Origin of the sequence: Aromatoleum sp. (assembly GCF_032027225.1) — a bacterium.
Taxonomy (GTDB): domain Bacteria; phylum Pseudomonadota; class Gammaproteobacteria; order Burkholderiales; family Rhodocyclaceae; genus Aromatoleum.
The window spans coordinates 56,911-113,528 of the sequence record NZ_JAVSMM010000002.1 but is presented as its reverse complement, the minus strand read 5'-3'; the positions used below and the strand labels follow the sequence as shown (position 1 = coordinate 113,528).

General features: G+C 67.8%; 51 protein-coding genes (2 of these 51 only partly in view). 18 read left to right on the top strand and 33 right to left on the bottom strand.

From position 1 onward, the window contains the following. The 13 genes from ROZ37_RS03780 to ROZ37_RS03720 form a co-directional block, all read right to left on the bottom strand. Positions 1-144 carry the beginning of a cupin domain-containing protein gene (locus ROZ37_RS03780; protein ID WP_312657643.1) on the bottom strand. 270 nt of this gene lie to the left of the window's left edge, so only the first 144 of its 414 coding nucleotides appear in the window; the start codon lies at positions 142-144; its stop codon lies beyond the left edge, outside the window. A gap of 38 nt (positions 145-182) precedes the next feature. Continuing rightward, positions 183-1,118, bottom strand: a complete 936-nt coding sequence (gene yut, locus ROZ37_RS03775; protein ID WP_312657641.1) for an urea transporter — start codon at positions 1,116-1,118, stop codon at positions 183-185. Positions 1,119-1,240: 122 nt separating this feature from the next. Then, positions 1,241-1,870 (bottom strand): urease accessory protein UreG, encoded by a 630-nt coding sequence (gene ureG / locus ROZ37_RS03770; RefSeq protein ID WP_312657640.1) that lies wholly within the window; start codon positions 1,868-1,870, stop codon positions 1,241-1,243. A gap of 6 nt (positions 1,871-1,876) precedes the next feature. Continuing rightward, positions 1,877-2,626: an urease accessory protein UreF gene (locus ROZ37_RS03765; RefSeq protein ID WP_312657638.1), complete on the bottom strand. Its 750-nt coding sequence runs from the start codon at positions 2,624-2,626 to the stop codon at positions 1,877-1,879. After that, positions 2,595-3,191 (bottom strand): urease accessory protein UreE, encoded by a 597-nt coding sequence (gene ureE / locus ROZ37_RS03760; protein ID WP_312657637.1) that lies wholly within the window; start codon positions 3,189-3,191, stop codon positions 2,595-2,597. Before ureE ends, ROZ37_RS03765 begins: the two co-directional genes overlap by 32 nt. A gap of 13 nt (positions 3,192-3,204) precedes the next feature. Then, a complete protein-coding gene (gene ureC / locus ROZ37_RS03755) occupies positions 3,205-4,923 on the bottom strand; it encodes an urease subunit alpha (protein ID WP_312657636.1) in 1,719 nt (572 codons plus the stop codon). A 28-nt stretch (positions 4,924-4,951) separates the two neighbouring features. Continuing rightward, the gene (locus tag ROZ37_RS03750) at positions 4,952-5,257 is read right to left on the bottom strand and encodes an urease subunit beta (RefSeq protein ID WP_312657635.1); all 306 of its coding nucleotides are present in this window, start codon (positions 5,255-5,257) and stop codon (positions 4,952-4,954) included. A gap of 15 nt (positions 5,258-5,272) precedes the next feature. Continuing rightward, the gene (locus ROZ37_RS03745; protein WP_312657634.1) at positions 5,273-5,869 is read right to left on the bottom strand and encodes a HupE/UreJ family protein; all 597 of its coding nucleotides are present in this window, start codon (positions 5,867-5,869) and stop codon (positions 5,273-5,275) included. Positions 5,870-5,933: 64 nt separating this feature from the next. Further along, positions 5,934-6,236: an urease subunit gamma gene (locus ROZ37_RS03740; protein ID WP_312657633.1), complete on the bottom strand. Its 303-nt coding sequence runs from the start codon at positions 6,234-6,236 to the stop codon at positions 5,934-5,936. A 53-nt stretch (positions 6,237-6,289) separates the two neighbouring features. Then, positions 6,290-7,165, bottom strand: coding sequence for an urease accessory protein UreD (locus ROZ37_RS03735; RefSeq protein WP_312657632.1), 876 nt, complete (start codon positions 7,163-7,165; stop codon positions 6,290-6,292). A gap of 517 nt (positions 7,166-7,682) precedes the next feature. Further along, positions 7,683-8,063 carry a DUF488 domain-containing protein gene (locus tag ROZ37_RS03730; RefSeq protein WP_312657630.1) on the bottom strand — a complete coding sequence of 127 codons (381 nt, stop codon included), beginning with the start codon at positions 8,061-8,063 and terminating at the stop codon, positions 7,683-7,685. Positions 8,064-8,078: 15 nt separating this feature from the next. Further along, on the bottom strand, positions 8,079-8,435 hold the full coding sequence (locus tag ROZ37_RS03725) for a carboxymuconolactone decarboxylase family protein (protein ID WP_312657629.1): 357 nt from the start codon (positions 8,433-8,435) through the stop codon (positions 8,079-8,081). A gap of 21 nt (positions 8,436-8,456) precedes the next feature. Then, positions 8,457-10,013, bottom strand: coding sequence for an FAD-dependent oxidoreductase (locus tag ROZ37_RS03720; protein WP_312657628.1), 1,557 nt, complete (start codon positions 10,011-10,013; stop codon positions 8,457-8,459). 459 nt (positions 10,014-10,472) lie between these two features. Here ROZ37_RS03720 and ROZ37_RS03715 point away from each other — a divergent pair, with 459 nt between their 5' ends. The 15 genes from ROZ37_RS03715 (at position 10,473) to ROZ37_RS03645 (ending at position 28,002) form a co-directional block, all read left to right on the top strand. Continuing rightward, the gene (locus tag ROZ37_RS03715) at positions 10,473-12,104 is read left to right on the top strand and encodes an AMP-binding protein (protein ID WP_312657627.1); all 1,632 of its coding nucleotides are present in this window, start codon (positions 10,473-10,475) and stop codon (positions 12,102-12,104) included. A gap of 227 nt (positions 12,105-12,331) precedes the next feature. Continuing rightward, positions 12,332-13,513, top strand: a complete 1,182-nt coding sequence (locus ROZ37_RS03710) for an ABC transporter substrate-binding protein (RefSeq protein ID WP_312657626.1) — start codon at positions 12,332-12,334, stop codon at positions 13,511-13,513. Positions 13,514-14,056: 543 nt separating this feature from the next. Further along, positions 14,057-14,926 carry an FAD binding domain-containing protein gene (locus tag ROZ37_RS03705; RefSeq protein ID WP_312657625.1) on the top strand — a complete coding sequence of 290 codons (870 nt, stop codon included), beginning with the start codon at positions 14,057-14,059 and terminating at the stop codon, positions 14,924-14,926. Positions 14,927-14,987: 61 nt separating this feature from the next. Beyond that, a complete protein-coding gene (locus ROZ37_RS03700) occupies positions 14,988-15,506 on the top strand; it encodes a 2Fe-2S iron-sulfur cluster-binding protein (RefSeq protein ID WP_312657624.1) in 519 nt (172 codons plus the stop codon). Next, positions 15,503-17,866, top strand: coding sequence for a molybdopterin cofactor-binding domain-containing protein (locus tag ROZ37_RS03695; RefSeq protein WP_312657623.1), 2,364 nt, complete (start codon positions 15,503-15,505; stop codon positions 17,864-17,866). The genes ROZ37_RS03700 and ROZ37_RS03695 overlap by 4 nt, the downstream gene beginning before the upstream one ends. A 295-nt stretch (positions 17,867-18,161) precedes the next feature. Beyond that, positions 18,162-18,950, top strand: coding sequence for a cyclase family protein (locus ROZ37_RS03690; protein WP_312657622.1), 789 nt, complete (start codon positions 18,162-18,164; stop codon positions 18,948-18,950). Between the two features lie 446 nt (positions 18,951-19,396). Then, complete coding sequence (locus ROZ37_RS03685; protein ID WP_312657621.1) at positions 19,397-20,410, top strand: AraC family transcriptional regulator; 1,014 nt, start codon at positions 19,397-19,399, stop codon at positions 20,408-20,410. Positions 20,411-20,526: 116 nt separating this feature from the next. Continuing rightward, a complete protein-coding gene (locus tag ROZ37_RS03680; RefSeq protein WP_312657620.1) occupies positions 20,527-20,775 on the top strand; it encodes a hypothetical protein in 249 nt (82 codons plus the stop codon). Positions 20,776-20,865: 90 nt separating this feature from the next. Next, positions 20,866-22,836 carry an NAD(P)/FAD-dependent oxidoreductase gene (locus tag ROZ37_RS03675; protein ID WP_312657619.1) on the top strand — a complete coding sequence of 657 codons (1,971 nt, stop codon included), beginning with the start codon at positions 20,866-20,868 and terminating at the stop codon, positions 22,834-22,836. A 66-nt stretch (positions 22,837-22,902) separates the two neighbouring features. Beyond that, positions 22,903-23,295: a RidA family protein gene (locus tag ROZ37_RS03670; RefSeq protein ID WP_312657618.1), complete on the top strand. Its 393-nt coding sequence runs from the start codon at positions 22,903-22,905 to the stop codon at positions 23,293-23,295. 109 nt (positions 23,296-23,404) lie between these two features. Beyond that, a complete protein-coding gene (locus ROZ37_RS03665; protein ID WP_312657616.1) occupies positions 23,405-23,791 on the top strand; it encodes a hypothetical protein in 387 nt (128 codons plus the stop codon). 165 nt (positions 23,792-23,956) lie between these two features. After that, positions 23,957-25,183 (top strand): methylmalonyl Co-A mutase-associated GTPase MeaB, encoded by a 1,227-nt coding sequence (gene meaB, locus ROZ37_RS03660; RefSeq protein WP_312657614.1) that lies wholly within the window; start codon positions 23,957-23,959, stop codon positions 25,181-25,183. Further along, entirely contained in the window at positions 25,180-25,872 is a 693-nt protein-coding gene (locus ROZ37_RS03655) for an XdhC family protein (protein ID WP_312657613.1), read from the top strand. The genes meaB and ROZ37_RS03655 overlap by 4 nt, the downstream gene beginning before the upstream one ends. A 40-nt stretch (positions 25,873-25,912) precedes the next feature. Next, complete coding sequence (locus ROZ37_RS03650) at positions 25,913-27,586, top strand: molybdopterin-binding/glycosyltransferase family 2 protein (RefSeq protein WP_312657611.1); 1,674 nt, start codon at positions 25,913-25,915, stop codon at positions 27,584-27,586. Next, positions 27,583-28,002, top strand: coding sequence for an iron-sulfur cluster assembly scaffold protein (locus ROZ37_RS03645; protein ID WP_312657610.1), 420 nt, complete (start codon positions 27,583-27,585; stop codon positions 28,000-28,002). Before ROZ37_RS03650 ends, ROZ37_RS03645 begins: the two co-directional genes overlap by 4 nt. A 310-nt stretch (positions 28,003-28,312) precedes the next feature. Here the strand turns inward: ROZ37_RS03645 and ROZ37_RS03640 are convergent, their stop codons facing one another. Further along, positions 28,313-30,361, bottom strand: coding sequence for a helicase-related protein (locus ROZ37_RS03640; protein ID WP_312657608.1), 2,049 nt, complete (start codon positions 30,359-30,361; stop codon positions 28,313-28,315). Positions 30,362-30,601: 240 nt separating this feature from the next. Between ROZ37_RS03640 and ROZ37_RS03635 the strand changes: the two genes are divergently transcribed. Further along, the gene (locus ROZ37_RS03635) at positions 30,602-31,162 is read left to right on the top strand and encodes a sugar O-acetyltransferase (protein WP_312657606.1); all 561 of its coding nucleotides are present in this window, start codon (positions 30,602-30,604) and stop codon (positions 31,160-31,162) included. Between the two features lie 211 nt (positions 31,163-31,373). Further along, positions 31,374-31,664 (top strand): hypothetical protein, encoded by a 291-nt coding sequence (locus tag ROZ37_RS03630; RefSeq protein ID WP_312657605.1) that lies wholly within the window; start codon positions 31,374-31,376, stop codon positions 31,662-31,664. A 148-nt stretch (positions 31,665-31,812) separates the two neighbouring features. On the opposite strand, the gene ROZ37_RS03625 is transcribed toward ROZ37_RS03630, so the two are convergent. Beyond that, a complete protein-coding gene (locus ROZ37_RS03625; protein ID WP_312657604.1) occupies positions 31,813-32,121 on the bottom strand; it encodes a hypothetical protein in 309 nt (102 codons plus the stop codon). Positions 32,122-32,125: 4 nt separating this feature from the next. Further along, positions 32,126-32,731 (bottom strand): cytochrome c oxidase subunit 3 family protein, encoded by a 606-nt coding sequence (locus ROZ37_RS03620; protein WP_312657603.1) that lies wholly within the window; start codon positions 32,729-32,731, stop codon positions 32,126-32,128. Between the two features lie 255 nt (positions 32,732-32,986). Here ROZ37_RS03620 and ROZ37_RS03615 point away from each other — a divergent pair, with 255 nt between their 5' ends. Next, positions 32,987-34,399, top strand: a complete 1,413-nt coding sequence (locus ROZ37_RS03615; RefSeq protein WP_312657602.1) for a PLP-dependent aminotransferase family protein — start codon at positions 32,987-32,989, stop codon at positions 34,397-34,399. Between the two features lie 125 nt (positions 34,400-34,524). Here ROZ37_RS03615 and ROZ37_RS03610 read toward each other — a convergent pair whose 3' ends face one another. The 17 genes from ROZ37_RS03610 to ROZ37_RS03530 form a co-directional block, all read right to left on the bottom strand. Continuing rightward, positions 34,525-36,051, bottom strand: coding sequence for a diguanylate cyclase domain-containing protein (locus tag ROZ37_RS03610; RefSeq protein ID WP_312657601.1), 1,527 nt, complete (start codon positions 36,049-36,051; stop codon positions 34,525-34,527). A gap of 32 nt (positions 36,052-36,083) precedes the next feature. Further along, positions 36,084-36,623 (bottom strand): DUF3617 domain-containing protein, encoded by a 540-nt coding sequence (locus ROZ37_RS03605; protein WP_312657599.1) that lies wholly within the window; start codon positions 36,621-36,623, stop codon positions 36,084-36,086. Between the two features lie 58 nt (positions 36,624-36,681). Further along, on the bottom strand, positions 36,682-38,094 hold the full coding sequence (ppnN, locus tag ROZ37_RS03600; RefSeq protein WP_312657597.1) for a nucleotide 5'-monophosphate nucleosidase PpnN: 1,413 nt from the start codon (positions 38,092-38,094) through the stop codon (positions 36,682-36,684). A 184-nt stretch (positions 38,095-38,278) separates the two neighbouring features. After that, on the bottom strand, positions 38,279-39,457 hold the full coding sequence (locus ROZ37_RS03595) for an NnrS family protein (RefSeq protein ID WP_312657596.1): 1,179 nt from the start codon (positions 39,455-39,457) through the stop codon (positions 38,279-38,281). Positions 39,458-39,759: 302 nt separating this feature from the next. Further along, positions 39,760-40,908, bottom strand: coding sequence for an ABC transporter substrate-binding protein (locus ROZ37_RS03590; protein WP_312657595.1), 1,149 nt, complete (start codon positions 40,906-40,908; stop codon positions 39,760-39,762). A 293-nt stretch (positions 40,909-41,201) separates the two neighbouring features. Next, positions 41,202-42,401 (bottom strand): CaiB/BaiF CoA-transferase family protein, encoded by a 1,200-nt coding sequence (locus tag ROZ37_RS03585; protein WP_312657593.1) that lies wholly within the window; start codon positions 42,399-42,401, stop codon positions 41,202-41,204. After that, the gene (locus tag ROZ37_RS03580) at positions 42,398-44,806 is read right to left on the bottom strand and encodes a molybdopterin cofactor-binding domain-containing protein (RefSeq protein WP_312657591.1); all 2,409 of its coding nucleotides are present in this window, start codon (positions 44,804-44,806) and stop codon (positions 42,398-42,400) included. The genes ROZ37_RS03585 and ROZ37_RS03580 overlap by 4 nt, the downstream gene beginning before the upstream one ends. Before the next feature lie 10 nt (positions 44,807-44,816). Beyond that, positions 44,817-45,293: a 2Fe-2S iron-sulfur cluster-binding protein gene (locus ROZ37_RS03575; protein ID WP_312657589.1), complete on the bottom strand. Its 477-nt coding sequence runs from the start codon at positions 45,291-45,293 to the stop codon at positions 44,817-44,819. Next, entirely contained in the window at positions 45,277-46,152 is an 876-nt protein-coding gene (locus ROZ37_RS03570) for a xanthine dehydrogenase family protein subunit M (RefSeq protein WP_312657587.1), read from the bottom strand. Before ROZ37_RS03570 ends, ROZ37_RS03575 begins: the two co-directional genes overlap by 17 nt. 97 nt (positions 46,153-46,249) lie before the next feature. Beyond that, positions 46,250-47,863 carry a methylmalonyl-CoA mutase family protein gene (locus ROZ37_RS03565; RefSeq protein WP_312657585.1) on the bottom strand — a complete coding sequence of 538 codons (1,614 nt, stop codon included), beginning with the start codon at positions 47,861-47,863 and terminating at the stop codon, positions 46,250-46,252. Next, positions 47,860-48,279 (bottom strand): cobalamin B12-binding domain-containing protein, encoded by a 420-nt coding sequence (locus ROZ37_RS03560; RefSeq protein ID WP_312657584.1) that lies wholly within the window; start codon positions 48,277-48,279, stop codon positions 47,860-47,862. Before ROZ37_RS03560 ends, ROZ37_RS03565 begins: the two co-directional genes overlap by 4 nt. Beyond that, positions 48,276-49,409 carry an acyl-CoA dehydrogenase family protein gene (locus ROZ37_RS03555; RefSeq protein ID WP_312657582.1) on the bottom strand — a complete coding sequence of 378 codons (1,134 nt, stop codon included), beginning with the start codon at positions 49,407-49,409 and terminating at the stop codon, positions 48,276-48,278. The genes ROZ37_RS03560 and ROZ37_RS03555 overlap by 4 nt, the downstream gene beginning before the upstream one ends. Then, the gene (locus ROZ37_RS03550; RefSeq protein WP_312657581.1) at positions 49,406-51,103 is read right to left on the bottom strand and encodes a hydantoinase B/oxoprolinase family protein; all 1,698 of its coding nucleotides are present in this window, start codon (positions 51,101-51,103) and stop codon (positions 49,406-49,408) included. The genes ROZ37_RS03555 and ROZ37_RS03550 overlap by 4 nt, the downstream gene beginning before the upstream one ends. Continuing rightward, positions 51,100-53,226, bottom strand: a complete 2,127-nt coding sequence (locus ROZ37_RS03545; RefSeq protein ID WP_312657580.1) for a hydantoinase/oxoprolinase family protein — start codon at positions 53,224-53,226, stop codon at positions 51,100-51,102. The genes ROZ37_RS03550 and ROZ37_RS03545 overlap by 4 nt, the downstream gene beginning before the upstream one ends. Further along, entirely contained in the window at positions 53,226-54,767 is a 1,542-nt protein-coding gene (locus tag ROZ37_RS03540; RefSeq protein WP_312657579.1) for a long-chain fatty acid--CoA ligase, read from the bottom strand. Before ROZ37_RS03540 ends, ROZ37_RS03545 begins: the two co-directional genes overlap by 1 nt. A 305-nt stretch (positions 54,768-55,072) precedes the next feature. Then, positions 55,073-56,278 (bottom strand): thiolase family protein, encoded by a 1,206-nt coding sequence (locus ROZ37_RS03535; RefSeq protein ID WP_312657578.1) that lies wholly within the window; start codon positions 56,276-56,278, stop codon positions 55,073-55,075. 114 nt (positions 56,279-56,392) lie between these two features. Beyond that, a protein-coding gene (locus ROZ37_RS03530) for a GntR family transcriptional regulator (protein ID WP_312657576.1) crosses the window boundary here: on the bottom strand, positions 56,393-56,618 show its 3' portion. Its footprint extends 464 nt past the window's final position; only the last 226 of its 690 coding nucleotides appear in the window; the start codon falls outside the window, past its right edge; its stop codon occupies positions 56,393-56,395.

The following is a 56,618-nucleotide window of genomic DNA, read 5'->3' as shown; positions in this document are numbered from 1 at the left end:
CTGCTTTTCGCCCTTGGGCATCCCTTGCACGATCTCCTTCAGGAGCGGCGACGGGGGCTTCGCGAGAACTTTCTCCTGCGCGGCCGAAGCGAACGGAACGGCGAAGGACGCAAGAGTGAGGCTGACGGCAAGCAGGCGGCGCATTTTTTGTCTCCGGGTATCCATCGGTGGAGCGGCGGTCCTCATCGGCGGTAATCGGGCATCAGTTCTTGGTTGGGAACCAGGAACAGCCATGAGGCAAGCACGAAAGGCATCGTCAGCGTCGGAATCCCGACGGGCTCGAGCAAGGTATTGAGCGCGCCCTGCGTGACCACCGTGAACAACACCCCGATCACCGCATAAGCGAGCACGCGCCAGCTCGGCCGATTGAAGGCATCGCCCAGCGCAACCGCGGTGAGCACGCCGGAAAAGGCGAATAGTCCGTTATGCACTTCAACATCGGGTGCGCCGAGCAGATCGGCGGCGGCCACCGAGAGCAGCGAGCCGACGAGCGCAAAGGCCCCGGCGCCGCGCGACGAGAGAAACAGGCCGATGAGAATCAGCACCCCGCTGATCGCGCTGGGAAGCAGAAATACCTGAGCGATGCCGTTCAGGGTGCTTGCGCCGAACCCGGTTAGGGTCAGCTCGCCCGTGACGGTCATGCTGAATTGGTGCGGGATCGCGGGCTCCGGAAGGCCGGCGCTGTGGATGCGCGAAAAGCTGTAGGTGGCGAGGAGGAAGAACCATGTCGTGAATACGAAAGGCGCGGTCAAGGCGGCGACTTTCCATGTCTTTAGCATGCGCGAGATCGTCAGCATGGAGATCGTCGACACGATTGCACCCAGGACCAGGCACACCCACATCGCGGCGTTCGACAGCAGGAAAGTCGGCAGCGCGACCCCGAGCAGGGTGCCGTTGTATCCGCACAGGCCGCTGCGCAGCGCCGTCCTGTCCAGATGAAGCACGTAGCCGGTCGCGGTGGCGATCACCGTGGCAAGCACCGCGCCCACGGCGACTTCAGGGCGTCCCTCGGCCCAGGCGCCCCAGATGATCGCGAGCAGGAAGAACGCGCCGCACAGCGGGTTGTTCTGGAACATGACCTGTGCGCAGCCGCGCAGGCATACGTCGACGAAAGACATGGTCGAAGACGCGTCCGTCAGCCTTTGCCAGCGGCTTGTCCCTGCGGCGGGCGCCGCCTGCAGAGAGGGTTGTTCCTCATGTCCATTCATGCCGCACGTCCTGCCGTTTCATCGTGCCGCGCTCAGGCCGTCAACATGCCCTGGCGCTCGATGAAGGCGATCACCTCCTCGAGTCCCCGGCCCGACTTGATGCTGCCCATCACAAAGGGGCGCGCGCCCCGCATCTTGCGGGCATCGGCCTCCATCACATCCAGATTCGCGCCGACGTAGGGTGCGAGATCGGTCTTGTTGATCACCAGCAGGTCCGAGCGGGTGATACCCGGGCCGCCTTTGCGCGGGATCTTCTCGCCGCCGGCGACGTCGATCACGTAGATGGTCAGATCCGACAGTTCGGGGCTGAAGGTCGCTGCCAGATTGTCGCCGCCGGACTCGATGAACACGATGTCCGCGTCCGGGAACTTCGCCAGCATGCGGTCCACGGCTTCGAGGTTGATCGAAGCGTCTTCGCGGATCGCCGTGTGCGGGCAGCCGCCCGTTTCCACGCCCATGATGCGCTCGGGCGGCAAGGCGCCCGCGTTCGTGAGCAGGCGCTGATCCTCTTTGGTGTAGATGTCGTTGGTGATCGCGACGAGGTCGTAGCGTTCGCGCATCGCCTTGCACAGCATCTCGAGCAAGGTGGTCTTGCCCGAGCCCACCGGGCCGCCCACCCCCACGCGCAGCGGAGGTCTTTTCTTCGTTCGCTTGTCGTTCATGTCGCCTCAGCTTCGGAACAGCCGGGAATACTGGGCCTCGTGACGGGCGGACAGCAGTCCCAGCATGGGGGAGAAGGTGGAGAGTTCGGGCAGCGTCGCATTGGCACGGCGCCCGGCCTCGGTGATGGCCTCCTGCACGACGTCATTGAGCCGGTGCAGGATGCGCTGGCCGGCGACCTGGCCGAGCGGCACCGCTTTCAGCGCGGCAACGACCTGGTTCTCGGCCCAGCTGAAACAGTACGCCGCAAGCCCTTCGCGTTCCGGCACCGCGAGCGCGACACAGGCTGCGGAGAAGGCCGTGGGCAGGCACACCGGCGTGAGCCGTGCCAGTTCGGCGCGCAACTCGGGTTCGCCCCATTCCATCTGCGCGACCAGTCGCGCCAGCGACCACCCCATCTGCTCGGTTTCCAGCCGCAGTTCGGCCGTCTCCCGGCTGGCGTGGAACCAGGCGTTCCATGCCGCCGCGCCCGCGTAGTCCCGGGCGGCCCAGCAGCGGTGCAGCAGCAGCCATAACGGCGCTTCGGCGTCCGCATGCACGTGCAGCAGACCGTCGCGAATCCAGCGTTCCGCGCTCGGTGCGTCGTTGACGAAGCCATGGTCGATCGCGGCTTCGAGGCCCTGCGAATAGCTGAAGCCGCCGATCGGCAGCGCCGGCGACGCCAGCTGCAGCAACGAGATCAGCTGCGGCAGACCGATCGCGGCTGCGCACGCGCCGCGGCGCGCCTCAAGGTCCGCGCTCGCCGTTCGGGTCGTCATGGGCATGATGCGGGTGATGCCGGGTGTAGACGTGATCGTGCGAGTGGCCGTGATGCTGTTCGAACAAGGCCTGCGCTGCCGCATGGTCCTCGGCGAAGGTCGCATCGTGGCCGTGCCGGTGGCCGCCGCCATAGGCTCCCGCCTCCGGTTCGAACGGCAGGTCGGCGCGCGTGACCGTGACGCCGAGGCGCGCCAGCATCTCCGCCAGCACGCTGTCGTACTCGAGGCGTAGAGAGGTCGGATCGATTTCCGCCGGCGTATGGCGATTGCCCAGGTGATACGCCGCGCGCATCAGCGCATGGGCATCCGATGCCGTCACCTGCAGCACCGATTCGGGCGCGGCCCTCACCTCGATGTAGCTCCCGTCGTCGAGCACGAGCAGATCGCCCCCGCGCAGCACGGTGCCGCGCGGCAGGAACACCGCCACTTCCCGTCCGTCGTCCAGCGCCGCACGGAGCCGGCTCTTGCTACGTTCGGAAAACGGCAGTGTGAGGCGGGGCGCAAGCGCGATCTGCGCCGCCGGAATGTCGTGCGGCGCGCTCAGGTATTTTTCGACCGTCAACATGCGCGCGGACCTGTCAGAACAGGAAGTAGCGCTGCGTCATCGGCAGCTCCGCCACCGGCTCGCACGTCATCAGCTGGCCGTCGGCCACGACCTCGTAGGTTTCCGGGTCGACCGTGATCTGCGGCTGCCAGTCGTTGTGGATCATGTCGCGCTTCCTGATCGAGCGCGTGCCCTGCACCGCCACGACGGGCTTCTGGAGGCCGTAGCGTTCGACGATGCCGCCGTCGACCGCGGCCTGCGAGACGAAGGTCAGTGACGCGCGGTGAACCGCCGCCCCATTGCCCGCGTACATCATCCGGTAGTGCACCGGCTGCGGCGTGGAAATCGAACCGTTCGGATCTCCCATGACCGCTCCTGCGACCACGCCGCCCTTGAGGATCGTGCTCGGTTTGACGCCGAAGAAGGCGGGCCGCCACAGCACCAGGTCCGCCCACTTGCCGACCTCGATCGATCCGACCTCGTGCGCGATGCCATGCGTCAGCGCGGGGTTGATGGTGTACTTCGCGACGTAGCGCTTGACCCGGAAGTTGTCATGTCCGCCGCGGGCGTCGTGCGGGTCGCCGGCGAGCTTGCCGCGCTGGGCCGCCATCTTGTGCGCGGTCTGCCAGGTGCGCATGATCACCTCGCCGACCCGGCCCATCGCCTGCGAATCGCTGGAGATCATCGAGAAGGCGCCGAGATCGTGCAGGACGTCCTCTGCGGCGATGGTCTCCCCGCGTATCCTGCTCTCGGCGAACGCCACGTCCTCCGCAATGGCGGGGTCCAGGTGGTGGCACACCATCAGCATGTCGAGGTGTTCGTCCAGCGTGTTGACCGTGAACGGCCGCGTCGGGTTGGTCGACGACGGCAGGACGTTGGCCTCCCCGCACACCCGGATGATGTCCGGCGCATGCCCGCCGCCGGCACCTTCGGTGTGGTAGGTGTGGATCGTGCGGCCCTTGAAAGCCGCGACCGTGGCTTCGACAAAGCCGCCTTCGTTGAGAGTGTCGGAGTGGATCGCGACCTGGATGTCGGTTTCGTCGGCCACGGCGAGGCAGTTGTCGATCGCCGCCGGCGTGCTGCCCCAGTCCTCGTGCAGCTTGAGCCCGACGACGCCGGCAGCCACCTGTTCGCGCAAGGGGTCGGGCAGGCTGGTGTTGCCCTTGCCCAGCAGGCCGATGTTCATCGGGTAGTTGTCGATCGACTGCAGCATGCGTTCGATATGCCACGGCCCGGGCGTCACGGTCGTGGCGGTGGTGCCGGCAACCGGTCCGGTGCCGCCGCCGATCATCGTCGTGACCCCGCTCATCAGCGCCTCCTCGATCTGCTGCGGGCAGATGAAGTGGATATGGGTGTCGATGCCGCCCGCGGTGACGATCATGCCTTCGCCGGCCACGACCTCGGTCGCGGGGCCGACCACGATCGTCACACCGGGCTGGATGTCGGGATTGCCGGCCTTGCCGATGGCGGCGATGCGCCCGTCCTTGATGCCGATGTCGGCCTTGACGATGCCCCAGTAATCGACGATGACGGCATTGGTGATCACGGTATCGACGCAATCCTTCGCCATGCGCTGGCTCTGGCCCATGCCGTCGCGGATCACCTTGCCGCCGCCGAACTTCACCTCCTCGCCGTAGATCGTGAAGTCCTTCTCGACCTCGATGATCAGGTCGGTGTCGGCGAGCCGCAGGCGGTCTCCGGTGGTCGGGCCATAGAGTTCGGCATAGGCCTGATGGGAAATCCTGATAGTCATTCGCGTGCCTCGTTGCGAAAGCGGTTGATCACAGCGCCCCCATGACCTTCTGATCGAAGCCGAACACCACGCGATCGCCCGCCAACGCCACCAGCTCGACCGTGCGCGACTGGCCGGGCTCGAACCGCACTGCGGTTCCGGCCGCGATGTTCAGGCGAAAGCCGCGAGTGGGCTCGCGATCGAACTGCAGCGCTGTATTGACCTCGTAGAAGTGGAAGTGCGAGCCGACCTGGATCGGCCGGTCGCCGGCGTTGGCGACCGCGACCGTGATCGTGGGCCGGCCGGCGTTGAGCTCGAGTTCGCCATCGGCGGCGATCAGTTCACCGGGAATCATCTGGGCCTCCTCGGCTCATGCGGCCAACAGGCTGATGCCGTACAGGGCGACGCCTGTGCCGGCGACGGGCGCGAGCCATGCGACGTAGCGGCGCGCGACGGCGCCGAGGCCAAGGCCCGTCGCATGAAGCGTCGCGGTCGTCGCGACGAAACCCGCGCCATAGGCCAATACCGATGCCGCCGCGGGCAGGTCTGCGCCGTGCGCGTAGCCATGGAAGAGCGCGAAACCGCCGACGATGCTCATGCCGGCCCAGGCGGGCAGCTGCGCACGCAGGGCGACCAGCGCGCCGAGGACCAGCAGCGAAGCCGCGATCATCGGCTCGACCGCCGACACACCCGGTGCGATCAATCCGGCCGCGAAGCCCGCCACCATCAGCGCGACGAAAACCGCGGGCAGACGCAGCGCTGTTGCGGGCGATTTGCTGCCGAGCGCGCTCCACACGCCGACCGTCAGCATCACCAGCAGGTGATCGGCGCCGGTCAGTGGATGGAGCAGGCCCGACGCCAGGCTCGCGGCAGCGGAAACATCGTGGCCGGGGTGCGCGAACGCGGAACTGGCGACCAGCGACAGCGCGCCGCACAAAAGCACTTTCGAGTAACAACCGTTTTTCATCGCTCGCTCCGTTTGAAAGAGGAAGTCGGCAAGCTTCGGGAAATCGCAGCCGCCCGGGGAGGGCTCACACGATCGGGTGATGGACGGTGACGAGCTTGGTGCCGTCCGGGAAAGTCGCCTCGACCTGGATGTCGGCGATCAGCTCGGCGACCCCGTCCATCACGTCCTCGCGCTTCAGCACGGTCGTCCCGTCGTGCATCAGGTCGGCCACGCTCTTGCCGTCGCGGGCGCCCTCGAGGATGTAGGCCGAGATGAGAGCCACGGCTTCCGGATAATTGAGCTTGAGCCCGCGCGCCTTGCGACGTTCGGCGAGCAGGCCAGCGGTGAAAATCAACAGCTTGTCCTTCTCTCGAGGCGTCAGTTCCATTGTTCTTCGTCCTTGGTTTCGCTACATCCCCGCTACGACCGGCCACGCGCGACTCATGTGGCCCACAGACGCAACGGCTTCGCCGGCACGCGGTGAATGGGCTGTCGCAGCGCGGTCCACACCGTTTCCAGCAACTGCCGCACGGCCTCGATCCGGGTGCCCAGCACCCGCAACAACAACATGCCTTCGCCGGTCGGGCCGAGACAGCTCAGCCCGGCGCGCAGCGTGGCGTGGCAAGGCAGCATTGCGGCGATCTGCTCTGCAAGCGCCGGGGAGGCCGCAGCCCCCACCGCCCACAGCGTCCCGAACACGTCGAACCCGTCCATTCCGACGGGAGCGGCGCGCAGCGGGGAGTCGGCCTGCAGCTCGGCCGCCTCGATCCACAGCATTCGGCCCGCGTACTGCACTTCGGTCCGGAGCCGAAGCCTCCCTTCCGACCAGTATTCGCCCGCCGCGCCGCGTCCGAGGACGAATGCGTCCCAGCCGATGGCACTGCCGCCCGCGGCCACCGTCAGGCGCGTGTCGAGAAGCGGCCGCGCTTGCCTGAACACGATGTTTTCCTGTGGCAACCAATCCAGGCACGCCCCCGGACCGACGGCCAGACGGACGTGTTGCGACGCGTCACGCCCGAGCGACTTGTACCAGCGGTTCGCGCCGGGCGTGGTGAGGGTGGCGTGTGCGCCCGGCCCCACCTCGATATCGATCGCCAGTTCGTCCCCACCGGCAATTCCCCCCGGCGGATGCAGCATCACGACGTGACAGACTTTTCCTTCCGGGTAGAGCGGCTTTTGAACCATCAGAGGGCCGAAGTGACGGCGCTCGACCAGGGCGGTGCGTCCGTCACGGTCGGCAAAGCGCAGCGTCAGCGAAGCCCGCCACGGCGCCGGGACGACGCCTTGTGCAGCGACTATGGGGGCGGGAGCGTTCATGGACTACCCTGGTGACAGGCCGCCAGCCTCCCGCGCGCCCGGCAAACAAGGGCCGTCAAAAGCAGAATTTTTCCGGATGGGGGAAGCTGTACGAGATCAAGGTATAGCCCCGCTTTGAACGGCTGGCCACCCGTTTCGCAATCTGTTGCGAGTCCGTCCGACCACCCCTTGCAGGCAGCCGCGGCGCGGCGTTTCCTTCACGAGCCAGGCACGCCTGCGTCGCTTGATTCGAGCCGCTGTCCCTTCCGCTCGAGGGCCAGAGTGCGGCGCCGTGTCTCGTCATCGTCACGACGGGCGGAGGTGGAACCGGCACACCGCACATGCTGCGGATTGCGCCCGCGTGCCAGCGATACGCCGACGCGCGGTGGCCTGTTTTGCGACGGGATGGGAAAACCTGATCGCGAGTCTTTCGGGGGGAGAGACGCTCGAAAAAAACCGTGAATTGCGCCGGCGTTGGTACGGTTCAGTCGAATACCGCCGCCAAGGTCGGCGGTATTCGACTTTACGGGAATCGAACTTAGCCCGGCTTGCCGCGCCCCAGCAACAGGCTGCGCAAGACGACGGCATCGTTGTGCTCTTCGTCGTGGGCCGAATAGACGAGCGTGACGGGCCCCTTTTGCGCCAGATCGCGCAACTGCTTGAATGCCTCGGGCTGCTGGTGCACCTCGTCGGCATAACGATCCTGAAACTCCCCCCAGCGCGCCGGGTCGTGGCCGAACCACTTTCTCAGTTCGGTGCTCGGCGCCAGATCCTTCAGCCACAGATCGAGCGCTGCGTCGTCCTTGCTGACGCCGCGCGGCCAAAGCCGATCGATCAGCACCCGCGTGCCGTCATCGGCTGCGGCCGGTTCATAGGCTCGTTTCAGTTTCACATTGGCGCTGGCAATGTGCGTGCTCATGGTTCAGCCCCCCGTTCAGACCTCGCGGCTGCGCTTCTCCGCGGCCATCTGGTTCATCGTGTCGAGTGCCAGGTTCGAATGCGCGTAGGCACCGCCGGCGCGCATTTCGGCGGCAACCCAGATCGCTTCCATCACCTCCTGCTGCGTCGCACCCCTGCGCACGGCGCTGGCGGTGTGGCCGCGGATGCAATATGGGCACTGGGTGACGTGGGCGACGGCAACGGCGATCAGGTCCTTCATCTTGCCCGACAGCGCACCGTCGGCGAAAACGCTGTCGCTGAATGCCTTGAAAGCGGCAGCCGTGTCCGGCGCGAGCTCCGTGCGCTGGCGATGCAGTTCGATCGACGGATCGGGGTACATGTGCTTGTCCATGATTCGCTCCTCGGTGTCGGGTCACGCGTCGGCGGCGGGTGCGCGCTCGAATTCGCGCTCGAATTCCAGTTCGCAGCGCAGTCCCTCGCGATCGCGGTGGACCACGGCAACCGCCAGTTTCTTGCCGCCGCGGCTGTAGCTGAGCTTGCAGTCGCGCGCCGCCAGCGAGCCTTCGATGTCTACACGATCGAAGCCTTCCGCGTGGCCGACGTAGGCGAGGCCGAAGTCGTATTGCTCGGTCCAGAAGAAGGGCACCATGTCGAACGGCTCTTGCCGGCCCAGCATGTTGCGCGCGGCGACCTGGCCTTGCCGCTCGGCCACGACCCAATGCTCGACGCGGATCGGCGCGCCGCTCAGCCGGTCCGGCCAGCGCGCGATGTCGCCAGCGGCATAGATGCCCGCGACATTGGTGGCGAGGTAGCGGTCGACGCTGACCCCGCGGTCGATGGCGAGCCCCGCCTGCTCGGCCAGCGCGAGCGCCGGGCGCACGCCGATGCCGACGACGACCAGGTCGGCTTCGAGTACCTCGCCGTTCGCAAGCGTCACCGCGCGTTCGTCGATCGACGCCACCGTCGCGCCCAGATGAAACCGGACGCCGTGCTCTTCATGCATCTGGCGCAGGTAGGAGCCGACCTCGGCGCCCAGCACGCGCTCCATCAGCACGGTTTCGCGTCCGATCACCTGCACGTCGATATCGCGCGCGCGCAGCGACGAGGCGACTTCGAGTCCGATGAAGCTCGCGCCGACGATGACCGCCTTCTTCGCCTTCGTCGCCCCGGCGACGAGCGCGCGGCTGTCGGCCCAGGTGCGCAGCACATGCACATGCGGCAGCCCGGCGCCCGGCACGTCGAGCTTCACGGGCTCGGCGCCGGTGGCCAGCAGCAGGGCGTCCCAGCGATGGTGGCTGCCGTCTTCGAGCCGCAGCTCACGCTTGGCGGTGTCGATGGCGACGACGCGCGCATTCAGCTTCAGGTCGATGCGCCGGTCGTGGTAGAACTCCGCCGAGCGCAGCGAGATCCACTCCTCGGGCGCACTGCCGGCCAGATAGTTTTTCGACAGGTTGGGGCGATCGCAGGGCAGCGAGTCGTCGGCGCTGAGCATCGTGATCGTGCCGTCGAACTGTTCGCGCCGCAGCATCTCGGCCGCGGCATTGCCCGCCGCGCCGCCGCCGATGATGACGATGGCCTCGGGCAGGCCGGCCGCGCTCGGCGCGGGCGCAGGTGACGTCGCAACGGGCTCGATCTTTTCGCCGACGATGACCAAGCCGTCGCGCAACTCGACGCGCCGGCAGGGCACGGGGTCGAGCGCGGGAGCGCGTACTGCCTCGCCGGTACGCAGGCAGAATGCCGCGTGATGCCAGGGGCAGCGCACCGTGTCGCCGACCACGATCCCTTCGGCCAACGGACCGCTGTAGTGCGTGCAAACGGCACCGACGGCGAAGAACTCGTCCCCGCGGCGCACGACGATCACCGGCTCGCCTTGCGCGTGGCCGAGCAGCGGCTGCCCATCGGTCAGTGAAGACGCCGGTACGCCTTGGCAGAGGTCCGGTCCGACCAACTCGGGTTTCTCGTCGCTCATCGCAAACCTCCGCCGTCAATCCGTTGGAATGGAGCCCGTTCCACACCCGAGGTTCCCGCCGGAATTCGTAAGACAACGTTGCGTTGAAGGAACGAGGAAGCCGAAGCAGGCATATCCGCAGGAATCCCGGGAGCTGCCCGGCATTTGGGTGAAGGACGGGCTGTCGCCAGCGGGGGGCCCCAAGTGCGATCTCCGAGCCGCCCTTCCGCAACCGGGTGAAGGCAGGGAATGCGCCGGTGCGTCCCTCGATCGAACCCCATGTGGGTAATCCCCGTCTGCCCGACGCGAGTGTTTTCTCCTAGTCTTGCGGTAAGCCGAAGTACCGGCAGGCACGACCCGCTCGCCCGGGTTCTACCTCGCTCGCGTCGCCGCGTATGCCTGCTTGCGGGTTGTCGATACTTGAGGCTTAATCTATTCACAGATAAAAAAAGACATTCATCACCTGGAGGAGACCCGCCCATGACGAGTCACGTCGATACGTTCGCGCGCGACCATTTGCCGCCGCCCGAGGCGCAGCCGGAGTTTATTTTCGATTTGCCGTCGCTGCAGTTTCCGCCGCAGCTGAACTGCGCGACCGAGTTGCTCGATCGGCGCGTCGTTGAGGGCGACGGCGAGCGGGTATGTTTGCGCGCGCCGGGCGGGATCGACTGGACGTATGCGGAGCTTCAGCGGCGCGCGAACCGGATCGCCAACGTGCTCGTGCGCGAGCTCGGCGTCGTGCCGGGCAACCGGGTGCTGCTGCGCGGGCCGAACAATCCGATGATGGTCGCGTGCTGGTTCGCGGTGATGAAGGCGGGCGCGATCGCGGTGACCACGATGCCGCTGCTGCGCGCGAAGGAGCTCGGGCAGATCATCGACAAGGCGCGGATCACGCATGCGCTGTGCGAGCACGCGCTGCGCGCGGAACTCGAAGCCGCCGCGGCCGAGCATCCGGTGCTCGCGCATGTGCGCTTCTTCAACGATCCGTCGGGGCAGGGGCTCGACGCGGACACGGCGTGCCAGCCGGATACGTTCGACAACGTCGCGACCGCCGCCGACGACACCTGCATTCTCGCGTTCACTTCGGGCACGACCGGCAAGCCGAAGGCGACGATGCATTTCCATCGCGACTTGCCCGCGTCGGCGGCGTGCTGGCCGGCGCACGTACTGCGCCCGACGGCGGACGACGTGTTCATCGGCAGCCCGCCGCTCGCGTTCACGTTCGCGCTCGGCGGCCTCGTCGTGTTCCCGATGAGCGTCGGCGCCTCGACGGTGCTGCTCGAGCAGGCGTCGCCGCCGCAGCTGCTCGACGCGATCCCGGAGTTCGGCGCGACGATCCTCTTCACCGCGCCGACGTCATACCGAGCGATGGCCGAAGCGGCGCGCTCGCAGCCATTCACGGCGGCGCGCGGCGGCACGCTGCGCAAGTGCGTGTCCGCGGGCGAAGTGCTGCCGGCGTCGACGCGCGCACTGTGGAAGGACGCGACCGGCATCGAGATCATCGACGGCATCGGCGCGACCGAGATGTTCCACATCTTCATCTCCGCCGACGAGGCGGACGCGCGGCCCGGGGCGACCGGCAAGGTGGTGCCGGGCTACCGCGCGCGCATCGTCGACGACGAAGGGCGCGAGCTGCCGCCGGGCACCGCGGGCCGCCTCGCGGTCAAGGGCCCGACCGGCTGCCGCTACCTCGACGATCCGCGCCAGGCCGACTACGTGCGCGACGGCTGGAACTACACCGGCGATGCGTACGTGATGGACGCCGACGGCTATTTCCACTACCAGTCGCGCGTCGACGACATGATCATCTCGTCCGGCTACAACATCGGCTCGCCGGAGGTCGAGGAGGCGCTGCTGCAGCATCCGTCGGTCGCCGAATGCGCGGTGATCGGCGTGCCGGACGACGAGCGCGGGCAGATCGTGAAGGCCTTCGTCGTGCCGCGCGAGGGCGTCGAAACGGGCCCTTCGCTGGTGCGCGCGCTGCAGGATTTCGCGAAGAGCACGATCGCGCCGTACAAGTACCCGCGCGCGGTCGAGTTCCTGACCGAGCTGCCGCGCACCGAGACCGGCAAGCTGCAGCGGTTCCGGCTGCGTGAGCGAGCGAGTCGGTAGGGCGCGGCCGTGCGGGGCGACCGGCGCGGACATGCGATGTGCGCTTTGTCGCGAACGCGGCAAGAAAATGCGGATGAAACGTCCCGGCTGTAGTCATGATGCGGCTACGAGCGAGGATACGTTTGTCGGCGCGGAGCACGGGGGACAACCGTGGCCGTACCGGGAATGAGGCGTCGTGCGGCCGCCGTCGTTGCCGCCATTCGATGAAAAAAACAGGAGGAGAGAAGATGGGCAAGGCTCAGGGACGCAACAGGTTTCGCACGATCGTCGCGCTGGCCGCCGCCGCGGTGCTTCCGCTCGGCGCCGCGCACGCTGCCGAGAAGGTCAAGGTCGGGCTGATGCTGCCTTACACCGGCACCTACGCTGCACTCGGCAACGCGATCACCAACGGCTTCAAGCAGTACGTCGCCGAGCAGGGCGGCAAGCTCGGCGGGCGCGAGGTGCAGTACTTCGTCGTCGATGACGAGTCCGATCCGTCGAAGGCGACCGAGAACGCGTCGAAGCTCGTCAAGCGCGACAGCGTCGACGTCCTCGTCGGCACCGTGCACTCGGGTGTCGCGCTGGCGATGGCGAAGGTCGCGCGCGACACGAAGACGCTGATGATCATCCCCAACGCCGGAGCCGACGAGCTGACCGGCCCGCTGTGCGCGCCGAACGTGTTCCGCAGCTCGTTCACGAACTGGCAGCCCGCGTACGGCATGGGCAAGGTCGCCGCCGAGCGCGGCCACAAGAACATCGTCACGTTGACGTGGAAGTACGCGGCCGGCGAGCAGGCGGTCAACGGCTTCAAGGAAGCGTTCGAGAAGGCCGGCGGCAAGATCGCGAAGGAGCTCTACCTGCCGTTCCCGAACGTCGAGTTCCAGCCCTACCTGACCGAGATCGCGAACCTCAAGCCCGACGCGGTGTTCGTGTTCTTCGCCGGCGGCGGCGCCGCGAAGTTCGTCAAGGATTACGACGCGGCGGGGCTGAAGAAGTCGATCCCGCTGTACGGCTCGGGCTTCCTCACCGACGGCACGCTCGATGCGATGGGCGGCGCTGGCGAAGGGCTGCTGACGACGCTGCACTACGCGGACGGCCTCGACAACGCGAAGGACAAGGCTTTCCGCAGCGCATACGAGGCGCAATACAAGATGCAGCCGGACGTCTACGCGGTGCAGGGCTATGACGCGGCGCAGATGCTGCGCGCCGGGCTCGATGCCTCGAAGGGCGCCGAGCTCGACCAGGCGGCGATGATCAAGGCGATGGAAGCGGCGAAGATCGACAGCCCGCGCGGCGCCTTCACGCTGTCGAAGGCGCACAACCCGGTGCAGGACATCTACCTGCGCAAGGTCGAAGGCAGCGACAACAAGGTCGTCGGCGTCGCCGAAAAGGCGCTCGCCGACCCGGCGCGCGGCTGCCGGATGAAGTAAGGCCCTCGCGCCCCGTTCCCGGCGATACGGGGACGGGGCGCGTCGGGTTCGGGCTGGGGCGCACCGTGCGTTCCGCCCGTTCCCCTGCCGCCCGGCGCACTGCGCCGCGGCGTTTCCTCCGTCCGATCCTCCGTCGGACCTCCGGTCCGATCTCCGGTCCGATCTCCCGACCGATTCCAGGTCAGTCGCACCCTCAGGGTCCGGTTCCACGTCCGGTTCCGGCTTCAGTTCCGGCTTCATGTCCGGCTTCAGGGCCGGTCCCCTCCGGCTCCAAGTTCCCCGTCCGCTCCCCGCCCCCTGCGGGTAGCCGAACGATTCCCCGAAGTTTCCGGATAGGCATCGGACGCGGCGGATAGCCGCGGTGCGCCGCCCCCGGTATCACTGTCGTCGTTCGCGTCCGGCCCGTTCCGGCACGAATGCGCGAGGGGATTCGACCGGTCGCCGGCGTGTTTCCCCGCGAGTATGTGATGCCGTCGAAGCGTCGGCGCGTGCCGCGCGCCGGCCGCCCATTCCGCCACCGATACGCCCTGCAGGAGCGATTCCATGAGCAGTCGAATATTGCCGGATTTCGAACTATTGATGCCGCAAAGCGTTGCCGAAGCGGTGGGTCTGCTGTCCTCGTACGGCCGCCGCGTCACCGTGATGGCGGGCGGCACCGACGTGCTGGTCGCGATGAAATCGACGCCGTCGCCGGAATACGTGATGAGCCTCGCGAACATTCCCGGCCTTGCGCACGTGCTGTTCGAGCCGGCGAAAGGGCTGCGGATCGGCGCGAAGGCGACGATCGCCGACCTGCTCGCGAACCCGGACGTGAAGCGCCACTATCCGTCGTTGTGGCACGCGGCGGAGATCTTCGCGACCGGGCAGGTGCGCAACACCGCGACCGTGCTCGGCAACCTGCTGCGCGCATCGCCCGCCGGGGATTGCAGTTGCGCGATCTACGCGATCGGCGCGACGGTCGTCTTCCAGAGCGAATCGGGGCGGCGCGAGGTGGATATCGACGATTTCTGGCTCTCGTACGGCGTCACGGCGCGGCGGGCCGACGAGCTTGCGGTCGAACTGCTGCTGCCGCCGCCCGTGCAGGGCGCCCGCGCGGCATTCCGTCGCCTGACGCGGACGAACGACGACCTCGCGAAGCTGAACGTCGCGGTGCAACTCGAAATGCTCGGCGACACCTGCACCGGTGCGCGTCTTGCGATGGGCTGCGTCGCGCCGACGCCGCTGCGCCTGCGGCACACCGAGGCGCTGCTGAAGGGCCGGGAAATCACCGCCGAGCTGTTGCAGCGCATCGTCGAGTCAGTGCCGGCGGAAATCTCGCCGATCGACGACAAGCGATCGACCGCCGAATACCGCCGGCAGGTGGCCGGCGTGGTGCTGAAGCGGGCGATCGAGGACGCGTGCCGCGCGGCCTGAATCCGCCACTTGTATCGGCCCATTTGAATCGGCCCGAGCCGATCTTCCCGAGGAGACACGAATGAAGGATGCACAGATCACGCTCCAGATCAACGGAGAGGAATACCGGCTGAACGTCGCCGTCAATCGCACGCTGCTAGAGGTGCTGCGCGACCAGCTCGGCATGACCGAGACGAAATACGGCTGCGGCACCGGCGAGTGCGGCGCCTGTACGGTGCTCGTCGATGGCGACAAGGCGATCAATTCGTGCCTGACGCTCGCGGCGACGATGGACGGCAAGCGCATCACGACCGCGGCCGGCTTCGCCAATTTCGGCGAGCTCAATTACATCCAGCAGGCCTTCACCGACGAGGCCGCGATCCAGTGCGGCTACTGCACGCCGGGGATGATCGTGAAGACCGCGAGCCTGCTCGCGAAGAACCCGGACCCGACCGAGCAGGAGATCCGTCACGCGCTCGAAGGCAACATCTGCCGCTGCACCGGCTACGAAAAGATCGTCAAGGCGGTGAAGAAGGCCGCGCGCACGGCACCCGGGGCCGCAGTCGCCGAACCGGCCGCGAGCGTGGAGGTGGCGCAATGAAGCCCGAATCGATCGTCGGCACCAGCGCGCAACGCGTCGATGTCAAGGACAAGGTGACCGGGCAGGCGCAGTACGCGGCCGACATCCAGCTTCCGGGAATGCTGTACGGCAAGGTCGTGCGCTGCTGGGAGCACGCGCACGCACGCGTCGTGCGTCTCGACCTCAGTGCTGCGGCGAAGTCGCCCGGCGTCGTCAAGGTGCTCGGCCCGGCCGACGTCACCGCGAACAAATACAACTCCTCGGTCCTGGACCTGATGGTGTCCGAGCCGATGCACGATCTCCTCGGCGACATCGACGACCAGGCGATCTTCACGACGCACGTGAAATATCAGGGCGATGCGATCTGCGGAATCATCGCGAAGTCCGAGGAAGCGGCCGAGCGCGCCGCGGCGAAGGTCATCGTCGAATACGAGCCGCTGCCGGTCTATCTGACCGCGGAAGCGTCGCGGCAGCCCGGTGCGGTGCAGTTCGTGCCCGAGAAACCCGGCAACCGCGCATTCCAGCTGCCCGAGCCGATGTTCCCGGACCACGCGCTCGGCGGCGGCGACGTCGACGCGGCAATGCGGGAAGCGGACGTCGTCGTCGAGGACGTGTTCTACGTGCCGAAGCAGAAGCAATGCCAGATGGAACCGCACGCGTACGTCGCGAAGTTCGACAACGCCGGCCGGCTCACGTGCTGGACGTCGTCGCAGATGCCGAAGCTCGTGCAGGCGAAGCTCGCGAAGCTGTTCGACCTGCCGATGGCGCGCGTGAAGATCAACGCGACCGTGATCGGCGGCGGCTTCGGCGCGCGCCTCGGGCTGATCTCGGAACCGCAGGCGTGCGCGATGGCGCTTGCGGTGCCCGGCCATCCGGTGAAGCTGCAGACGCTGCGCGAAGAGGACTGGGCGATCTCGCCGAGCCGCCACCCGGGGCGGTACTGGATGAAGCTCGGCTTCAAGAAGGACGGCACGCCGGTCGCGTGCGACGCGCGCTTCGAAAACTACAAGGGCGGCTATTACCTCGACGCGTCGGGCACCGCCTTCACAGCCGGCGCGTGGCTCAGCGGCATGTACAAGTTTCCGGCGCTGCGCTACCGCGGCGAGTCCTACTTCACGAACCAGGGTCTCACCGGCGCGTTCCGGGGCTACGGCAATCCGCAGACCAACTTCGCGCTCGAGCAGCTGATCGAGCGGGCCTGCGCGCAGCTCGGCATCGACCCGGTCGAATGGCGCAAAAAGTGGCACAAGGGCGTCGGCGATGACGGCTGGTGCGCGGGGGTCACCTATCCGTCCTGCGCGCTCGACGAATGTCTCGACCGCGGCGCGGCGGCGATCGACTGGGCCGAAAAGCGCCGCCGTTACGCGAACCAGACCGGTACGCTGCGGCGCGGCGTCGGCGTCGCGGTGATGAATCACACCAGCGGCGCGATGCCGATGCTGCTCGAACACACCGCGTGCACCGTCAAGCTCAACGAGGACGCGACCGCGGAGGTGATCTTCGCGTGCTCGGACATGGGGCAGGGCTCGCACACGGCGCTGAAGCAGATCGCCGCCGAGACGCTCGGCTTTCCGTTCGATGACGTGCAGCTCGCGAGCCCGGGGTCGGATGCCGGCTTCGACATCGGCGCGCACGCGAGCCGGACGCTTTACGTCGGCGGCGCGGCGGTCAAGGCGGCGTGCGAGGACGCGAAGCGGCAATTGTTCGCGCGCGCGGCCGACCGGCTGCAAGTGCCTGCCGACCAGCTCGACATCCGCGACAAGAAGATCTTCGCGAAGGCCGACCCGCAGCGCTCGATCGACGTCGAAGCGATCACGCGCGGGGGCGTGTACCACTTCGTCGACCCGATGACCGGCGAGACGACCGGGGCGCCGGGGCAGATCCAGGGCTACGTGAGCTTCTTCCCGCCGCACAACTCGCCGCCGTTCGGCGCGTCGTTCGCCGAGGTCGAGGTCGACACCGAGACCGGCGAAGTCCGCGTGCTCGATGTCGTCAATACGCACGACATCGGCCGCGCGATCAACCCGGCAGCGGTCGAAGGCCAGCTCGAAGGCGGCATCCAGCAGGGGCTCGGCTTCGTGCTGACCGAGGAGACGTATTACGACGACCGGGGCCGGATGCTCAACAACAGCTTCACCGACTACAAGATGTTCGGGCCGAGCGACATGCCGAAGATCACGACGATCCTCGTCGAGGACGCCGATCCGGTCGGGCCGTTCGGCGCGAAGAGCGTCGGCGAATCGGGCCTCGTCAGCCCGATCGGCGCGGTCGCGAATGCGATCTACCACGCGCTCGGCATCCAGTTCACCGAGGCGCCGATCACGCCGGAGAAAGTGCTGAAAGGAATCCGCGAGAAGGGCGTCGCGCAAGTGGCGCATTAGTCGATCGGAAGTTCCCGTGGCATTGCGGCCGCCTTCGGGCGGCCGTTTTTTCGTCTGCGTGCGTGAGCAGCGCGCACTGAGCGGCGCTCACGGGATAGGCGCGGCAGTGTCGGGATAGCCGGGGGCGGGCGGCCGACTTAAGTTCGGCTGCTGGAGGAGGATCGCGCGCTATCGCGCCCGGTCAGCACGGCTGCGACCCGCCCGCTGCGGCGTCGGACATCGCCCCGGCAAGTACCGTTGCGCCGCACCCGCCCGCGTCGGCAGAGCATCGAACCACCACATCGAGGAGACCGGAATGCCATCGAAAGTGACCGTCCTGACGCAACTCGTCGAAGCGCTCGAAGGGGGCGGCGTGCAGGTCGTCGACCTGACGCAGCCGCTCGGCCCGGACACCCCCGTGCTCGGCCTGCCGCCGCCGTTCGCGAACTCGCCGCCGGTGAGCTTCGAGACGATCTCGCATTACGACGATGCCGGCCCGGCGTGGTACTGGCGCACGATCCGCATGGGCGAGCACACCGGCACGCACTTCGATGCGCCGGTACATTGGATCAGCGGCCGCGAGCGCACCGACGGCACGCTCGACACGATTCCGGCGCGCCGGCTCGTCGGCCCCGCGTGCGTCATCGACATCAGCCGCGAAGCCGCCGCGAACCCCGATCATCTGCTGACACGCGACGCGGTGCTCGAATGGGAGGCGCGCCACGGACGCATTCCGCCGAACGCCTGGGTGCTGCTGCGCAGCGACTGGTCGAAGCGCGTCGGCGCCGAGGAATTCCTCAATTGCCGCGAGGACGGCCCGCACTCGCCCGGCTTCGACCGCGGCGCGACCGAGCTGCTCGCGCTCGAACGCGACGTGCTCGGCGTCGGCGTCGAGACGGTCGGCACCGACGCGGGGCAGGCGCATTCGTTCGACCCGCCGTTCTGGACGCATCACATCATGCAGGGCAACGGCAAGTTCGGCCTCGCGAGCCTGTGCAACCTCGATCGGCTGCCCCCGACGGGCGCCGTGCTCGTCGCCTCGCCGCTGAAGCTCGTCGGCGGCTCGGGAAGTCCGCTCCGCGTGATCGCGCTCGTCCCGGCGTGAGCGCTGCGGGGGGCGTACACCGCGACCGCGCTGCCCTCGCTGCCTCCTGCGGGAGATGGGGAGCCGCAGCGCGTAGGTCGCTTTGAGCGAAGCGATATCCGGCGTCGAGGGCTTCCGGAGCGCCCGGGTCGGCCGTTGCTGTGCTCACGCCGACTTGCGAACGACGGTCGAGGCGCACCGAGTGCAGAGCGGGCCCGGACGAAGCGATTTTCGACCTTCGGGGCTCCCCGACGTGAGCCTTGCGCTCGGTCGACGTGTACTGTATACACACGTTGTTGGAGATCAAATCGTTTGTGAGAGACGTTGATCCGACGGGGCGCGGCAGCGCTCCGCGAACGGCTCCGACGATGATCGCGGCGCGCGTCGATACCGCGTGTCCGCGCAGTTCGATAACCCATGCCAGGCAAAGAACCGGGCGGGGAGTGCAGGCCGGAGGAGACACGAGGATGACCCGGGCGCTGATGACGACGCTGGGAGAGTGCGACATGCTCTCCGGCCATTCGCTGTTCCAGACGAGGGATCCGGAGGAGGCGCGCGACCGCGTCGGGGCCGTTTTCTGTCCGCACGAACTGAAGATCGTCGGCGGCGGCCACCAGGTCGCAGCGGGTATGCGGCACGCGCCGCTGCGTCGCATTTCGCTGAATCGCCTCGCCTACGGTCAGACGGTCGAGATCGACGCGGGCCGGCTCGACAGCTTCGTGCTCGTGATGATGCCGCTCGCGGGGCACGCCGACGTCAGTTGCGGCGCGCAGAGCATCCGTGCCTCACCCGATCTCGCGTCCGTCGTGACTCCGACGCAGAACCTCACGCAGACGCTGTTCGTGGGCTGCGACCAGATCATGGTCCGGATCGACCGCGCGTTGCTCGAAACGACCTGCGCGCAGCACCTCGGCCGCCCGCTGCGCGAGCCGGTCGAATTCGCGCTCGGCATGGAGATGTCCGCCGCTGCGGGAATGAGCTGGCAGTCGCTCGTCGCCTATCTCGTCGCCGAAGTCGAGCGGGGCGCCCCGACGCTCGGCTCGGGGCTCGCGATCGCGCAGATCGAGCATCTGCTGGTCACGACGCTGCTGACGGTGCAGCCGAACAATTACCGCGACGCGCTGCTCAACCCGTCGCAACCGATCGCGCCGCGCCACGTGAGGCGGGTCGAAGAGTTCATCCAGGCGCACGCGGACCGCGAGCTGACGATCGGCGACCTCGCCGCGCATGCGAAGGTCAGCACCAGCGCGCTCTTCGCGGGCTTTCGCGAGTTCCGCAACACCACGCCGATGGCGTACCTGAAATCGGTGCGGATGCAGCGCGTCCGAGACGAGCTGCAAAGCGCGCCGTCGGCGGCGGCGGCGACGGTGACGAGCATCGCGATGCGCTGGGGTTTTCATCATCTCGGCCACTTTGCCGCCGACTACAAGAACCGCTTCGGCGAATGCCCGTCGCGCACGCGCGAAAGGGCGCTGGCGTGACATGCGCATCGCCCCACCCCTCCCCCGTGGGGGGGTTAATGAGGTCGCCTCCTCCCTATATTCACTCCATGCCCAACCGCTTCCGCGATCGGGCGGACCGAGCAAGGAGAAAGACGATGACGGCACTTGGCAACGTGATGGCGCTCGTTCGGGAACTCGACCACGAAAACGTCGAGGCGGTGGAAATCCCCGCACCCGTGGCCCGCGATGCGCGGCATTTCGATCTTCCGCCCACCGTCGAGGATGCGTCCTCGCTCGGCGAAATCCTTCAGCTGATCCGCGAGATGCAGGGCGACAGCCTCCGGGTGCTCGTCGATTCCCTGCCGCCGGTTCAGCGGCGAACGGCCGCCGTCGTTGCGGCCTGACGGCCGCGAACTCGGACAGCGAGCCCGCCGGTTTTTGCGACGCGCACCACCACAATCATTAACGACCATCGAAATCCAGAGGAGACCTGCATGACCCGTCCCGGCGAGCTCAAGCTTCCGCACCTGTTCAAACCCGGCCAGATCGGCAAGTACAAGACCAAGAACATGGTCAAGTACGGCGCCTGCTGCGTGTCGAACTACAACACGCGCGACGGCTACATCACGCCGCGCGAACTCGCGCGCACCCGGGTCATCGCCGGCACCGGCGCGGGCATCATCACGAACCAGGGCGCGTATCCCGACCCGCTCGGCGAAGGTAAGGCCTACTTCCGCCAGGTCGCGCTCTTCGACGACAAGTTCCTGCCGCAGTTCGAGACGATCGCGCAATACATCCACGACAACGGCGGCGTCGCGATCCAGCAGATCCTGCACGCCGGGCGCTACGGCGGCATCGACCTCGGCTACTGCATCCAGCCGTCGGTCGTGCCGCAGACGCTGCCGCACTTCCGCCCGCCGCGCGAAGTCACGAAGGACGAGATCCGCGCGATCGTCAAGCAGCACGCGGAAGCCGCGAAGCGCGCGATCCGCGCCGGCTTCGACGGCACCGAAGTGACGAGCTTCATGGGCTACCTGCTCGCGAACTTCAACTCGCGCTTCACGAACCAGCGCACCGACGAATACGGTGGCTCGATCGAGAACCGCGGCCGTTTCATGCGCGAGCTGATCGACGAGATCAAGCAGGCGACCCCCGAGCACCCGCTCATCGTGCGGCTGAACGGCGCCGAGCTGATGGACCGCTGGGGCGGCAACACCGAGGACGACTGCTTCGAGCTGATGCAACAGGCGGTGGATTCGGGCGTCGACATGATCTCGGTCACCGTCGGCTGGCAGGAAGCGCCCGAATCGTCGATCGGCCGCGACGTGCAGCCGGGCCACTGGAACTACCTGTCGGCGAAGGCGAAAAAGCTCTTCCCGAACACGCTGATCACCTTCGGCAACCGCCTGCCGGACCCGGTGATGGCGAACCAGTGCATCGCCGACGGCGTGTTCGACTACTGGGAAGTGTGCCGGCCGATGCTCGCCGACCCGGAACTGCTGCACAAGGCGGCCGAGGACCGGCTCGACGAGGTGCGCCGCTGCATCGGCTCGCTGAACTGCCTGTCGCGCCTATTCCGCGACCTGCCCTACACCTGCGCGATGAACCCGACGCTCGGCCACGAAGTCGAGCCGGAGTACCACGTCACGCCGGCGGCGGTGAAGAAGAAGATCATGATCATCGGCGCCGGCCCCGCGGGCATGGAAGCCGCGATCACCGCGAAGCGCCGCGGGCACGACGTCACCGTGTTCGAGAAGGGCGACCGCATCGGCGGCGCGCTCGTCGGCTACTCGTCGAACGACCTCGCGCGGCCCGACGACCTGATCTCGGTGATCAAGTACTACGAGACGATGGCGCGCAAGATGGAGATCGACGTGCGCTTCAACACCGAGGCGAACGCGAAGTTCATGCGCAGCATCCTGCACCAGTTCGACGTCTGCATCGTCGCCGCCGGCTCGCGCACCGACATGAAGGCGTACCGCCACATCCCCGGCCACGACAAGCTCGTCGATGCGCTCGAGGTCGCCAACGGCAAGACGAAGCCGGGCAAGCGCGTCGTGATGGTCGGCGCCGGCAAGATCGGGCTCACGCTCGCCGAGTCGCTGTGCAAGCAGGGCCACGAGGTCGTCATCGTCGAGGAGGACAAGCGCATCGCCGGCGATGTGATGCCGTCGTTCAAGTGGCGCCACTCGGCGTGGATCGAGGAGCTCGAGATCCGCACGCTGACGTCGTCGATGCTCGTCGGCGTCACCAGTGAAGGCGCGATGGTGCGCAACGCGAAGGGCGAAGAGACCTTCGTCGAAGCCGACACCGTCCTCGTCTCGGGGCCGCGCAAGCCGAACCACGACCTGTTCCACGAGTTCCAGTGGATGGTCGACGAGCTACACGGCGCCGGCGACGCGGTGATCCCGCGCGGGCTCGACGCGTCGATCCACGAGGGATATCGGCTCGGCGTGCGGATCTGAACTGTTTCTACCAATAAGCGGCCGCCGGAGACGGCGGTCGCACCCACCACCAACGAGGAGACAACGATGCAAATGCTGCAACCCCCGGGCTGGGTCCGGCCGAAGGGCTATTCGAACGGCGTCGTCGCGAGCGGCCGCATGCTGTTCGTCGCCGGCCAGGTCGGCTGGGACGAGAACGAGAAATTCCAGACCGACGACCTCGTCGGACAGGTCCGCCAGGCGCTGACCAACATCGTCGCGATCCTCGCGGAAGCCGACGCACGGCCGTCCAACATCGTGCGGATGAACTGGTACCTCGGCGACGGCGCGGAATACAACGCGCGGCTCGCCGAGATCGGCGCGGTGTATCGCGAGCTGATCGGCAAGCACTTCCCCGCGATGACCGCGCTGCAGGTCGCCGGCTTCGTCGAGAAAGGCGCGAAGGTCGAAATCGAAGTGACGGCGATGCTGCCGACGTGACGAAGCGGGCACGGGGAGCGGCCGCTTTAGCGGAAGGCCGTGCCCCGTTTCGTCGGACGGTTTGGCGCGATTTTCGCCTCCGTCCGGCGCCGAAGGAGGAGGCAACGCAATGAGCGACGGATTTCTCGACTGCGACGCCTGGAAGGCGATGCTCGACCGCGAAGGGGTGCGCGCGTCCGGCGCGTCGATCGGTGTGCTGACGAAGGACGACTACGCCGCGCGCCGCGGCCGCGTGCTCGTCTGGCGCGGCACCGACGACGGTGCAAGCGTCGGGTTGCGCGGCTACAGCGGCAAATTCGACCCGGATCTCGCGATGCTGCTCGTCGCCGATCCCGATGCGCTGCAGGCCGTCCTCGCCGACGGCCTCGCGCAAGTGCCGCTGCAAGTCCGCCGCGGCGCCTTGCACCCCTACATGCTGATGACGCTCGACGACCTCGAAGACGTCGGGCTCTCCGACTTCGTCGAGGACTTCGGCCTGGTATTTCCGCGGCATTGAGCGGGTGGGAGATCGTCGCCGCGGAGGTAGGCCGGCTTGAGCGCAGCGAAGGCCGACGCGGGGGCGACGAAGCTGCAGCCGGCCGGAGCAGGATGACGCCGTGGCCGCTTGCACAGCCGATTCGGAAAGTGCAAGATGATTGGACGTCAAACAGATCATGGATAAATGATGATCCGACCGGAAGACATCGATGTCGCTGACGGCACCGGCGGTTCGCGCTCGGCGCTCGCGCGCGCGCTGACGCTCGTCGAAGACGCTCGCGACGGTGCGGCGCAGTTGCTCGAGGCACTCGGGCCGCGCCGCGGGCGGGCCCATGTGGTCGGCGTAACCGGTGCTCCCGGCGCCGGCAAATCGACGCTGATCAACGCGCTACTCGGCGAATGGTTGCGCCGCGGGCGACGCATCGCGGTCGTCGCGATCGATCCGTCGAGCCCGGTCACCGGCGGCGCGCTGCTCGGCGACCGGCTGCGCATGGGCGAGCACGGCGGTGACGAGCGCGTGTTCATCCGCTCGCTGTCGTCGCGTGGGCATCTGGGCGGCCTGTCGCGCACGACCGGCGAAGTGGTCGACGTGTTCGACGCGGCAGGTTTCGACGTCGTCGTCGTCGAGACCGTCGGTGTCGGACAGTCGGAAGTCGATGTCCGCGCGCTCGCCGACACGAACCTCGTCGTCTGCGCGCCGGGACTCGGCGACGACGTGCAGGCGGTCAAGGCCGGCATTCTCGAAACCGCCGACATCTTCGTCGTCAACAAGGGCGACTCGCCGCTCGCCAGTCGCGCGGTGCTCGACCTGCAACAGGGCGCCTTCCTGCGGCACGACGAGCGCGGACCGGTGCCGGTGCTGCTCACGGTTGCGACGAGCGGCCGGGGCATCGTCGAGCTCGCGGACCAGATCGACGCTCACGCGCGATCTGGCGGAGTCGGGCGCCGGCTCGGGGCGGCGCGCAAAGGTGCGGAGACGGCTGCGTCGGGCGGATCGCGCGAAATCGCAAACGGTCGAGCCGACGGTGCCGCAGTGGATTCGACAAGCGCTATGACGCCTGGCACCGCGACCGGCAGGCCGGCCGCCGCGGTCGCGACCGACGGCGAACTTTTCCAGCAGGTGCAGCGCTGGCGCGCCGAAGGCAAGGGCGTCGCGCTGGCGACGGTCGTGCGCACCTGGGGTTCGTCGCCGCGGCCCGAGGGCAGCCATCTCGCGATCGACGAGCACGGCGCGTTCGTCGGCTCGGTGTCCGGCGGCTGCATCGAAGGTGCGGTGATCGGCGAGGCGCAATCGGTGATCGCGGATGGCCAGCCGCGCGTTCTCGAATTCGGCGTCAGCGACGAGCAGGCGTGGGAAGTCGGGCTCGCGTGCGGTGGGCGTGTGCAGGTTTTCGTGGAGCGCATCGGATGAAGGCGGAGCTTTTCGACCAGCTCGTCGCGGACCGCGGGGCGAAGCGCGCCGTCGCGGTCGTCACGCGGCTCGAGGACGGATTGCAGGCGCTGGTGCGCGACGATGCCGTCGCAGGCGATCTCGCGCTGACGGCCGAGCAGCTCGACGAGACGCGGCAGCGGCTGCGCACCGACCGCAGCGGCGCGCTCGCGTCCGCTGACGGCGCGCTTTTCGTGCGCTGCCATGTCGGCGCGCCGCGGCTCGTCGTGATCGGCGCGGTGCATGTGACGCAGGCGCTCGCGCCGATGGCGGCGATCGCGGGCTTCGAAGTCGTCGTCGTCGACCCGCGCCGCGCGTTCGCGACGCCGGAGCGCTTGCCCGGCGTGTCGATGACGACCGAGTGGCCCGATGAGGCGCTCGAGCGCATCGGCATCGACGCGCAGACCGCGGTCGTGACGCTGACGCACGACCCGAAGCTCGACGATCCGGCGCTGGTCGTCGCGTTGCAGAGCCCCGCGTTCTATATCGGCTCGCTCGGCAGCACGCGCACGCACGCGAAGCGCGTCGAACGCCTGACCGAAGCGGGGCTGGGTGAAGCGGTCGGGCGCATCCACGCGCCGGTCGGGCTCGACCTCGGCGGGCGCTCGCCGGCCGAGATCGCGGTCGCGATCCTCGCGCAGGTGATCCAGACGAGGCACGGCCGACGGTGAATGTCGCGTGCCGCGACAAGGGCATGATTGGGAGACGCGGATGATCTTCGATGAATTCCCCTGCGAGACCGCCGAGGGCGTGACCCTCGCGCATACGCTGAAGCTCGGCGGTCGGACGCTGAAAAAGGGCCGCGTGCTGTCGTCGGACGATCTCGCCGCGCTGAGCGACGATGGCATCGAAACGGTCCTCGGCGCGCGGCTCGCGCCCGATGACATGGCCGAAAACCCGGCCGCGTCGGCGATCGCGGAGCGCCTCGTCGGTCCCGGCGCGAACGCCGCGACGCGCGCGCCGTACAACGGCCGCTGCAATCTGCACGCGTCCGTACGCGGCATCGTCGAAGTCGACGCCGAGCGCATCGATCGGCTCAATCTGCTCGGCGAGTCGGTCGCGATCGGTACGCTGCCGCAGCACGCCGTCGCGCGTGCCGGGCAGGTAATCGCGACGATCAAGATCGTCCCGTTCGCGGTGCCGCGCCACGTGGTCGAGGCGTGCCGCGAGATCGCGTCGGGCGGTCCGCTCGTGCGCGTCGCCGAACTGAAGCCGCACCGCGTCGCGCTGATCATGAGCGAGCTGCCGGGGATGAAGGAGAGCATCTTCACCGGCACGGTGGCGGCGACGCGGCATCGCGTCGAAGGACTCGGCAGCCGCCTCGCGCTGGTGCTGCGCTGCGCGCACGAGCGCGCGGCGATCGAAGCGAGGGTGCGGCAGGCGCTCGCGGCCGGCTGCAATCTCGTGCTCGTCTGTGGCGCGACGGTTGCGAAGGACCGCCGTGACATCGCGCCCGCGGCAGTAACCGCGGCCGGCGGCGAGATCGTCCATTTCGGCATGCCTACCGAGCCCGGCAACATGCTGGTGCTCGGGCGGGTCGGCGCGGTGCCGGTCGTGATCCTTCCCGGCTGCGGCCGCTCGCGCCGGATGAACGGTCTCGATTGGATCCTGCAGCGCCTGCTCGCGGGCCTCGCGCCGTCGGCGCAGGACATCATGCGGATGGGCGTCGGGGGGCTGATCCGCACGACGCTCGAAGCGGAAGACGACGAGGACGAAGACGAGAACGCGGTCGCGGAGACCGCCCCGGAAGGTCCGCGTATCGCCGCGCTCGTGCTCGCTGCCGGCCGCTCGTCGCGGATGGGCGCGGACAACAAGCTGCTGGCCGAGGTCGGTGGCGTGCCGATGGTGTTGCGCGCGGTGAACAGCGCGCGCGCGTCGCTCGCCGCGTCGGTGACCGTCGTCGTCGGCCATGAAGGCGACGCCGTCGCGAACGCGGTTGGCGACACCGGCGCGACGGTCGTGCGTAACCCCGACTTTGCGCAAGGGATGTCCGCTTCGCTGCGACACGGCATCGCCGCGCTGCCCGACGATGCCGATGCGGTGCTCGTGCTGCTCGGCGACATGCCACGGATCAGCGCGGAACATCTCGACCGCATCATCGCGGCCTTCGATCCCGCGCAGCCGTCGATCGTCGTCCCCGAAAAGGATGGCCGGCGCGGCAACCCGATCCTGTGGCCGCGCGAGTTCTTCGCGGCGATGACGGAGCTTTCCGGCGACCAGGGCGCGCGCGGGCTGATCGCGGCGCACGCCGACCGCGTGAAGCGGGTCGCGGTCGATGACGACGCGATCTTCGTCGATGTCGACCGGCCGTGCGATCTCGCGGCGGTCCGAACGTCCGCCCGGCCCGAAGCCGCAGTGCGCTGCGCGGAGGCCTGCGCGACGTGATCGAGAACTTGTACAACCAGCGGATCAAGGAGCTCGCGGCCGACGCGTGCGGCGCGGGTCGGCTCGATGCGCCGTGTGCGACGGCGATGCGCGACAGCCCGGTCTGCGGCGATCGCGTGCGCATCGACGTTCGACTCGCCGACGGCCGCATCGCCGCGCTCGCGCACGACGTGAAGGGCTGCCTGCTGTGCCGCGCCGCGGCGTCGGTGATCGGGCGACATGCGAGCGGACTGTCCGCGGCGGACGCGGAGGCTCTGCGCGAACGGGTCGCAGCGATGCTCGCCGGCGGCGATCCGCCGGAAGGCTGGGGCGACCTCGCGGTGTTCGAGCCGGTGCGCGCGCATCGCAGCCGCCACGGCTGCGTGCTGATCCCGTTCGAAGCGCTCGCGAAAGCGGCGCAGGCGGCGGATTGCTGACCGCCCATCGCGCAGTTCCGTGCTTCGGGATGCCGTCACCGCCAGATTCGGCGTAGGTCGGCGTGAGCCGCAGGCGACGGTCGATCCGGGTTTTCCTGAAGGCGTGAACGTCGGACATCGTGGCGCTCAGCCCGACCTGCGGTTCGGCGCGTTGGGGTGTCGTGAACCGGTAGATTCGGCGTAGGTCGGCGTCGGCCGCAGGCGATAGCCGACGCGGGCGCTTCCGACACCGAGGACGTTGCATCTCGCGTCGCCGGGTGCAACCTGGATTTGTGGCTCCCGCGTATTCGCTACCCCGATTCGTTCCGCCTCAGCGCCGCTCGCGCTCGGCCCGCGTCCGTCCTTCGCGAGGGCGCTTCGGCGCAGTTCGCCCGCGTCCGTAGGGGCTGGTGCGCCGTTTCGCTTCGCCGCGCCGGCCGTGTTGGCGGGCAAGCATTTCGTCGACGGTCTCCGACATGCTGCGCGCGAGCGCGACCGCGGCTTCGGCGTCCGGGTAGTAATCCGGCAGCCGATACCCGAGCCACGCGTAGGCCGAGTATTTCTTGCACACGTCCTCGGCCGCCTGCAGCGCGTAGCGGCCGTCGCCGACCGGCTCGATCGTGAGGTGCGAGCTCTTCTCCTTCGCGAGCGCGCGCGCCCAGCCCTGCCACGCCTGGCTCAGCGATTCGACCCGCGTCGACACCGGCACGAGGGACAGCGTGAAGCGGTGTTCGAGTGACAGCGGCAGCGTGTCGAGCCACTGCGCGCGCTCGGTCTGTTCGGTGAGGTCGCCGGGCAGGAAGAAGTCGTCGGTGAGGTCGATGTTGCGCGAAAAGAGCTCGAGGAGCCGCGCGAGCTTCTGCTCACCGGTCGCGGCGGCGATGCTTTTCAGGTGATGCAGCGACGGCGTGACGTAGAAGCCGCGGTTCGACAGCGCTTCGGCCGGTGTGCGCATCAGGCGGTGGATGATGCGGTGGGTGTGGTCGTCGAAGCCGGCGACGAGGCCCGCGTCGTGGATGCCGAAGCGCCCGGCGCGGCCGGCGATCTGCTGCGTGAGCCACGGCGGCAGGATGTCCTCGGAGATGCCGTCGAATTTCTTCGCGGTCGTGAACACGACGCGCGCGACCGGGAGGTTCAGGCCCATGCCGATCGCGTCGGTCGCGACGACGATGTCGGCGTCGCCGTCGCGAAAGCGCTGGGCCTGGGCGCGGCGGACTTCCGGCGAGAGATTGCCGTAGATCGTCGCGACGCGAAATCCGGCTTCGGCGATGTTCGTCGCCCAGTTCAGCACGTCGCGGCGCGAGAACGCGATGAGCGCATCGCCGCGGCGCAGCTGACCGATGTTGCCGACCGGGCGCCGGTCCATTTCGAGCGGCGACTTGCGTTCGAGCGTTTTCACTTCGAGCTCGCAGCCCAGTCGCTCGGCGAGCGCTTCGACCGCCGGGCGCGCGGAGAGCGCGCCAAGCAGGTACACGGTCTTGGCCGCCGCGCCGCACACCGCGGCGGTCCACGCCGAGCCGCGTTCGAGATCCTCGAGCATCTGGATTTCGTCGATCACCGCGACCTCGACCGCGCGCGACGTGTCGAGCATTTCGATCGTGCTCGCGACGTGGGTCGCGCCCGGCGTGATGCGCCGTTCCTCGCCGGTCACGAGGCTCACCGCGACGCCGCGCTCGGCGAGGCGCTCGTAGTTTTCGAGTGCGAGCAGACGCAGCGGCGCGAGGTACACGCCGGTCTCGGCCTTCGCCAGCGCCTCCATCGCCTGGTGCGTCTTGCCCGAGTTCGTCGGCCCGAGGATCGCGATGAAGCGGCGCCGCATCATGAACGCGGTTTCGAACGACTCGGGATAGCGCGTCAGCTTGACCGTGCCGCGCGCGACTTCCGCCTGCGTTTCCTGCCGGCGACGCGCGGCCGCTTCGGCCAGCCGGTCCTCGACGATGCGGTAGCGGCGGCTCGCGAGCTCCTTGCCGGTTTCGAGCGCGCGGAGGAAGCGCGGTGCGTCGAGCCCTTCGGCCTGCGCGCGCTGCAGCACGGTCGCGATGAAGTGGCGCACCTCGCGCTGGAACTCGGCGAGCGTCGTTTCGTTTAGACGCTCCTGCACCAGCGCCAGATGGCGTTCCGCGGCGAGTTTGCGCCACTTCTGCACGCGCGCGAGCACGCAGAGCTCGGGAACGAGGCGGTACGGGTAGGCGCGACCGTCGGTCTCGACTTCGCCGGCGACCTCGATCGCGACCGCGCCGTCGTTATGCACGAGCCGCGCGTTGAAGCCTTGCAGGTAGGCGTGCAATTCCCGCGCGACGTCGAGCAGCGCGTCGTCGCCTTCCGGGTCGGTGCCGGCCGGGACGATCGCTTCGGGGTCGATGAAGAAGTTGTCTTCCAATTCGCTGGTCTCGTCGAACAAAGCTCGCACTGTCTCACAGGCAGGGTCGCGCGTGCGCGTTCGCTTTCGGATGCCGCGGTTTCGCCCTTCGAAGGCAGCCCGGGTCGCCGCCGCGTCCCGCTGTCCTGCGAGCAAGCGCCGCGCCCGACGCCGCGAGCGGCGCGAACCACGGCTGTCCGCGTTACCGCTTGTGAGCACGAGGAACGGCGGCGACGCGCGCGGCCGCTTCCGGGAGGGAAGATGAAGAGCGAAAAGGAAAAGATGCTGGCGGGCGAACTCTACGATCCGCTCGACGCGCAACTGTCGGAAGAGCGCCGGCGCGCCCGCCTGCTGGTCGGACAACTCAACGGCCTGCCCGACGACCAGGCCGACGAACGCGAGCGCCTGATCCGGGAACTGCTGCCGAACGCCGGGAGCGGAACGTGGATCCAGCCGCCCTTTTACTGCGATTACGGCGGCAACATCACGCTCGGCGACAACGTGTTCTTCAATTTCAACTGCGTCGTGCTCGATGTTGCGCCGGTCCGCATCGGCTCGCGCGTGCTGTTCGGCCCCGCCGTGCAGATCTACGCGGCGACGCACCCGCTGCGCGCGGCCGATCGTCGGATCGGTCTCGAAGCCGGCAAGCCGGTCGAGATCGGCGACGACGTCTGGGTGGGCGGCGGCGCGGTGATCTGCCCGGGCGTGCGCATCGGGTCGCGCTCGGTCATCGGCGCGGGCAGCGTCGTCACGAAGGATGTGCCCGACGACGTTTTCGCGGCGGGCAATCCTTGCCGGGTGCTGAAAAAAATCGAGCCGTAGGCGCGCGAGGGCGGGGTGTCGGTACAGCAAGAGCGCGGGGACGGTCCGGAATGCCCGAATTGGGCGGGCTGCGCGACATTCGCGGCTTACGAACGGGCTCGTCCCGCCGGCGTCCATCGCCGGCGAACGTCGATGGGCCGCCCTCGGGACCGTCCATTGCTACATCCTCCACAGGCGACGCTTCCGTCGCCCCCAATAGTTGGAGGAAGTCATGGAACAGAAGAGCCAAAAGGGTCAAAGCCAGAGCCAGCAACAGCCCCAACAACAGCAGGGCGGTCAGCAACAGCCCGGACAGGGGCAGGGCCAAGGGCAGAAACAGCAGGAGCAAAGCCAGGGTACGCAACGGCAGCCCGGCCAAGGACAAGGCGGCCAGCAACAACAGCCGCAGCAACAGCAGGGCACGCAAAAGCAGCCAGGCCAAGGACAGAACCTCGACCAGGGGTCGCAAAGCCAGACCGGCCAGGGCAGCTCGGGCCGCAGCAGCCAGGGGCGCGATGAGTAATCGCTGTTGATCAGTCCCCTTCGCAGTGCCCGTCGCAGGACCGGTCCATCCGGCCCGGCGACGGGCGTTTTGCCGTTCCTCGGGACCGATCGGGTTTGGTTCGACCCGGGCGCCGAATCAGGCGGGCGTCATTGCGCGAGCGCCACGCCTACAAGGTCGCCAGCCGCGCGAAGCGCTCGCCGAGCAAGGCGGTGAGGACCAGCGCAAGCGGCACGCACAGGACGAAAACGCGCACCACGGTCGCGATGAAGGGATGCGCGAGGTGGGACTCGATGAAATAGCGCGCGACGATCCAGCCCTTGAACCACACGAGGGCCGCGACCAGCAACTGGAACCAGATCCCGCGCATGTCCCCTTGCGACAGCCCGAGACCGACGAAGGTCAGGCAGACGAGTGCGAACCAGGACAGGACGAGCGGAGTCAGTGCGGCCGGACGAGCGGTGTCGTTCGCTTTCATGATTTCAGGCCAGGACGTAGCACAGCGGAAAGATGATCAGCCAGATGATGTCGGTCGCGTGCCAGTAGCTCGCGAGCGCTTCGAGGCCGCTATGGTTCTCGGCGGTGTAGCCGTTGTTCAGGTGGCGCACGAGCACCCACAGCATGCCGAGGATTCCCCAGAATCCGTGCACCAGGTGCGTGAAGGTCAGGTAGTAATAGACGGTGAAGAAGATCCCTGACGCGCCGTTGATCCCGTGCGCGACGTTCCACTGGATCTCGAGGTATTTCGCGAGCGGATAGCCGAGCGCGACGACGAGGCCGGCGACCAGCCACCAGATCGAGGCCCGCCGCCGCCCCGCCCGCATGGTCGCGACCGAGCAGGCGATGAAGAAGCTGCTCGTCACCATCAGCAGCGTGATCACGGTGCCCGCGACGATCGACAGGCGCGCCGCGTCGCTCTCGAACGCGTCCGGAAAATGGGCGCGGGCGACGAAATACACCGTGAAGAGCAGGAGGAACTCCACGAACTCGCAGGTGATGCCGACCCAGATGCCGTGATTGCCCGGAATGCGTCCGCGGGCTGCCGGTTTGTCGCCGGTGTCGAATGCCGGAATTGCCGCTGCGGTCATTTCCCGTCCTGATGGTTCATTGAGCACAGCCTCCATTTTTTCAGAGTGGCGCCCGAAAACGTAGCTACAGGCGAACGTTTTTCCGACCGGTACAGTCGGCGTCGCGACCGCGGAGCGACGAAAGCCCGGCCGGCTGCGCGAATGCGGCCACGAGCCAGATCAAGGAAGCAGGCTGCGCTGCGCCTTAGATTGCGTATGCACCGGACGGCCGGAGACGGCCGGGCGAGCCGGAGGCCGCACCACGAGGAATCGGGAATGAATCTGTATGACCGCCTGACGCTGGATCTCGAACAGCGCATTCGCGACGGTGTGCTGCGCGCCGGCGAGCGTCTGCCGTCGGTGCGGCAGGCTTGTCGAGCGCAGCGGATCAGCCCGTCGACGGTACTGAAGGCGTATTACCAGCTCGAAAGCCGCGGCCTGATCGAGGCGCGGCCGAAGTCCGGTTACTTCGTCCGTCCGCGCGTGCGCCCGCCGCTGCCGGAGCCGCAGATCACGCGTCCGGCCGGCCTCGCGACCGACCTGAACGTCAGCGATTTCATTTTCGAGATCCTCGAATCGGTGAAGGACCCGGCGGTGGTCCCGCTCGGGTCGAGCTTCGCGAGCCCGCACCTGTATCCGCTCGCGAAGCTCGGGCGCTACCTCGCGAGCGCCGCGCGCCACATGGACCCGCTGTCGACCGTCACCGACCTGCCGCCGGGCAACGAGGAACTGCTGCGCCAGATCGCCTTGCGCTACCTGACCGGCGGCGTCGCGGTGCAGCCGAGCGAGATCGTCATCACCTCGGGCGCGATGGAGGCGCTGAACCTGTGCCTGCAGGCGGTGACGCGTCCGGGCGACCTCGTCGCGATCGAATCGCCGACCTTCTACGCCGGGCTGCAGGCGATCGAACGGCTCGGGCTGCGCGTCATCGAGATCCCGACGCACCCGCGCGACGGCGTCAGCGTCGCCGCGCTCGCCGACGCGCTGCGCCATCACCCGGTCAAGGCCTGCCTGCTGATGCTGAATTTCCAGAATCCGCTCGGCGCGCTCGTCCCCGACGAAAACCGGCGCGCGCTCGTCGAGCTGCTGCGCGAGCACGACGTGCCGCTGGTCGAGGACGACACCTACGCCGAGCTGTATTTCGGCAAGCAGGCGCCGCTCGCCGCGAAGTCGCTCGACACCAGCGGGCTCGTGCTGCACGTGTCGAGCTTCTCGAAGAGCCTCGCGCCCGGTTACCGCGTCGGCTGGGTCGCCGCGGGGCGTTACGCGCAAAAGATCCAACGGCTGAAGATCGCGACCAGCCTCGCGACGACGGTCCCGGTGCAGATCGCGCTCGCGGATTTCCTGCGCCAGGGCGCGTTCGACACGCATCTGCGGCGGCTGCGCGGCGCGCTCGAAGTGCAGGAGACCGCGATGGCCGCGGCGATCGAGCGGCATTTCCCCGCGGGCACCCGCGTGACCCGCCCGCGCGGCGGCTACGTGGTGTGGGTCGAGCTGCCGCCGCAGGTGGACGCGCTTGCCTTGCATCGGACCGCGCTCGCACACGGCATCAGTATCGCGCCGGGCCCGATCTTCTCGGCGACGCGCGAGTACCGCAACTGCATCCGGCTCAACTTCGGCCATCCGTGGTCGGACGAATTCGAGAACGCGATGGCGACGCTCGGGGACATGATCGCGGGACAACTCTGAGCCGCGGCGCGCGCTGCGCATCCACGGCGCGGAGGTACCCGGACAGCGGAGGATCTGCCGGAGAAACGGCTGATCGTTGTTCGCAGGGCCACACCCTGATGCTTCAGGGCGCATACCCCGCCACGCTAACTCTTGTCGTTGCGCCCGTGCTTCTCGCGGTACATCGCGGCGTCGGCCGCGGCGAGCAGGCTCTCCACGTCGTGGCCGTCGTCGGGATACAAGCTGGTGCCGATGCTCGCGCCGATTGTCGTGGCCCGGCTTTCGAGCTGGAAAGGTTCGCGCAGACGGGCGACGATCTTCGTAGCGATCGCTTCGATTTCGGACCTTTTCGTCCGGCCGTCGAGCAGCACGACGAATTCGTCGCCGCCGAGCCGGGCGATCGTGTCCTCTTCCCTGACGCACTCGGCGAGGCGTCTTGCGACATCGACGAGCAGCGAGTCGCCGCACGCGTGCCCCAGCGTGTCATTGACGACCTTGAAATCGTCGAGGTCGATGAACAGCAGGCCGAAACTCTCCTGCTTGCGCTGCGCCCGCGCGATCGCCTGGCGGGTCCGCTCCTTCAGCCGATTCCGATTCGGCAGTCCGGTCAGCACGTCGTGATCGGCGGCGTGGATCAGTTGCTCGGTCAGCTTGTGCTGTTCGGTGATGTCGCGAAACACCGATACCGCACCGACGAGCCGATCGTCATGGTCGAGGAGCGGCGTGGCCAGTTCCTCGACCACGTAGGCCACCTTGTCCTTGCCGTACAGCACCGAGCGTTTTCTTTGTGGCGTCGCGGACTTCAGCGCGTCTTCGAGCGCGGTCGGGCTGCGCCAGCCCTGATCGTCGAAACATTCGAAGACCTCTTCGGGCGGGCGGCCCGCGGCCTCGTGCCGGCTGCGGCCGAACAGCCGTTCCGCGGCGGGGTTGAGATCCTCGATCCGGCCGTCGGCATCGATCAGCGCGACGCCTTCGCCGATCGAGCGCAGTGTGGTCTGCAGGCGCTCCTTCTCGTGCAGGAGCCCCCCCTCGGCGCGCTGTCGTCGTGCGATCTCGGCTTCGAGTTCCTGTTTGTCGAACCGTAGCCGCAGCGACGAGAGGATCGCGCAGTGGTAGTTCCACGCCGAGACCGCGAGCGCCGCGAGGTAAATCAGCGTCATCACGCCCATCGCGCTCTGCAGCGGCGAGTCCAGCCTCAGGTACCGGAACACCAGCGGCAACAGCGCCGGCAGCACGAACGCGGCGCAGGCTTCGAGTCTCGATGCGAGCACGCCGACCCCGCCCGCGGTCATCCCCGCCAGAACGAAGGCGACAAAGACCTGATGCGCGAGCGAATCGGGTGGAAACAGCACGAGAGCCGCCGCGCCCCACACGCAACCAGCGGCTCCCGTGCCCGCGACGTAGAGGAGATTCCAGTAGACGGCGCGGGCCGGGTCGGGGCTTGCGACAGCATGACGCCGGGCGACGACGGCGCGGCACGCGGTCACGACGACCAGCAGTCCGTACCACGCGAGCAGGACGACCCCTGGAATGTGCTCGCTCTGCACGTACACCAGGATCGCGCCGTTGATCAGCGTGGTCGCATACGCGACCGCGGCGTTCCGATACAGCAACTCGACCTGTTCGACGAACACGGGATCGGGCGACCCGCTCTTTCCGCGCGCGCGTTTCATGTCGCTCTATCCCGAGAAGTCGCGACCCGGTCTTACCCCCGCGGCGTCCCGCACTCGGCGGCAAGCCAGCGTGCGTCCGTTTCGACCTGCATGTCGCCTTGCGCCGACTTCATGTTCACGCGGGTCGTGAAATGCTCGGTGCCGTCGAGTCGCGCCGCAAAGTCGCCGCTCGCGTTGGGATTAGTGCAGCTGAGACGTCCGGTCACGGTGTTGCCCGTCTTCACGATGTCGCCGAGGGTGCAGTTGCCTTCGACCTTGCCCGAGTAGATGTTGTCGTGCTTCGCCTGCTCCGGCGTGATGCAACTGCGCACCGCGCCGTCGCTGCCCATCGCGACGCCGCGCGCCGCCATTTGCTGCTCGATCGAGCGGCGCATCTCCGGCGGCAGCGTTTTCAGGTACTGCGGCAGCTGCGCCATCTGCGACGACATGTCGGGCAGGCCGCCGACGTTCAGCCGCGTCGAGCGGAATTCCCACAGGCCGGGGCGGATGTCGGCGGCGTGCGCGGCGGCGTGCGCGGCGGCGGCGAGGCACAGCGTTGCGACAGCGAATACGAAGGGAGGGACGTGCTTCATGTCGGGTTTCCTCTCGAGGGATTCGATTCGACGGATCAGCGGTGCCCGCGGTTTCCGCCTACGCAGCCGGCGCCTCCGGCATCGGTTCGGTGATCACGCGGTAGCACGGCTCGTAACGGGTGCCGGGGAGCTTCATCCGCCCCTGTTCGACGAAGGATGTCAGCAAACGGTCCATCGGCTCCATGATCGCCGGGTCGCCGTGGATTTCGAAGCGACCGTGCCGTTCGATCTCGCGGATGCCGTCGTTCTTGACGTTGCCGGCGACCACACCCGAAAACGCGCGGCGCAGGTTCGCGGCGAGCAGGTGCCGGGGCTGCTTCTTGTGCAGCGTGAGCTGGCGCATGCTCTCGTGCGTGGCGTGGAACGGGCGCTGGAATTCGTGCTCGATCCGCAACGACCAGTTGAAGTAATACGCATCGCGCTTCTCCTTCCGGTACGCGCGGACTTCGCCCATGCCCGCAAGCAGTTCGCGGGCGACCGCTTCCGGGTCGTCGATGATGATCTTGTAGCGGCGCTGCGCCTCGACCCCGAGGGTTTCGCCGACGAACTGATCGATCTGGCGGAAGTAGTCCTCGGTGAATTTCGGCCCCGTGAAGATGAGCGGGAACGGCAGCTCCGCGTTGTCGGGATGCAGCAGGATGCCGAGCACGTAGAGGATCTCCTCGGCGGTGCCGACGCCGCCCGGGAACACGACGAAGCCGTGACCGGCGCGGACGAAGGCTTCGAGCCGCTTTTCGACGTCGGGAAGAATGACCAGCTCGTTGACGATCGGGTTCGGCGATTCGGCCGCGATGATGCCGGGCTCGGTGAAGCCGAGGTAGCGCCCTCCGGTGATGCGCTGCTTCGCGTGGCTGATCGTCGCGCCCTTCATCGGCCCCTTCATCGCGCCCGGGCCGCAGCCGGTACAGACGTCGAAACCGCGCAGGCCGAGCTGGTAGCCGACGAGCTTCGTGTAGTCGTACTCCTCGCGGCTGATCGAATGCCCGCCCCAGCAGACGACGACGTTCGGCTGGACCACCGGCTTCAGGACTCCGGCGTTGCGCAGGATATGGAACACCGCATCGGTGACGCCCTCCGAGGTCGCGAGATCGAATTTCGGCGGGCGCGCGCCGTCGAGGCCGTTGATCTCGCTGCTGGCATAGACGACGTCGCGCAGCACCGCGAACAGGTGCTCCTGGATGCCCTGGATCATCGTGCCGTCGACGAACGCACGCGCGGGCGCGCCGCGGATGTCGAGCTTGATGCCGCGCGAGCGCTGCACGATCTCGATGTCGAATGACCGGTAACGGTCGAGCAGTGCCTTGCCGTCATCGGTCAGGTTGCCGCAGTTGAGCACCGCGAGCGAGCAGTTGCGGAACACTTCGCGCAGGCCGCCGCGCCCTTGTGCGGACAAGGCCGCGGCCTCCGCTCTCGACAGGACTTCCATGCGGCCGATCGGGGATACCTCGGCGTCGACGCCTTCAAATTCCATGGTCTGGATTCTCGTTGGTGGATTCGACCGACGCAGCGAAGGAAGCATTTTTCGCGCCCCGGCTCGTGGGAATGGGGTTCCAAGCGTACTCCAAGCGCGAAAGCGGAACCAAGCGCGGGAGGACGGGGCGACGGAGCGGGACGCTCGGGAGAGGGTTTCGCGCGGGCTCGGGATTTGGCGGACGCTAGCGCTTGCCGCCGCCGCTGCGCGCGAGGCTGGGTGCGAGCAGCATCGCGCCGAAGCGCGACAGGTAGATCGCGAACGCGCTCGTCCACAGCAGTGCCGCGACCGCGACGACCCACGCGTCGAGTTCGTGGACCGACGCCGCGAGCCGGACCAGCGCGGCGGCGAACACCAGGACGCCGGCGATGCGCATCGCCTTCGGCAGCTGCAGCGCTCGCCCGGTGTGGCGCAGGCTCACGCGGGTCATCAGGCCGAGCATCATCATGCCGAGGCTGCCGACCGTGAAGGCATGCAGCCACGCGGTTTCCGGAACGAAGCCGGTCAGCTCCGCGACCGCCTTCAGCGCGAACGCGAAGATCAGCCAGGCGAAGCCGAGGTGCATGACCAGCACGAGCGGCACGTCGGCGACGCGCCAGCCCTGCCAGCCCCCGACCCGCAGGCCGTGGATGAAGGTGCACGCGAGCGCGGCCGCGCCGGTCGCGGCGGACGGCGCCGACGCGAGGTCGAAGCACGCGAGCAGCACGACGAGCGCGACGGCGGCGACATCGAGCGTGAGCCGGAACGGCGGCTGCTCGCCGCGCCCTTTCTCGCGCAGCGCGTTGCCGGTGAAGATCGGCGTCAGCACGCCGCCTTTCAGCACGTAGAGCACGATCACCGCGTACACGCCGGCGCGCAGGCCGAGCGCCGCGAGCGCGGTGTCGCCATTGATGAGGCCGGCGTGGAAGGCGAGGTTCGCGCCCGACAGCGCGGCGAGCACCGGCAGGAGCAGCAGGTACAGCGGGTTCGCGGCGCGCAGCAGCTGCGGCGCGACCATCACGAACACCGCGGGGAACAGCAGGTTGTCGGCGACCGCGACGACGAGCGGCGGCAGCGACGGCGCCGCCCACCACGCGAGCCGGCCCGCCAGCCACAGCGCCGTCAGCAGCGCGAGCGGGCGACCGTGGATTTCCCGCGTCCCGGCCCAGCTCGGCAGCGCGGTCAGCACGATGCCGGTGATGATCGCCGCCGCGAAGCCGAAGATCATTTCGTGCCCGTGCCACAGGCCGAGCGGCATCGCCGAGGACGGTACGCCCCACGCACCGAGGTAAGCGCCCGCCCAGACGGCCATCAACAACGGTGCGTAAAGCGCACCGAGCAGGTAGAACGGGCGGAACGCGCTGACCCACAGCGGAGCGGACAAGGCGGAAGATTCCGGCGCTGGCATCTGGTGAGCAGGGAATTGTTGGGCGGACTTCATTCTAGGTGCGGACGGCCGGCGGCGGGCTTGTCGGAAATCAACATCCGGGGGCCTCGCACGCCGGCGGCCACGCGGGCCTTTGCAGGGCATGGCCGGCGTCCCCCGCACGAGGCCGGCGATGTTCCGGCGGGGAATGTCGGCCTTCGATCACCCCGACCTACGGGGCAATGGCTGGGGCGCAGCGGACGTCGGTCGGATCGAACTGCGCGAAGTCCGACCCGATATCCCGCCTGCCCCCGCCGCACCTACTTCGCCAGCGTCCAGCCGCCGTCCTTCACCGCGATCAGCACGCGGCCGCGGTCGTCGAAGCCGCTGTGGTCGTCTTTCGTCATGTTGTAGACGCCCTGGGTGCCGACCAGCTCCTGCGTGCGCTCGAGGCTGTCGCGCAGCGCGGCGCGGAACTCCTTCGTGCCGGGCTTGGCGGTCTTCGCGGCGGCGGGTATCGCCTGCTGCAGCAAGAGACCGGCGTCGTAGACGTTCGCGCCGAAGGTCGCCGGCTTCGAGCCGTGCAGCTTTTCGTAGGCGGCGATGTAGTCGGTCGCGACCTTCTTCGACGGGTTGCTGTCGGCGATCTCCGGCAGCACCAGCATCAGGCTCGCGGCAAGCACCGTGCCTTCGACCTTCTTGCCGCCGAGCTTGAGGAAGTCCGGCAGCGCCGCGCCGTGCGTCTGGTAGATGCGACCGGTGTAACCCTGGTCGCGCAAGGTCGTCTGCGGCAGCACGGCCGGCCCGCCCGCGGCGGCGACGAGGATGGCGTTGGGCTTCGCGCCGATCAGCTTCAGGCTCTGGCCGGTGACCGAGTTGTCCTGGCGCTGGAAGCGCTCGTTGGCGACGATCTCGATGCCGTTTTTCGCCGCGAGCGCCGAGAACACCTTGTGCCAGTTCTCGCCGTACGGGTCGCCGACGCCGATGAAGCCGATCGTCTTCACGCCGCTCGCGACCATGTGCTCGACGAGCGCGCGCGCGATGATATCGTCGTTCTGCGTGGTCTTGAACACCCACTTCTTCTTGTCGTCCATCGGCGTCACGACCGCGGCGGTGCCGACCGGGGCGAGCAGCGGCACACCCGCTTCGGCGACGAACTGGATCACGCCCATCGCGTTCGGCGAGCCCGATGGCCCGATGATCGCGTCGACGTTCTGCTCGGAGATCAGCTTTTTCACCGCGGTGACCGACGCGGTCGGGTCGCTCGCGTCGTCGAGCGCGATGTATTCGACCGTGAGGTCGCCGATCTTCGTCGGCAGCAGCGGCACGGTGTTCTTCTGCGGAATGCCGACGAGCGCGGTCGGGCCGGTCGCCGACGACACGACGCCGATCTTCACCTGCGCGTGCGCCGACAGCGATGCCGCGAGGACGAGCGCGGACAGCGCGAACCGAATCCTTGACGTGTTCATGTTCTGTTGTCTCCTACGGTGTGGACCTATAAGGATCTCCAGCGCGCACGGGTTGTCCGCACGCTCCTCTCGCCGTCGATGGGTTCCGGGATAAGTCGAATGAAGGCGGCCGGTGTCCCCCGGTGATACCGGTCGGCCTGCCCGATGCGGTGCCGTCGGGCGCGTCTTTCGTCCTCCTGTTCATCTGCTGACCGATTAACGCGGCAGCCAAATAGCGTTCGCGCGGAGCTTGTCGAAGCCCTGGCAGCGCCCTTCGACAAGCTCTGGGCGAACGGTCGTATCAATTTTCCGCGCTAATGGCCCGCGACGATCCCTCTCGCATGGAGCGCGGCGATCTCTTCGGCCCGGCAGCCGGCTTCGCGCAACACCGCGTCGGTGTGCTGCCCGTAACGCGGCGGAAACGACATCTCGCCGCTTGCGGACCCCGCCACGTCCACCGCCATCGGCTGCATATGCACGAGCTTGCCGCCCGGCATCCGGGTCGTCGTCAGGCGCCGGCGCACCGCTTCCATCTCGCGCACCGCGGGGATGTCGTGGATCGGCGCGTGCGGGATCGTCGCGTCGCGAAAGTCGGCGGCGATTTCGCTGGTGGCGAAACGGCTCGTGACCGCGGCGACGTCACGGTGGATCGCCTCGCGTTCGCGGTGCCGGCCTTCGTTGGTCGCCCGCGTGGCGCTGCCGACGCTGAGGAACTTCGGGATCTCGGAGAGCCGCTTCCACTGCACGTCGCTGCCGATCGCCATGTAGATGAAGCCGTCCGCGGTCGGATAGACGTTGGTCGGGATGAACTTGCGGTGTTCGTTGCCACAGCGCGTGATCTCGGCCGGCTCGCAGTCGAAGTCGAGCAGCGGCAGCGTCGTGATCAGCCACGACGCCGCCGCCTGCAGCATCGACACGTCGATCCGCGTGCCCTTGCCGGTTTCGGCGCGTTCGACGAGCGCCATCATCACGTTCGCATAGACCTCGTCGCCCGCCTTGAGGTCGACGAGCGGCACGCCGGCGAGCGTCGGCGGACCGTCCGCCGGGCCGGTGAGCTCCATGTAGCCGGCCATCGCCTGGATTACCGGGTCGTAGCCGGGCGCGTCCGGGTAGTCCGGCCCCATCGCCGAGATGCCGGCCCAGATCAGGTCGGGCTTCGCGGCGGCGAGCGTCTCGTAGTCGATGCCGAGCTGCTTGTAGCGACGCGGCACCGTGTTGCAGCAGAAGACGTCGACGTCGAGCTCGACGATGAGCTGCCTGAGCAGCGCCTGGCCGTCGGGCGTTTTCAGGTTCAGCGCGATCGCCTCCTTGCCGACGTTCGGCGCGATGAAATACGTGCGGCGATCGTCGTCGGCGACCTTGCCGCCGATGTAGCGGTTCGGGTCGCCCGGAAGGCCGTCGCCCGACGGCGTCGACTCGATGCGGATCACGCGCCAGCCGAGCTGCGCGAAGCGCAGCGTCGCATACGGCATCGACAGCGCCTGCTCCATCGACAGGATCGTTCGGCGTTTCATTCTGGTTTCCACGCTTGCCAATGGGGCTTTTCGCTCTTGCCGCGCAGTGCCCGATACACCGCCTCCGGCGTGAAGGGCAGGCCGAAGATGCGTACGCCGGTCGCGTTGTAGATCGCGTTCGCCGCGGCCGCGGCGATGCAGATCGACGGTGCTTCGCCGACGCCTTTCGCCCCCTGCGGGCCTTCGCCGTCCCGTGATTCGACGAAAGTGACGTCCATCTCGGGGATCTCGGGCGCGGTCACGAGCTTGTAGTCGCGGAAGTTCGGGTTGCGGGTGACGCCATTCTCGACGATCAGGTTTTCGGTCAGCGCGTAGCCCTGGCCCATGACCACGCCGCCTTCGATCTGGCCTTCGAGGCCGAGTCGGTTCAATACGCGGCCGACGTCATGCGTGCCGGTGACTTTCGTCATCTTCACGATGCCGGTGTCGGTATCGACCTCGACTTCGACGACCTGCGTCGCCCAGGCATACGCGGCCGACACGTCGCCCTTGAAGCCCTTGTCCTGGTGCACGCTCGGCGGCTCGTAGTAGAAGGTCGTCATCACGAGCTCTGCCTTGTCGGAGAAGTGCAGATTGCGCATCAGGCGCGCGAGCTCGACGAGCGGTTCGCCGCTCTCGGCGACGACGACGAAGCCGCCGCGCAGGTCGAGCGTCGTCTCGTCGCAGCCGTGCTTCTTCGCTGCCGCCGCGAGGATCTTCGCCTTCGCCTTGCGCGCGGCGCCGATCGCGGAGTTGCCGGCGATGAAGGTCGTGCGGCTCGCATGCACGCCGACGTCCCACGGCGTGATCGCGGTGTCGTTATTGACGACGGTGACGGCCGAGATCGGCAGGCCCAGCTCCTCGCAGACGAGCTGCGACAGCACCGTCTCCGAGCCTTGGCCGATCTCGGAGGCGCCGGTGATGAGCGTCACGTTCGCGAAGTCGTCGAGCTTCAGGATCGTGCCGCAGCCGTCCGACGGGTAGATCTTCGCGCCGCCGCCGACGTGCAGCATCGACGCGATGCCGATGCCGCGCTTGACCGGTCCGGGGTCGCCGCGATGCGCGATGTTGTCGGCGTGCTTCTTCCGGTAGTCGCTGCGCTCGGCCGCGGTCGTCAGGCACTCCTTGAAGCCGCAGCTCTTGAACGTCATGCCCTGGCCGGTGACTTCGCCGGCGTCCTGTGCGTTCTTCATGCGGAAGTCGAGCGGGTCCATGCCCATCTTCTCGGCCAGCATGTCCATGTGCTGCTCGATGGCGAAGGTCGCCTGCAGGTTGCCGTAGCCGCGGAAGGAGCCCGCGTACGGGTTGTTCGTGTAGACGACGGTCGTGTGGTAGTCGCAGGCCGGCACGCGGTACAGCGACGAGAAGGTCTGCATCATCACGAACGGCGTCGTCGCGCCCCACGACGTGTAGGCGCCGTTGTCATGCAGCGTGTGCACCTGGCGGAAAGTCAGCGTGCCGTCCTTCTTGCAGCCGGAGCGCAGCGTCAGCAGCACCGGCTGGCGCGTCGGCGACGCGAGAAACTCTTCTTCGCGCGTAAAGACCATCTTCACCGGGCGCTGCGCGGCGCGCGCGAGGAAGATGCAGATGACCTCGAAGGGGTAGATGTCGAGCTTGGAGCCGAAGCCGCCGCCGATCGGCGGCTGGATGATGCGCACGCGGCTCGGGTCGATGTTCAGGTACTCGGCGAACTCGCGCTTGTGCAGGAAGGGCACCTGCGTGTTCGAGTACATCAGCAGGTTGCCGGACGCATCGAACTCGGCGATGACGCCCGACACGCCCATGCAGCAGTGCGTGACGTAATGCAGCTGGAAGGTGTCCTCGACGACGACGTCCGATTCCGCTTCGGCGGCCGCAATGTCGCCGTGCGTGTAGTCGAAGCGCATCGCGATGTTGTCGGCCTTGCCGGCGAACGCGATCGGCGTCTTCGGCGGCAGCGCCTTCGGCTGACCGTCGGCATCGAGCGGGGCCGGGTGGAGCAGCGGCGCGCCGGGCTTGATCGCGTCCTCGGGGCCGGCGACGATCGGCAGGTCCTCGTATTCGACGCGGATCAACTTCAGCGCGGCCTCGGCGATCTCCTCGCTGTCGGCGGCGACGGCGGCGATCTCGTCGCGCAGGCTGCGCACGCGCTCGCCCTTCAGCGGAAGATGGTCGCGGGCGACGCCGATCGGCTGCTGGTCGGGCACATCGGCGGCGGTCAGCACGACATGCACACCGGGCAGCGCTTTCGCGGCCGACGTGTCGATCGACAGGATCTTCGCGTGCACGCGCGCCGAGCGCAGGATCTTCGCGTGCAGCATGCCCGGCACGACCATGTCCTGGATGTAGCGCGTCTTGCCGGCGGCCTTCTCGGGCGCGTCCTTCTTCTGGATGCGCTGGCCGATCAGGGATTCGGCGGCGATGACGGGTTTTTCAGCGACGTTCATCGTGGGTTCCTCACTTCGCGCCACAACAGGCGGCCGACTCGACCGCGTCGACGATCTTCTTGTAGCCGGTGCAGCGGCACAGGTTGCCTTCGAGGCCGCGCTTGATCGCGTCGGCATCGGCATCCGGGTTCGTGTCGAGAATGTGCGCCGCCTGCACCACCATGCCCGGCGTGCAGAAACCGCACTGCACCGCGCCGTGCTCGACGAAGGCTTCGCGCAGCGCGTCGGCCTTCGGGTCGGCGGCGAGACCTTCGATCGTCGTGATCTCGCGGCCGTTGCAATCGACGGCGAACATCAGGCAGGAGTTGAGCGTCGTGCCGTCGACGCGGATCGTGCACGCGCCGCACTCGCCTTCGCCGCAGCCGTACTTCGTGCCGGTGAGGCCGACGACGTCGCGCAGCATGTCGAGCGCGTTCATTGCGACGTCGACGGTGACGCGCTTTCTGACGCCGTTCAGCGTGAATTCGATGTCATGCTTGAGCGACATGGTCGAGCATCCTCTTCGTCATGTTGTGGATCAGTTCCTTGCGGTACCAGGCGGTCGCGCGGACGTCGTCGATGGGGTTGACCTCGTCGCGCGCGGCGTTCGCGGCCGTCGCGATCGTCGTGCCGTCGAGGCGGCGGCCTTCGAGCGCGGCTTCGGTCTGTTTCGCGCGCACCGGCGTCGGCGCGACGGCGCCGAAGGCGACGCGCGTGTCGGTCAGTGCGCCGTCCTTGCGGACGCCGGCGATGCCGATCGAGATCGTCGAGATGTCGAGCGCGGGACGCGCGCCGAACTTGTAGAAGCGTGCGACGTGGCCGGGCTTCGGCAACGGGATGCGCACCGCGGTCAGCAGCTCGTTCGCGGCACGCTTCGTCCTGCCGGGGCCGGTGAAGAACTCGGCGAGCGGAACGCGGCGCGTCGTGACGGCGCCGTTCGCCGAGCCATCTTTCGAAGCCAGCTCGACCACCGCGTCGAGCACGATCAGCGGCACGAGCGTGTCGCCGGCGGGCGAGGCGTTGTTGATGTTGCCGCCGAGCGTGCCGGCGTTGCGGATCTGGTCGCTCGCGAAGTGATCACAGGCCTCGGCGAGCACCGGCGCGTGTTTCTTGACGAGCGGATCGTTGAGGAGGTCCGTGATCGTTGTCAGCGCGCCGATGCGGATCGCGTCGCCGTCGAGCGTGACGCCCTTCAAGCCGGCGACGCCCCGGATGTTCATCAGCGTCGGCTTGAACCCGATGCGGCCGGCGTTCGTCTGCGGCATCAGGTCGGTGCCCCCGGCCAGTATCGTCACCTCGCCTTGCTGCAGGATACCGAGCGCCTCGTCGAGGCTCGCGGGCGCGACGTATCGTTCTATTCCCGTCATCGTCTTTCCTCAGAACTTGTCATCAAATCTGTCATCCGAGCGCACTGCGTAGGGCGGATGAGCCGAAGGCGTTATCCGCCGCATGTTTGTACTTCCCTCAGAAGCGAATCGGTTCCTGGTAGCGCCCATAGACGCTCACCAGTTCTTTCGTGATCTCGCCGACGCTCGCGTAGGCCTTCACCGCCTCGACGATCGCCGGCATGACGTTCGCGCCGATGCGGGCGTCGTTGCGCACCGCGGCGAGCGCCTTCTCTACGCGGGTGGCATCGCGCTCGGCGCGGACCTTGTTCAGGCTGCCGATCTGCACGCGCGCGTCGTCCTCGTTGTACGGATGGAACTCGACCGGGTGCTCGTCTTCCTGGTCGTTGCGGTAGCAATTGACGCCGACTTTCGGGAACTTGCCGGACTCGATGTCGCGCTGCATCTGGTACGCCTGCGACGAGACCTTCGCCTGGATCGCGCCTTCGGACACCAGCTTGACGATGCCGCCCTGCGCGTCGGTCTCGGCGATGATCTGCTCCATCTTGTCGCGCATCTGGTTCGTCATCGTCTCGACGTAGTACGAGCCGCCGAGCGGATCGACCGTCTCGGTGAGCCCCATCTCCGCGATGAGGATCTGCATCGTGCGCAGCGAGATGCGCGCCGAATACTCGGTCGGGATCGTGTAGGCCTCGTCGTACGAGCACAGCGCCATCGTCTGCGTGCCCGACAGCGCGCTGATCAGCGCGTAGTAGGCGCCGCGCACGATGTTGAGCTCGGGCTGCTCGAAGGTGAGCCCGCCGCCGCCGCCGGCCGCGATCATGCGCAGCCACATCGAGCCCGGCTTCTCGGCCTTGTACTGTTCCTTCATGATCTTCGCCCACAGGCTGCGGCCTGCGCGGAACTTGCAGACCTGCTCGAAGAGGTTGCCGAAGATGTTGAAGTTGTACGACAGGCGTCCGGCGAACTCGTCGACGTGCAGCCCGCGCGCGATGACTTCGTCGGCGTAGGCACGGGCGATGCAGAACGCGTAGGCCATCTCTTCGGCCGGTGTCGCGCCCGATTCGCGGATGTGGTAGCCGCACACCGACACCGGGCTGTACTTCGGCGCGTGCTCGGCGCAGTACTCGATCGTGTCGCCGACCAGCTTGATCGAGGGCTCCACCGGGAAGATCCACGTGCCGCGGCCGATGAATTCCTTGAGGATGTCGTTCTGCGCGGTGCCGCGCAGCTTCTTGACGTCGTAGCCGCGCTTCTCGGCCATCGCGAGGTACATCGCGATCGCGATCGCCGCGGCGCCGTTGATCGTCATCGACACGGTGATCTTCTCGAGGTCGATGCCGTCGAACGCGATCTCGAAGTCGCGCAAGGTGTCGACCGACATGCCGACGCGGCCGATCTCGCCTTCGGCTTGCGGGTCGTCGGAGTCGAGGCCGATCTGCGTCGGCAGGTCGAACGCGACGTTGAGGCCCGTCTGGCCGTTCGCGATCAGGTACTTGAAGCGCTGGTTCGTGTCCTGCGGATTGCCGAAACCCGCGTACTGGCGCATCGTCCAGGGCTGCTTGCGGTACATCTCGCGGTGGATGCCGCGCGTGAAGGGATATTCGCCGGGCTGGCCGATCATCGCGTCGCCGCCGCTTGCCGCGACGTCGTCCGCGGTGTAGAGCGGCTGGACTTCGAGGCCCGATTCGTTGATGACGCGTTTCAGCGTCGATTGCGCGCGGTCGTTCATGCGACGTTCTCCCGGACGTTGTCGCGGATGTACGCGGAGATCGCGTCGAGCTTCGACCCGGTCGGGAAGATGCCCTTGAAGCCCAGCTCGCGCAGCGCGTCGTGGTCCTGCGCCGGCAGGTTGCCGCCGATCAGCCACAGCTTGTCGTCGAGGCCGCCGGCTTCGAGCAGCGGCTTCAGCTTGCGGCAGAAGGGCAGGTGCGAGCCCGCCATCGAGGACAGCGCGATGACGTCGACGTCCTCGTCGAGCGCGATGCGGCTGACCTGTTCCGGCGTCTGCCGCAGGCCGGTGTAGATCACTTCGAAGCCGGCGTCCATCATCGCGCGCGCGACGACTTTCGCGCCCTGGTCGTGGCCGTCGAGGCCGGGCTTCGCAAGCAGGACGCGGATCCGGCGTTGTTGTGCGTGGTCGTTCATGCGCTCACCTCCTTCGCAATGACGAGTTTCAGGATTTCGCTGGTGCCGCCGCCGATCAGCGTGAAGCGCACGTCGCGCAGGTAGCGCTGCACCGGGTACTCCATCGCGTAGCCGTAGGACGCGAGCACGCGCGCGGCCTGGTCGCAGATCGACGCGGCAGTCTCGGTCGCGAACAGCTTCGCCATCGCGGCCTCCTTGTGGTGGGGGCGCTTCGCGTCGCACAGCCACGCGGCGCGGTGGACGAGGGCGGTCGCGGCCTCCAGCCCGGTCGCCATCTCGGCGAGCTTCAGCTGGATCGCCTGGAAGCGGTTGATCGGCTTGCCGAACTGCTTGCGCTCGCCGGCGTAGCGGACCGCTTCGTCGAGCGCCGCGCGTGCGACGCCGAGCGCCATCGCGCCGGTGATGATGCGGATCTCGGCGAGCGTCTTCTTCAGATGCCCTTCGCCGTCGCCTTCCTCTTTCGACAGGCGATGGCTGTCCGGCACGAAGCAGTCGTTGAAGGCCACTTCCGAGGTCGGCAACGCCCACACGCCCATCTTGTGGATCTCGCGGCCGACGATCAGGCCCTTGAAATCCTTCTCGACGAGGAAGATCGTCAGCTTCTTCTCATCGCCGGCGCGGGCGAACACCGTGAAGAAATCGGCGACGGGGGCGGACGTGATCCAGGTCTTCTGCCCGTTGATCACGTAGCCGCCGTCAACCTTCGTCGCGGTCGTCGCGATCGATTCGAGGTCGGAGCCCGCGTTCGGCTCGGTCATGCAGATCGCGCCGATCCTGTCGCCGCGCAGCGCCGGTTTGAACAGGCGCTCGACGATGTCGGCGTTGCCGAGGAGCTGCAGGAACTTCGTCCCCATCAGCGACTGCATCGCAACCGCGCCCGCAAGCGACATCGAACCGCGCGCGACCTCGGTCAGCGCAAGACAGAACTCGGTCAGCGCGAGTCCGGTGCCGCCGACCGATTCCGGATAGCGCATGCCGAAGAAACCGAGCTCGGCGAGCTCGCGGAACAGCGACCGTGGGAACGCGTGCGCCTCGTCGAGCGCGGCCGCCTGCGGTGCGATGCGCTCGTCGCAGAAGCGCGCGAACGTGTCCTGGATCGCGCGTTGTTCGTCGGTGAGCTCGAAGTTCATCCGGCCACCTTCTCTGGCTCGTAGCCGTACTTCTCGCGCGCCGCCTGCTCCGAGATCACGCCGTTGCGGATCTCCTCAGCGAGCAGCTTGCGGTCGCGCCGCTGCGGATCGCCGTAGCCGCCTCCGCCGCTCGCGACCTGGTGGTAGATCGTGCCTTTGGGAACGCCCGTGATCAGGTCCTTGTTCTTTGGCACGACGGTCTGGCCGTCGGGGTAGTGCAGGCGGATGAAGTTCAGCCCGCCCTCGCCGCCGCCGAAGAGCCCGAACGCCGGCTCGAAGTCGCCGTCGCCGAAGGTCACGAGTTGCGTGTTGTCCGATCCGATCTCGAAGATCGTCTCGACGCCGAGCCCGCCGCGCCATTCGCCGGCGCCCGCCGAGTCGGCCAAGAGCTCGTGGCGGATCAGCCGGTGCGGCGTCTGCTGCTCGAACATCTCGTAGTCCTGGTCGAGCACGCCGCCGGACGCGTCGATCATGCCGATGTGGTCGTAGCCGTCGGTGCCAAGCATCGCGCCGGAGCCGCCTTTCAGCCCCATGAAGCCGATGTCGACGTACTTCTCGTTGGTCTTAGGATCGATGCCGGTCGTGAGGCTCGCGAGCAGGTTGTTCCAGCCGGCGGTGACGCGCTCCGGCATCACCGGCGCGAGCGCCCGCTGGATCGCATCCGCGTTCGGCGGGCACAGGTGGTTGCCGAAAGTCGTCGCCTTCGGATAGGCCGCGTTCAGGATCGTGCCCTCGGGGATCACGATCTCGATCGGCTGCACCATGCCCTCGTTGTGCGGGATGTCGGGGTTCACCATCTGCAGCAGGGTCAGGATCGTCGCCGACGCGCTCGACGTGAAGGTGCCGTTCACGAAGCCGTCCGTCTGCGGATCGGTGCGCGAGTAGTCGAAGCGGATCGAGCGGTCCTGGACCTCGATGTCGACACGGATCGTGAATTCCGAACCGACATGACGTCCGTCGTAGAACACGCGGCCTTCGCCCGAGTAGCGGCCGTTCGGGATCTTCGCGATCTCGGCCTCCATCATCTTGCGCGTCGCGTCGAACAGCGCCTGCTTGTGCGACTCGTAGCTCGCGACGCCGTACTTCGAGATCAGCTCGAGGAAGCGACGCTCGCCGACGGTGCAGGCGCCCATCTCGGCCTTCATGTCGTGCTGCACGATGTCGAGGCGCACATTGGCGAAGATCAGGTTCCACACGTCCTTGCGCAGCTTGCCCTTCTCGACGACCTTCACCGGCGGAATGCGCAGCGCCTCCTGCCAGACCTCGACTGCGTTCGGGTTGTAGCCGCCGGCGACGTTGCCGCCGATGTCGGCCTGGTGGCCCTTGACCGCGGTCCAGGCGACGAGGCGCCCTTCGAAGAACACCGGCTTGAACACCGCGACGTCGTTGTTCTGGTTGCCGAGGCTGAACACGTCGTTGTGGAAGATCACGTCGCCCGGGTGCAGGTCGTCGCCGAAGTAGTCCTTGATGTACTTGCATACCGGCGCGAGCGAGAACGCGAGGATCGGCAGGTTCTCGGTCTGTTCGAGCATGTTGCCGTCGCCGTCGTAGAGGCCCGTGACGTAGTCCTTTGCCTCGCACAGGATCGGCGAGCGCGTCGTCTGCTCCATCGAGATGCTCATCTCGTCGGTGATCGAGCGGAAGGTCCGCGCGTAGACCGACAGCAGGATCGGGTCGATTTTGGCCGTGCTCATGCGAGCGCCTCCTTCTTTTCCTGAATGCATGTCTGGACGAGGTCCTCGCGGCCCTTGCGAAACAGCGTGAACGAGCCGAGCGAGTCGACGACGCAGTCGAACGAAGCCGAGACGAAGATCGCGGTCGTGTCCTGCTCGATCATCGCGGGGCCGTCGATGCGGTTGCCGTGGCGCATCTTGTGACCGTCATAGACGGGGACGTCGCGGAACTTCTTCGTCTCGGGGATATAGACGGCGCGCTGGCCTTTCAACGCGTGCGACGCGTCGTCGCCGGCCCATTCTTCAAAGCGCGCGATCGGCTTGTCGGTGAGGCCGATCGCCTGCACGCGCACGTTGATGACTTCGACTGGCGTGTTCTCGGCTTCGAGCGAGTAGCCGTACAGCCGGTTGTGCTCGGCGTGGAAGGCGGTGGCGATCGCGGCGGCATCCCCGGTCTGGATCAGCCGATGCGGGACGACGAACGATACCTCGTGATACTGCTTCACGTAGCGGCAGTCGAGCTTGACGTCGTAGCGGCGGCGCGCTTCGGGGATGCGCTCCTCGTCGAGCTGGCGCGCGCCGTCGGCCGCCATCGCGTCGATGATCGTGCCGAGCTTCACCCAGTCGAGCCCATCGAGCCGCGACACGAAAGTGCGGACGAAGTCGTGCTTCAGTTCGCTCATCAGCATGCCGAACGCACACAGCACCGAGGATTCGCGCGGCACGATCTGCAGCGGGATTTCAAGCTCCTCGCAGATCAGGCACGAGTGGATCGGGCCGGCGCCGCCCGCCGGGATGAACGGGAATTCGCGCGGGTCGAAGCCGCGCTTGATCGTCACCTCGCGCACGCCCTGCGCCATGTTGTTGCACGCGACGCGGTACATGCCGGCCGCGGCGTCCTCGACGCTGAGGCCCATCGGCTTCGCGATGTGCTCGTCGATTGCCGTGCGCGCGGCTTCGACGTCGAGCTTCATCTTTCCCCCGGCGAAGAAGTCCGGGTCGAGGTAGCCGAGCACGACGTTCGCATCGGTCGTGGCCGGCAGCTTGCCGCCCTTGCCGTAGCAGGCCGGGCCGGGATCGGCGCCCGCGCTCGCCGGGCCCATGCGCAGCAGGCCGCCTTCGTCGAGCCAGCCGATCGAGCCGCCGCCGGCGCCGATCGTGTGGATGTCGAGCATCGGCAGCGCGATCTTGTGGCGCGCGATCTCGCCGTCGTTCTTGATCATCGGCGCATCGACCGCGACCGACGCCTCGAAGCTCGTGCCGCCCATGTCGGTGATGATGCATTTGTTCTGGCCGTGGACCCGCACGTAGTGCAGCCCCGCGCCGGGTCCGCCGGCGGGGCCCGACAGCAGCGTCAGCGCCGCCTTCTCGCGTGCGAGCTGCGGCGAGATTACGCCGCCGTTCGACTGCATGATCAGCAGCAGGCCGTCGAAGCCGATGCCCTTGAGCCGCCCGACGAGCTGGTCGAGGTAGTGGTTCAGCTTCGGCCCGACGTAGGAGTTCAGCGCCGTCGTGCTGACGCGCTCGTAGAAGCGGATCGACGGCAGGAGATCCGTCGACACCGACAGGTAGGCGCCGGGCAACTCGCGGCGAACCAACTCGGCCGCGGCCTCTTCGTGCGCCGGGTTCGCGAACGAGTTCATGAAGCAAATCGACACCGCCTGCACGCCTTCCTCGCGGAAGAGCTCGATCGCGCCGCGCACCGCTTCGAGGTCGAGCGCCGCGGATTCAATGCCGTCGCGGTCGATCCGTCCCGGGATGCCCGCGCGCAGATAACGCGGCACGAGCGGCTTCACGTTCGTGTAGCGGTTGTTGTACTGCTCTTCGCGGATGCCGCGGCGCATCTCGAGCGCGTCGCGCACGCCTTCGGTCGTCAGCAGCGCGCTCTTCGCGCCGGTGCCGGTCAGCGTCGCGTTCGTCGTCACCGTCGTGCCATGCACGATCGTGTCGATCGTCGGCGCGAAGGCTTCGAGCGTCATCGGCGGGTTCATGCTCGCGGCGATGTCACGCAGGCCATTCACGACCGCGATCGACGGGTCGGACGGTGTCGACAGCGACTTGAAGATCGCCGGCTCGGCGCCGTCGCGTGTGACGACGAAGTCGGTGAAGGTGCCGCCGACGTCGATTCCGATTTTCAATGTCATCAGATGGGCTCCATGAACGTTTTGCGCGCGACCAGCCGGCGCACGTCATCCTTCCTGACCTTGCCCAGAGCGGTGCGCGGGAGTTCGTCGACGAACACCACTTCCTTCGGCAGCTTGTAGCGGGCGATGCGGCCTTCGAGCAGGCGCAGCACGCCGTCCGCATCGAGCGTCGCGCCTTCGTGGGTGACGATGACCGCGACGACGCATTCGCCCCAGCGCTCGTCGGGGCGGCCGACCACCGCGACTTCGGCGATGTCGGGCGACTCGGCGAGCAGGTTCTCGATCTCGGCCGGGTAAATGTTCTCGCCGCCGGAAATGATCATTTCCTTCTTGCGGCCGTCGACCCACAGCCAGCCGTCGGCGTCGAAGTGGCCCATGTCACCGGTGTGGAACCAGCCGTCCTGCAGCGCGGCCGCGGTCGCGTCCGCGTTGTTCCAGTAGCCGCACATGACGTTCGGGCCGCGCACGAGGATCTCGCCGCTGACGCCCGGCTTCGCGTCGCCGCTGCTACCGCCGCCCTCGGCCGCGACGCGCACGCTGCAGTGACGCGCCGCGTGGCCGGCCGAACCCGCGTGCGTGCGCGCGTCGGCCGCTTTCACGTACGCGGCGATCGGGCCGGTCTCGGTCGAGCCGTAGATCTGCACCAGTGGAATGTCGCGCTCGTGGATCGCGCGGATCAGCCGCTGCGGAACGATCGTCGAGCCGGTCGTGATCATCCGCAGGCTGGCCAGGTCCGTCGTCGCCCAGCGCGGATGCGCCATCAGCATCTCGATCTGCGCCGGCACGAGCACGGTCAGCGTGATGCGCTCGCGCTCGATCGCGTCGAAGGTCGCCTCGACGTCGAACTTCGGGTGCAGCACGACCGTGCCGCCGGTGTAAAGCGCGGGCGTCGTCTGATTGTTGAGGCCGCCGACATGGAACAGCGGCAAGGTCGTCAGGATGCGGTCGTCCGCGCTCAGCGCGTGCAGATCGACGCTGTTCGCGGCGTTCCACGCAAGCGCGTCCTGCGTCAGCATCGCGCCCTTCGGCTTGCCGGTCGTGCCCGACGTGTAGCAGACGAGGAGGGGCGTGTCGGGGCCGACGCGCGGGTCGCGCGACAACGGCCCGCCGCCGCGGGCGACGAGCGCGTCCCAGTCGATCCAGCCGGGCGGCGGCGAGTCGAGCGCGACCAGCGTCACGCCGTCGAGCGCGCCGCGGAACGCGTCGATCTGCGCGACGAAGCGCGGTTCGACGATCAGCACCTTCGGCGGACAATCGGCGAGCAGCTGCTGGTGCTCGGGGCCGGCGAGCCGCCAGTTCAGCGGCATGAAGAGCGCGCCGAGCCGCGCACAGGCGAACAGCGTCGCGAGCGTTTCCGGGCGGTTGTAGCCGAGAAACGCGACGCAGTCGCCATGCGTGACGCCGGACGCGGCGAGCGCCGACGCGAGCCGCTCGATGTCGGCGGCGAACGTGGCGTACGTGATGTCACGCCCCGGGAAGCGGATCGCCGTCTTGTCGGGCGCGAGCCCGGCCCGGCGGACGATCCATTCGGACAAGTCCATCCCCACTCCTCCTCCAAGTTCGGTCATGGGCGCTTTGCGCGCCTCTTGTGACTCGTTTCGAATCGGCTGGGGGATGCTGCTGCGGGCGCTTTTCGCGCCTCTCTTGTCTCCCCGGTGGGGAGCGACGAACTATCAATGCACTACAACCGTTCGCCCAGGTCTTCGGCGCGCTCGCGAGCGGCCGGTCGGAGGGCGCGCAGGGTTTCCACGCGCTCGGCGGGACGGTGTTCGATTGCCGGGTTCATAACGGCCCACCCGGTACAAGCGTTCGTCTTCAGCCTGTCGAAGGCCCCTGCGTCTTTGTCTTATCGGTCGGCGACCTCGATGACGACGGCCATCGCGGTGTCGCCCGCCGCGCAGCCGGTGAAGAGGCCGAAGCCGCCGCCGCGCAGTGCGAGCTCCTCGATCAGTTCGATAATCGAGCGCGTACCCATCGGCGCCTGCGGATGACCCCAGACGAGCGAGCAGCCGTAGTTGTTCATCGCCGCGAGGTCCGCACCGGTTTCGCGCGCGAACACGATGTCGTTCACGGCGAACGGGTTGTGCGTCTTGATCGCCGCTATGTCGCGGATCGAGCGCCCGGCCTGTTCCAGCGCCCGCGTGGCCGACGGGATCATCGCTTCGGGCATGTAGGCGAGCTCGGCGCGCGCGAGGCCGAAGCCGTGCAGCCGCACCGCGATCGACGGGTTCGCCGACAGCTCGCGTGCGCGCTCGGGCGTCGTCACGAGAATCGCCGCGTTGCCGTCGGCGGGATGCGTCTGGCCGCCGAACGAGACCGTGCCGCCGTCCATGACCGGTTTTAGCTTCGCGAGGCCTTCCGCCGTCGAACTCGACACGCCTTCGTCGCCGGCTAGCGTCGCGGCCGTCTTGCGGAAATCCGCGCTCGGCACGTCGAACGGCAGCGTCATGAAGCGGCGCAGGAAGGCCGAGTCGTCACGCAGCGCGTCGGCGTACTGCGCTTCGCGGCGCAGCACGAGCTCGTGCTGCTGCCGGGTCGACACGTCGTGCTTCGTCGCCACGTTCTCCGCGGTCTGAAGCATCGAATGGCCGCCGAGCGGGTCGCAGCCGAAGTTCTCCATGACCCAATCTTCGGCGACGCCGGTGCCGCCAGGGCCGCGCGGGTTCGGGTAATAGAGGTGCGGGCCGTTCGACGTGCGGTCGCAATTGATCGCGAGCGCGACTTCCGCCATGCCGCACTCGATCTCCTGCGTCGCCGCGAGCAGCGTGCGCACGCCGGTGGCGCACGCCTGCATCATCGTCGGACCGCCGGCGCGCGTCGCGCCGATCATGCCGGTCAGCCACGGCAGCCCGTAGAACGCGTGCTTCTGCGGCACCGAGAAGCCGAGCACGCCATAGTCGATCGCAGCGGCGTCGATCCGCCGTTTCGCGAGCTCGCTCTTCGCGACATGCGCGGCGAAGCGGATGCTGTGGAGGTTCGCGAAGCTGCCCTGCCAGCGCGCGAACGGCGTGCTCCAGTACGCGCCGTACGGAATCTCGGCCCGGTAGCTCATGCTTGCGCGCGCCTCCGGGCGCGGGTGTGCTTGCTGCTGCGCATCGTCTGTCTCCTCCTATGCGTTCTGTGTCCCCGGGCGCCGTTCGTGCGGCAGACCTCTGGGGCTTTCCCGTTACTGCTGCAGCGGGTCTTCCTCCGCGAGGCCGACCGCGGCGATGAATGCCCGCTTGGCTTCGCCGAGATGTTCGAGCATCGCCGCCGCCGCCGTGTCACCGTCACCCGCGGCGAGCGCCGTGGTAATGCGGTTCAACCCGCGCAGCACGATGGTGCGTGTTTCCGAATCGTCGAGCGTGAGCGTGCGGATGCGCTGCATGTGGTCGGCGTACTGCTCGACGATG

What these genes read in the sequence shown, in the direction of transcription:
- ROZ37_RS03650 (WP_312657611.1), top strand. Translation starts at nt 25,913, where the DNA reads ATGATCTTCGATGAATTCCCCTGCGAGACCGCCGAGGGCGTGACCCTC.
- ROZ37_RS03575 (WP_312657589.1), bottom strand. Translation starts at nt 45,293, where the DNA reads ATGTCGCTCAAGCATGACATCGAATTCACGCTGAACGGCGTCAGAAAG.
- ROZ37_RS03540 (WP_312657579.1), bottom strand. Translation starts at nt 54,767, where the DNA reads ATGGACTTGTCCGAATGGATCGTCCGCCGGGCCGGGCTCGCGCCCGAC.
- ROZ37_RS03570 (WP_312657587.1), bottom strand. Translation starts at nt 46,152, where the DNA reads ATGACGGGAATAGAACGATACGTCGCGCCCGCGAGCCTCGACGAGGCG.
- yut (WP_312657641.1), bottom strand. Translation starts at nt 1,118, where the DNA reads ATGTCTTTCGTCGACGTATGCCTGCGCGGCTGCGCACAGGTCATGTTC.
- ROZ37_RS03715 (WP_312657627.1), top strand. Translation starts at nt 10,473, where the DNA reads ATGACGAGTCACGTCGATACGTTCGCGCGCGACCATTTGCCGCCGCCC.
- ROZ37_RS03675 (WP_312657619.1), top strand. Translation starts at nt 20,866, where the DNA reads ATGACCCGTCCCGGCGAGCTCAAGCTTCCGCACCTGTTCAAACCCGGC.
- ROZ37_RS03700 (WP_312657624.1), top strand. Translation starts at nt 14,988, where the DNA reads ATGAAGGATGCACAGATCACGCTCCAGATCAACGGAGAGGAATACCGG.
- ROZ37_RS03740 (WP_312657633.1), bottom strand. Translation starts at nt 6,236, where the DNA reads ATGGAACTGACGCCTCGAGAGAAGGACAAGCTGTTGATTTTCACCGCT.
- ureE (WP_312657637.1), bottom strand. Translation starts at nt 3,191, where the DNA reads ATGTTGACGGTCGAAAAATACCTGAGCGCGCCGCACGACATTCCGGCG.
- ROZ37_RS03560 (WP_312657584.1), bottom strand. Translation starts at nt 48,279, where the DNA reads ATGAACGACCACGCACAACAACGCCGGATCCGCGTCCTGCTTGCGAAG.
- ROZ37_RS03610 (WP_312657601.1), bottom strand. Translation starts at nt 36,051, where the DNA reads ATGAAACGCGCGCGCGGAAAGAGCGGGTCGCCCGATCCCGTGTTCGTC.
- ROZ37_RS03765 (WP_312657638.1), bottom strand. Translation starts at nt 2,626, where the DNA reads ATGACGACCCGAACGGCGAGCGCGGACCTTGAGGCGCGCCGCGGCGCG.
- ureC (WP_312657636.1), bottom strand. Translation starts at nt 4,923, where the DNA reads ATGACTATCAGGATTTCCCATCAGGCCTATGCCGAACTCTATGGCCCG.
- ROZ37_RS03635 (WP_312657606.1), top strand. Translation starts at nt 30,602, where the DNA reads ATGAAGAGCGAAAAGGAAAAGATGCTGGCGGGCGAACTCTACGATCCG.
- ROZ37_RS03620 (WP_312657603.1), bottom strand. Translation starts at nt 32,731, where the DNA reads ATGACCGCAGCGGCAATTCCGGCATTCGACACCGGCGACAAACCGGCA.
- ROZ37_RS03695 (WP_312657623.1), top strand. Translation starts at nt 15,503, where the DNA reads ATGAAGCCCGAATCGATCGTCGGCACCAGCGCGCAACGCGTCGATGTC.
- ROZ37_RS03725 (WP_312657629.1), bottom strand. Translation starts at nt 8,435, where the DNA reads ATGGACAAGCACATGTACCCCGATCCGTCGATCGAACTGCATCGCCAG.
- ROZ37_RS03690 (WP_312657622.1), top strand. Translation starts at nt 18,162, where the DNA reads ATGCCATCGAAAGTGACCGTCCTGACGCAACTCGTCGAAGCGCTCGAA.
- ROZ37_RS03655 (WP_312657613.1), top strand. Translation starts at nt 25,180, where the DNA reads ATGAAGGCGGAGCTTTTCGACCAGCTCGTCGCGGACCGCGGGGCGAAG.
- ROZ37_RS03630 (WP_312657605.1), top strand. Translation starts at nt 31,374, where the DNA reads ATGGAACAGAAGAGCCAAAAGGGTCAAAGCCAGAGCCAGCAACAGCCC.
- ROZ37_RS03720 (WP_312657628.1), bottom strand. Translation starts at nt 10,013, where the DNA reads ATGAGCGACGAGAAACCCGAGTTGGTCGGACCGGACCTCTGCCAAGGC.
- ROZ37_RS03685 (WP_312657621.1), top strand. Translation starts at nt 19,397, where the DNA reads ATGACCCGGGCGCTGATGACGACGCTGGGAGAGTGCGACATGCTCTCC.
- ROZ37_RS03590 (WP_312657595.1), bottom strand. Translation starts at nt 40,908, where the DNA reads ATGAACACGTCAAGGATTCGGTTCGCGCTGTCCGCGCTCGTCCTCGCG.
- ROZ37_RS03705 (WP_312657625.1), top strand. Translation starts at nt 14,057, where the DNA reads ATGAGCAGTCGAATATTGCCGGATTTCGAACTATTGATGCCGCAAAGC.
- ROZ37_RS03615 (WP_312657602.1), top strand. Translation starts at nt 32,987, where the DNA reads ATGAATCTGTATGACCGCCTGACGCTGGATCTCGAACAGCGCATTCGC.
- ppnN (WP_312657597.1), bottom strand. Translation starts at nt 38,094, where the DNA reads ATGGAATTTGAAGGCGTCGACGCCGAGGTATCCCCGATCGGCCGCATG.
- ROZ37_RS03555 (WP_312657582.1), bottom strand. Translation starts at nt 49,409, where the DNA reads ATGAACTTCGAGCTCACCGACGAACAACGCGCGATCCAGGACACGTTC.
- ROZ37_RS03665 (WP_312657616.1), top strand. Translation starts at nt 23,405, where the DNA reads ATGAGCGACGGATTTCTCGACTGCGACGCCTGGAAGGCGATGCTCGAC.
- ROZ37_RS03680 (WP_312657620.1), top strand. Translation starts at nt 20,527, where the DNA reads ATGACGGCACTTGGCAACGTGATGGCGCTCGTTCGGGAACTCGACCAC.
- ureG (WP_312657640.1), bottom strand. Translation starts at nt 1,870, where the DNA reads ATGAACGACAAGCGAACGAAGAAAAGACCTCCGCTGCGCGTGGGGGTG.
- ROZ37_RS03605 (WP_312657599.1), bottom strand. Translation starts at nt 36,623, where the DNA reads ATGAAGCACGTCCCTCCCTTCGTATTCGCTGTCGCAACGCTGTGCCTC.
- ROZ37_RS03580 (WP_312657591.1), bottom strand. Translation starts at nt 44,806, where the DNA reads ATGAACGTCGCTGAAAAACCCGTCATCGCCGCCGAATCCCTGATCGGC.
- ROZ37_RS03750 (WP_312657635.1), bottom strand. Translation starts at nt 5,257, where the DNA reads ATGATTCCCGGTGAACTGATCGCCGCCGATGGCGAACTCGAGCTCAAC.
- ROZ37_RS03745 (WP_312657634.1), bottom strand. Translation starts at nt 5,869, where the DNA reads ATGAAAAACGGTTGTTACTCGAAAGTGCTTTTGTGCGGCGCGCTGTCG.
- ROZ37_RS03625 (WP_312657604.1), bottom strand. Translation starts at nt 32,121, where the DNA reads ATGAAAGCGAACGACACCGCTCGTCCGGCCGCACTGACTCCGCTCGTC.
- ROZ37_RS03545 (WP_312657580.1), bottom strand. Translation starts at nt 53,226, where the DNA reads ATGACATTGAAAATCGGAATCGACGTCGGCGGCACCTTCACCGACTTC.
- ROZ37_RS03710 (WP_312657626.1), top strand. Translation starts at nt 12,332, where the DNA reads ATGGGCAAGGCTCAGGGACGCAACAGGTTTCGCACGATCGTCGCGCTG.
- ROZ37_RS03730 (WP_312657630.1), bottom strand. Translation starts at nt 8,063, where the DNA reads ATGAGCACGCACATTGCCAGCGCCAATGTGAAACTGAAACGAGCCTAT.
- ROZ37_RS03535 (WP_312657578.1), bottom strand. Translation starts at nt 56,278, where the DNA reads ATGAGCTACCGGGCCGAGATTCCGTACGGCGCGTACTGGAGCACGCCG.
- ROZ37_RS03585 (WP_312657593.1), bottom strand. Translation starts at nt 42,401, where the DNA reads ATGAAACGCCGAACGATCCTGTCGATGGAGCAGGCGCTGTCGATGCCG.
- ROZ37_RS03565 (WP_312657585.1), bottom strand. Translation starts at nt 47,863, where the DNA reads ATGAACGACCGCGCGCAATCGACGCTGAAACGCGTCATCAACGAATCG.
- ROZ37_RS03735 (WP_312657632.1), bottom strand. Translation starts at nt 7,165, where the DNA reads ATGAACGCTCCCGCCCCCATAGTCGCTGCACAAGGCGTCGTCCCGGCG.
- meaB (WP_312657614.1), top strand. Translation starts at nt 23,957, where the DNA reads ATGATGATCCGACCGGAAGACATCGATGTCGCTGACGGCACCGGCGGT.
- ROZ37_RS03670 (WP_312657618.1), top strand. Translation starts at nt 22,903, where the DNA reads ATGCAAATGCTGCAACCCCCGGGCTGGGTCCGGCCGAAGGGCTATTCG.
- ROZ37_RS03550 (WP_312657581.1), bottom strand. Translation starts at nt 51,103, where the DNA reads ATGAGCACGGCCAAAATCGACCCGATCCTGCTGTCGGTCTACGCGCGG.